Below are 54,861 nucleotides of genomic sequence, written 5' to 3' on the forward strand. Positions count from 1 at the left end.
GTAGCGTGAATACCCGCTACAGCAGGGTCATTCACCATGAACCGCGAAGAGCCGGCTTTGATGATGTCGGCGAGGCGCTGGTCCTCATCATGGTGGGTCCCTTTGAGGCGACCGATCTCTTCAGGCGTCCAGGTGACGTTGTCGATTCGCTTCAGCACCTTTGGGACCTCAAGTTGAATAGCTTTCTCGGCGTAGAACCCGAGATGGCTAACATTTCGGAAGTAGCGTTCCGGCTGACAAATGTAGACGCCGTGCTCCAGGTAAAAGTGCCAAGCATCCTTGGCCGGTACCACGACCGCGACGGATTCGGCGGCGGGTGGGCGCTCGTCAAGGAGATCGGGCACGCGGGAGGCTCCACGCACCCATGCCTGGAGATTGGGGTCGATCCAGCTGAGGATGTCCATGGCCTGCTCGAAGCGCTCCTCCAGGGGCTGGTCGAAGATCGCTTGGTGGTGCGCGATGCGGTTTCGCAGAATGCGCAACGCCAGCACAGAGGTGTGGACGGACGCACGCACGAAGCCCTTCGGTCGATGGGGAAAAGCATGGACGAGATGCTTGCGGAATAAATTTTCGTATTTCTTGCCGAAGATCGCCTCCCACAGTCCGAATGTCATCGAGGCGAGCACCTTGTCCCGCGACGCGGTGTCCGCCTTCTTCCCGAGGTGCTTGCAGGCCATCTCATGGAATTTGAGGGCATCCTTGTCGAGGAAGGAAGGGCTGGCGAACCACCAGCCAAGAGCCACGTCGACGCGGGCGCTCTCAGCCACCTCCAGCGGCGCGAGGATCTTGTCGACGGAGTTGCGCAGCGCTACTTCGACATGGGCGATCAGTTCGAAGAACCCGGCGGAGATCGCGACATTCCACTCGTAGAGTCGGAGGGCTGATTCATAGTCGTGGTTCGCCGCTACGAGGTACTCCTCGAAGCGCGCCTCGGACACCCACTGCGGAACCCCGGACATCACTCCCCCTGCTGTAAGCACACGGGGGTGATACGATACGTGCATCGCGCTCCAGAGCGGCCTCTGGTCCTTGAGACTAAGCCACTGGGGCGCTTTTTTGTGCGCTCTGACTTCGAAGTCGAGCCCGTTCCTCGGCGCGCGACCGGCCGCCCGGTCTCGGTATGCACGAAGGGCGGATAGATGAGCCGTTGCGAAGCCTCAGGCCTCGTCGAGGCGAGCCCCGATCGGCTCGAGCAGTGCTGCGAGCGCCTCGAGCTGCTCTTCGGAGAGGTCGCCGAGGATCCGGTCGCGGGCGAGCTCGATGTGAGGGGGAGTGGCGCGCAGCCAGGTCAGCCGGCCCTCCCGGGTCAGGTGAACGTTGATCGCGCGGCCGTCGTCGGTGCAAGCGACCTTCTCGACCAGCCCCCGCTTCTGCAGCCGGGTGACGGCCTTCGAGGCCCTCGGCATGGGGGCCAGCGCGGCGTCGGCGAGCTGGCCCATGCGCAGGGTCGTCTCGGGTGCGGCGATCAGGGCCTGGAGGATCGCGTACTCGAAGTTGATGATCCCGGCGTCCGCGGTGAGCTGCTCGTCCAGTCGGGACGGGAGCTTCTGTCCGATGGTGACGAGGGCGCGCCAAGCGCTGCACCAAGGAGAAATGCCATGAGCACCACCCTCGCCGTCATCGGATCCGGCAACGTCGGATCGGCCGTCGCCGCACTTGCCGCCAAGGGCGGGGCGCAGGTCCAGGTCCTGGGCCGCGACCAGGAGAAGGCCACCGCGCTCGCTGCACAGGTCTCCGGCACCGCCGGCGCTGTCGGCGACGCGATCACGGGCGACATCGTCGTCCTCGCCGTCCCCGTCACCGCCTTCGACGAGCTCGTCGCCACCTACGGCGCGCAGCTGGACGGCAAGATCGTCGTGGACGTCACCAACCCCGTCGACTTCACGACCTTCGACTCCCTCACCGCCCCCGCGGACTCCTCGGCCGCCGCTGAGCTGCAGGCGAAGCTCCCCGGCGCTCGCGTCCTCAAGGCCTTCAACACCGTCTTCGCCGGCGTACTGGCCGCCGGTCAGGTGGGCGGCGACGTCCCCGCGACCGTCCTGGTCGCCGGTGACGACGACGCTGCGAAGACCGCGCTGATCGACCTGGTCACCGCCGGTGGCGTCAAGGGCGTCGATGCCGGCTCGCTCAAGCGTGCCCGCGAGATGGAGGCCGTCGGCTTCCTGCAGATGACCCTCGCCGCCCGCGAGATCACCGGCTGGACCGGCGGGTTCGCGCTGCGCAAGTGAGCGTCCGCTGACACGGAGCCGCCCGGGACCCTGGAGTCCCGGGCGGCTCTTCGTGGGTGCTGGGGCGGCTCAGGCCGTCAGCTGCATCGTGGTGATGCAGGTGGCGGAGTCCGGGTGGGTGCTCAGCGGTGCCGTCGCGACCGCGCCGTCGAGCGAGACGGTGAGCGTCAGCTCCTGATCCCGCGGCAACCAGAGGCCGAGGAAGCCGTTGGGGGCGGTGGTGCGCTTCTCGTCGAGCAGGACCGCACCGTCGTCCGCTGTGAGAAGGACCTCGACCGCGACGCTCAGCAGTTCGCCGGTGCAGTGCGAGAGCTCGTGGTGGAAGCAGTCATGCGTCGTCCGTACGAACGGTGCGACGGCGGTGTAGGACTGCCCGGCCGGCAGCGAGAGCGCGGCCTCACGGCCCGAGTCGTCGCTGAGCGCGAGGCGGTCCGGGAGGACCGTGGCCTGCATGCTGTGCGAGCGCTCGTCGAGGGGCAGGGCCTCGAGGTTGTCGATGATCTTGCGGGCGTCGCGCCCGGCGAGGCCGTCCGCACGCAGCAGGCCCTCCAGGGGGTTGCCGGCAGCGGAGTAGTCGGCATCGGGGGAGCCGCCGCAGCCTGCGAGGCCCAGGGAGGCCAGCGCGGTGGTCAGCGCGAAGCCGCCGAGCAGAGCTCTGCGAGAAACGGCTGGGGCGGTGCGCACAGGGCGTTCCTCTCAGGACGACGACAAGTCACTGGGTACGGTACCCCGCCGGCGGGCCTCCCGGGCTGACGGGCCTCCCTGTGGACTGCGCTTGCCTGTTCCCACCCAGCCCCGATCCTGCCCAGCCCCGATCCTGCTCAGCCGCGGGGCAGGCGGTGGCGGCCCGTGGCGATGTACAGCAGCGACATCCCGGCGAGGAACCCGCAGCCCACCAGCAGAGCCGTGTGGTACGCGGGCTCCCACACCATGATCCCGACCGTGAACAGGATGAAGGCGATCGCGAAGAGCTGGCCGTAGGGCCAGAAGGGCACCGGGAACTCGAGCGCTTCGCGCTCGGCGCGGCTCATGCTGCGGCGGGAGGCGACCTGGGCGAGCAGGATCATCAGCCACACGAAGATCGTCGCAAAGGTCGCGAGCGACGCCACGATCGTGAACACCGCCTCGGGCAGTGCGGCGTTGAGGATCACTCCGATCACCAGCACGCCGAGCATCGCGACCGTGGTGACCACGGGGACGCCCCTGACGGTGCGGGAGAGCGCCCGGGGGGCGAGCTTCTGCCGTGCCATCCCGGCGACCACCCGGCCGGCGCCGAACAGGTCCGCGTTGATCGCCGAGAGCGCGGCGGTGATCACCACCAGGTTCAGCAGCGCCGCCGCCCAGTTCACGCCGAGGGTGTCGAAGATCTGCACGAAGGGCGACTCCTCGCCGGTGATCGTGCGCCACGGGTTGATCAGCAGGATCACGCCGATCGCGAGGACGTAGAACAGCAGGATCCGCACCGGGACCGTGTTCACGGCCTTCGGGATCGCGGTGCCGGGATCCTCCGCCTCGGTGCCGGCTACACCGATGATCTCGGTGCCGCCGAAGGCGAACAGCACCAGGATGAAGGCGCTGATCATGCCGCCGGCGCCGTGCGGGAAGAAGCCGCCGTCGGCCGTGAGGTTCGCGAGCGGGTTCCCGCCGCCCGCCGAACCCAGGCCGAACACCAGGATCGCCGCGCCGCCCACGATCATCCCGATCACGGCGGTGACCTTGATGAGCGTGAACACGAACTCGAGCTCCCCGAACCAGCGCACGCTGGCCAGGTTCGCGGCACCCACGATCAGCAGGGTGAGCGCCACCCAGATCCACTGCGCGGTGTCCGGGAACCAGAAGCGCATGTAGATCGCGATCGCGGTGAGGTCCGCGAGGCACACGATGAGCATCTCGAAGGCGAACATCCAGCCGGTGATGTACCCGGCCCAGGGCCCCAGGAAGCGGCGGGTGTACTCGGCGAAGGAGCCGGAGATCGGCATCCGCACCGCCATCTCGCCGAGCGCACGCAGCATGAAGTACACGACCGCGCCGCCGAGCAGATAGACCAGCAGCACCGAGGGGCCGGCCGCCTGGATCGCGCCCGCCGAGCCGTAGAACAGGCCCGTCCCGATCGCGGAGCCGAGCGCGATGAAGTGGAGGTGGCGGGCCTTCAGGCCCGGTCGGCGCCGGGTCGCGGCGGAGGAGGGGGCGTCCTGCGTGGTCGTGCTCATCGTGGGGAATGCTCCGAGGCTGGGGAGGGACTTCTTGTGCAGTTGACACCGTATGGCCGCGGCGGTGCAGGAGGGTACGTGTGTCCGGCCACTCCGACGGCGGTCCCTTCGTCCCGGCAACGTGCAGAAAGCGCTCCTACGCTGGGAGGACATCAGCGCCCCGGCTCGGAGTGCTGAGAGGATGTGGAAGGAACCACTCATGGCACGCACCATCGTCGTCACCGGAGCCGCCTCGGGCATCGGGAAGGCCGCCGCAGCGCAGCTCGAGGCCGCGGGCGACACCGTGATCCGCGTCGACCTGCGCGAGGGCGACGTCACCGGCGACCTCTCGGACCCGGCCCAGATCGACCGCGTCGCCGCCGAGATCGCCGAGCGCACCGGCGGCGTGCTCGACGGGCTCGTCGCCAACGCCGGCGTCTCCGCACCCTCCGAGCTGTCGGTGAAGATCAACTACCTCGGCACCGTGGCCCTCATCGAGGCGCTGCGCCCGCAGCTCGCAAGGGCCGACGCCCCGCGGATCAGCGTCACCAGCTCCGCCGCGACCCTGCAGGGCAACGACCCCGAGCTCGTGGACCTGCTGCTCGCCGGGGACGCCGAGGCCGCGCTCGCCCGCGGCGCCGCGCTCGCCGCCCAGGGCCCGCAGATCGGCTACGCGAACTACTCCAGCTCCAAGCGCGCGATCTCCCGCTGGATCCGCCGCATGGCCCCCACCGCCGAGTACGCGGGCGCCGGGATCGGCCTGAACGGCGTGGGCCCGGGCCAGGTGCGCACCGGCATGACCACCGAGCTCTTCGCGAGCGAGGAGGGTCGGAAGATGGCCGACGACGCGATGCCCGCGCCGTACAACGGCATCGCCGAGGCCGAGCACATCGCCGCCGTCCACGCCTTCCTGGTCTCGGCCGCGAACGCGCGGATGACGGGCCAGGTGCTCTTCGTCGACGGCGGCTTCGACGCGCTGCGACGCGGGGACGACATCTGGCAGAGCGTCTGAGGAACGGCAGAGCTGATGATCGAGGGCCCGGGGCAGTGCCCCGGGCCCTCCTGCGTCCGGGTGGACGACGACCTCGGCCAGGTATATCATTCATGGATGCATCATCGAGTGATGCCGATGGGGAGCGAGGTGGACGATGGCACGCAGGTCCGGTTTCGATACCGGCGAGCTCGCCGACGCCGCAGTGCACGTGCTGCTGGCGCTGGTGCGCCCGCGGCACGGCTACGCGGTCTCGCAGTTCCTCGAAGCGGAGAGCGCCGGGACGGTCGTGGTGGGTCCGGCCTCCCTCTACACGACGCTCAAGAAGCTCAGCGCCGCGGGCTTCATCGAGGAGCTGGACGCGGAGGATGCCCGTCGCACGTACCAGCTCACCGCCGTCGGCCGCGACGTGCTCGAGCGCAACATCGAACGCCGCCGGCAGCTGCTGGCCATGGCGGACAGGATCATGGAGGACTCATGAGCACGACCAGCAGGATGAGCGCAGGCCTGGCCTTCGAGCCCGAGAAGGATCTCGCGATGTTCGCCGAGGAGGCGGCGCAGGGGAGACATCTCGCAGGCGTCGCCCGGCTCGGTCACGGGTGGAAGTTCCGCGAGGGAGAGCCCGAGGACGCGATCTTCGACCTCGCCCACGAGCGCGACCCCGATTCCGACTTCCTCTTCTACTTCAGCGAGGCCGGCTGGGAGCATGTGCTGTCCCTGGGGGACGCGCACGTCTTCAAGGCAGCGCCCGGCACACCGCCCGTCCATTCGGGTGCGGCGAGCCGGGCCGAGGAGCTGCTGCGGGAGCGGAACCGCTACGCCGTCCTGTCGGCCATCGCCCTCGCGATCTTCGTGCTCGTGGGGCTCGGCCTCCGGGCCGTCGACTGGAGCTCCTGGCTGACCGCAGGGATCGCGCTCCTCGCCGTCCTGCCCGTCATCTACACAGTGCTGCCCCTGATCGGCTTCTGGCACCGAGGTGCACGGCTCTTCGAGAAGGCCTGATCGGCCGGCGAAGCGCACGACGGCGCGGCCTGCTCAGGGGGTGACGCGTCGTCCCGGCGCGCGCCGGGCCCAGGTCACGGCCGCGGCGACCGCGATGATGACAGCGGCGATGCCCACGATGTAGCCCGCGACGCCCAGGTAGCCGCCGGGCACCAGGTGCGGGTCGAGGAACGGATAGGGATACCACCAGGGGTCGCCCGTGACCGGGGAGGACACGAGGTTCGCGCGCAGCAGCGTGTAGAGCGCCCAGGCGATCGGGAACGCCGCGGCGATGCCGACGGTCCGCCACGGCAGAGCGCGACGGCGAGGGGCGACCAGTGCGTCCACGAGCAGGAAGACGGGGCCCACCACGTGGAGCACCTCGTTCGTCCAGGCGCCGGCGAGGCCGGTGATCTCCGAGGACCGCAGCAGCAGGTTGTAGACCACCCCGGTGACGATCATGTAGGTGCTCACGCAGACGAACAGGGTCGCCAGCCAGGCCGGCTCGGCCTCCCGGCCGCCCCGGGTCCGCAGCGCCCAGACCGCCCCGAGGGCCAGCGTGACGACGGCGCCGAGGTTCGAGAGGATCGTGAAGTAGCTGAAGTAGTTCGTGATCACCGTGGGGAGCTGGTCCGGCCACAGCTCCTGGGCATTGCCGACCGTGACGATCAGCTGGCGGACGATCGCGGCGAGGCAGAGCAGGGCCACGGCCAGCCGCGCGACGGGCCACAGCCCGGTCATCGCGGCCCGCCGGTGTGCGGCGGACGCCGCTAGAGGGGTTCCATGGGGTCATCCAACCACCGATGTCGAGGGGCGCGCGCGGGCCCCGCCGGAGGGCGGCCGCTCAGCCGGCGAAGCGCACGAAGGTGCGCCCGGGCAGGGTCGTGCCGAACTGCGAGAAGCCGAGCGACTCGTAGAAGGCCCTCTGCCCGGGCTCCTCGTCCGTGATCAGCACGTGCTGGCGGACGTCGCCGTACGGGGCGAAGGCCTCCTGCACGAGCCGCCTCCCGAGGCCCTCGCGCCGGGTGTCGGGATGGACGAGCACGTCCTGGAGGTAGCAGATCGTCGCGCCGTCGCCGACCACGCGGGCGAGGCCCACGAGCCGTCCCGCCCGGCGCGCGACGACCACGCGCAGCGAGCCGGCGAGACCGTTCCTCAGGGTCTCGGGATGGTCGGTGTAGGCGCTCCAGCCCACCGCCTCGTAGAGTGCGACCGTCTCGGCCAGTGCGGGCAGGTCGGAGGCCGCGCAGGCGGTGATCGTGAAGGTCATGGCGCCACCGTAGCTCGAGGTCAGGAGCGGTCCGCACGGCGGGGGTCCGGCTGAACCTCCCCGGCCTCCCCATCGGCCGCAGCGGTCGCCCAGAAGAGGTCGTAGCGGAAGACGGGCTCGTCCTCGGGGGCTGGGTCCTGCGGGGCCTCGGCGCGCGCGGCGCCGGCGGCCTCCGCCTCGGCGAGCAGTGCGGTCAGCCGCGTGCTCAGCTCCTTCGCCTCGGCGCGCGTCATCCGCACTCGGCGATGGCCGAAGCTCGCCGGCCACGGCCGGGGGTCGCCCTCGGCGGGCGGCGGGGTGGCCAGAGCCCTGGAGACGTCGGCGCTGAAGTTCTGCATCATGAGCCCGCCGAGGGCGGGGTCCGGCTGGCCGGTCATGCTCAGGCCGTCGGTGGTCGCCCGCCACGGTCGCTCGCGGCCGTCGGCCGATGGAGTCTGCTCCACCAGGCCCAGCGCCGCCAGGCGCCGCAGGTGATAGCTCATCGCCGACGGGGAGAGGTCCACCAGCTCCGCGGCGGCGGTGCTGGTCAGCGTCCTGCCCGCCCACAGCTCCTGGAGCATCCGCCACCGCGCCGGATGGCTGACCGCGCGCATGCGGTCGTGGTCGTCGAGGTGCAGCGGGGGATCGAGGGCCATGGCGACATCGTAGGCCGGGGGCGCTCTTGCCCCGACGAGTCCTGAAGCATTACCTTCACTTCTATGAAGCACCTGTTTCACGATTTTCGTGGTCGATGAGCGCCGTGCCACCGCCGCTGCGGCGCAACACCCGGTTCCAGCTCCTCTGGGCGGGGTCGGCCTGTGCGACGCTCGGCACCGAGATCAACCGCGTCGCCCTGCCGCTCACGCTGCTCGCCCTCACCGGGAGCGCCGCCCGCGCCGGGCTGGTCGCCGCGGTGCTCACGGCGGCGATGCTGCTCGCGCAGATGCCCGCCGGGATCTGGGTGGACCGGCACGACCGGCGGCAGATCCTGCTGATCGCCCAAGCCGTCCAGGTGCTCAACGCCGCGATCCTGCTCGCAGGCCTGGCCGCGGGCGCGGAGGGGATGGCGGGCTTCGTGCTGTTCGCCGTCGTCGACGGGGTCTGCCAGGCCTTCCTCGGGCCCGCCCGGGAGGTCTCGATCCGTGCCGTCGTCCCGACCGCCCAGCTGCGCGGCGCCTTCGCCCAGGAGGAGGCGCGCTCCCACGCCGGGCGCGTGCTCGGTCCGGCGATCGGCGGCCTGCTGACGGGGATCGGGCTGCTCGCCCCGTACCTCATGATGGCGGCGATCGTCGCCGTGGCCTGGGTGTTCGCCGTGCTCGCGAAGGTGCCGCGACGGCCGGAGCCCGCCGCCGGTGCCTCGCCGGAGGGCGCTGCGGACGGGCCGTCGCGACGGGGCATGCTCGCGGAGTCCGGGGAAGCTCTGCGGTGGCTGCTCGGCCGACGGGGCCTGCGGGAGCTGTCGCTCGTGATCATGGCGATGAACTTCTTCGGCGGCGGCGTCATCCTCGCGCTCATCGTGCACATCGGCTCCCTCGGCGGCACCGCGACGCTCGCCGGCCTCGTGCTCACCGGCATCGGCCTCGGCGGACTGCTCGGGGCATCCGCCGCCGGATGGGTGGCCGGGCGGGTGCGCCCGGGCCGTCTCGCGATCGGTGTCCCTGCGGTGCTCGGCGTGTGCCTGATGCTCGCCGCGCTGCCGCTCGCCCCGTGGTGGCCCTTCTTTCCGATCCTCGCGTTCAGCCTGGTCACGCCGGCGCTGAACGTCGCCTTCAGCGCCGTGACCGCTCAGCTCGTCCCGGCGGAGATGCTGGGCCGGATCGGTTCGCTGCTGACCGTCGCGGGCATGGCACTCTCACCGCTCGGACCGCTGGTCAGCGGCCTGCTCGCAGAGACCCTCGGCGGCGGCTGGGCGCTCGCCGCTGCGGGCGCGGGCTTCGTGCTCACCGCACTGGTGGGAGCCCTCAGCCCGACATTGCGGAGATTCGAGGCGGCGGAGTGACCGGGGCGGCGCATGCTGCGGCCAGGCGCCTCGACCGGCGGTGTCTCCCGGGCGGCCTAGGATCTCGCCGTGCCGGACGCGACTGCGGCCGGCCGGAGAGGTGACGTCATGGCAGGGACCGCGATGAGCATGTGCACCGAGCGTCTGCAGCTCGACGCCCCGTGCGACGAGGACCTGGAGGACCTCCACCGCCTCTACTCCGACGCGCGCACCTGGACCCATCTGCCGAGCGGGCGCTTCGCCGAGCTCTCCACCACCGCTGCGGCGCTCGATCGCTGGCTCGCCGACTGGCGCGAGCACGGTCTCGGGGCCTGGGTGGTGAGGGAGGGCGGCGCCGTCGTCGGGCACGGTGGCTGCGCGGTCCGTCAGGGCGCTTTCTGGAACCTCGGATACCGCTTCGCCCCCGAGGTGCAGGGGCGCGGCCTCGCCACCGAGCTCGCGGGAGCGGCCGTCGAGGTGGCGCGCGCGACGCGCCCCGAGCTGCCGGTGGTGGCCTACCTCCTCGAGCACAATCGCGGCTCCGCCGCCGTGGCCGAGAAGGTCGGGCTCACGCTGCGCCACTGCGGTCCCGATGCGGGCAATCCAGACCCGTCGGCTGTGCGCCTGGTGCTCGCGGACCGTGAGCTCGACGCCCGGGAGCTGGCCGCGACGATGCAGTGATCCTGCGTGCTCGCCGATCGCTCGACGAGGCTCTCGTGGACACCGTCCTCGCGGGACGGCGGCCCGGTCCTGGCTCAGTGCCCGGCGCCGAGCTTGCCGGAGAGGCGCTCGAGCCGCTGCTGGCTCGCCCCGTCCAGGCCGATGATGCGCACCTCCTTGCCGTGCACGGCGTACTTCGACTGCACGGCGTCCAGGGTCGCGACGGTGGAGGCGTCCCAGATGTCAGCCGCCGTGAGGTCGACGATGACGGTCGAGGGATCGCCGGCGTAGTCGAACTGGTGGACCAGGTCGTTGCTCGAGGCCCAGAACAGCTGGCCCGTGACGGCGTAGCGACGGATGTCGATGGTGCCGTCGGCGTCCACGTCGGTCTCCCACACCTTCTCGATCCTCACTAGGTGCGCGACCCTCCGGGCGAACAGGACCATCGCCGTGAGCACACCCAGGATCACGCCGACGGCGAGGTTGTGGGTGAGGACGGTGGCGGCGACGGTGACGAGCATGACCGCGGTCTCCGACCACGGCATCAGGCGCAGCGTGGAGGGGCGGATGCTGTGCCAGTCGAAGGTGCCGACGGAGACCATGATCATCACCGCGACCAGCGCCGCCATCGGGATCAGTCCCACGATGTCACCGAGGGCGACGACCAGGATCAGCAGGAACACGCCGGCCAGGAAGGTGGACAGCCGGGTGCGGGACCCGGACTGCTTCACGTTGATCATGGTCTGGCCGATCATGGCGCAGCCGCCCATGCCGCCGAAGAACCCGGCGACCAGGTTCGCGACGCCCTGGCCCCAGGTCTCGCGGGTCTTGTCCGAGGGGGTGTCGGTGATGTCGTCGACCAGCTTCGCGGTCATCAGCGATTCCATGATCCCCACCAGCGCCATCGCGAGCGCGTAGGGCGCGATGATCTGCAGCGTCTCGAGGGTGAGCGGGACGTCCGGGAAGAACAGCTCCGGCAGCGACTCGGGCAGTTCGCCCTGGTCGGAGACGTTCGGCAACGTCCAGCCGGCGGTCACCGCAGCGAGGGTGAGGAGTGCGATCGCGATCAGCGGCGCCGGCACCACAGAGGTCAGCCGGGGCAGGAGCACCATGATCGCGATGCCGGCCGCGACGAGCGGGTAGACGATCAGCGGGATGTCCTCGCCGATCAGGTGCGGCAGCTGGGCGGTGACGATGAGGATCGCGAGGGCGTTGACGAAGCCGGTCATCACGCTGCGAGGGATGAACCTCATCAGCTTCGCCACCCCGAGCAGGGCGAGCACGATCTGCAGCAGCCCGGCGAGGAGCACGGTGGCGATGAAGTAGTCGAAGCCGTGCTCACGGGCCACCGGGGCGATGACCAGGGCGATCGCGCCGGTCGCGGCGGAGATCATCGCGGGTCGGCCGCCCACGACAGCGATCGTCACCGCCATGGTGAAGGAGGCGAACAGGCCCACCTGCGGTGGGACGCCGGCGATGATCGAGAAGGAGATCGCCTCGGGGATCAGGGCGAGCGCGACCACCAGGCCGCCGAGGATCTCGGTCCTGAGCCGACGAGGGTCGCGCAGGGCGCTGCGCACCGTGGCGGGAGGCTGCTGGGAGTGCTGGGGCTCGCTGTCGACGGCTGCTGCGGCAGAGGGGGTCATCAGTGTCCTCGGGGGAGTGGGGGAGCCCCGGAGGCATGGAACGGTTCCGTGAGGGGCTCGCGATCAAACCTCACGTTACGTGAGAGTTGGTCTCGCCGATAGGGGACGCCCGTCACAGCCGCTCAGGTCTCACCCGCCTGCTGTCGGGTCACGCCCCGGAGGACAGCTCCTGCAGTCGCGCGAGGAACTCGTCGGCCATGGTGACCTTGCGTGCGAGGGACGCACGTCGCTCGAGCGCGGACTCCTCGAACTCGCGGAGCTTCTGCCGAACCTCGGCGGAGGCGCCGGGTCGGATGGCGGCCTCGGTGACCTCGAGCAGTTCCCGCATCTGCTCGAGGGTGAAGTCCAGCGGTTTCATCCGGCGTATCAGCAGGATCCTCTCGACGTCCGCCTCGGAGTAGAGGCGGAACCCTCCCGCGGTGCGTTCCGACGGGGTGATCAGGCCGATCTCGTCGTAGTGGCGCAGAGTGCGCAGGCTGAGATCCGTCCGCTCGGCGACCGCGCCGATATGAAGCAGCCGAGGGTCGTCGTCCTTCTCGCTCATGGAGTCAGTGTGCACCATCTCGCGTCTCAGCCGGCCGGCTGCATCTCGCTCTCGACGACCCACTTGTGGTGGGTCATGGTCATCCCGTCGATCTCGAGGTCGACCATGTAGACGGTCTCCTGCATGGAGCTGTCGATGGTCGCCTCGGCGCCACGGACCACGATGATGCGGGATGGCCGACCCTTCGGAGGGGCCCGCGCTCGCGCCGCCCGCGTCGAGAAGGGCTCGCTACAGGCTGCTGCGCAGCGTCGGGATCCGGGGGAGGTGGGTCCCGGTGATCTGCGGCTCCCAGTCCGGCACGTTCCGCCGGGCCACCTCGATGATCTCCGGCGGGGTGATCACGCCGTACTGCGAGTTCGAGGCGTTGGCGGGCCGGGTGAGCTCGCTGACGTGCTGGGAGGACTCCGTCCCGTCCTTCTGGCGGATCACCGGCCCCCACACGTGCACGGCGTCGACGCGCCAGGCGCCCTCCTGAAATCCCCAACGGATCTCGGCCTTCGCGATCCTGGCGGTGCGAGCCTTCACCTGCATGGGGAAGTCCTCCAGCTGCAGGGCGGTGTAGGCGTGCACGAGGACCTGGGTCGTGGTCCCGACGTGCGAGATGCCTGCGGGAGCATGGTGCGGCTCCGACCGTGCGGGGGAGGGTCCGTCGTGGCCCGGGAGTGCTGTGTCCTCACCCCTGTGATCCGATCGCTCGCGAGAGGCGTAGCCCGATTCGTTCATCTGCGGCAGCCAGTCGGGGGTGTGCGCCAGCGCGGCCTCGACGATCACCTGCGGGGTGGTGAGTCCGTAGCTGTCCTCGGTGCCGTCAGCAGGTTCGGAGCTCGTGCTCAGGGCCCTGCGGGACTCCGCTCCGTTCTTCTTCAGGTGCACGCCGTCGAGCTGCACGAAGCTGATGCGCCACTGTCCGTCCTCGAACTCCCAGTAGACGGTCGCCTCTCTGAGGCGAGCGGGGCGACCGTCCACCTCCGTGGTGACGTCCTCCAGTCGCAACGTGGTGAAGGCTTTGATGTGGACTTCGGTCGTCGTCTCGCCCGCCGTGATCGTCATGTGCTCCCCCTCGGAGTCTCCGGTGCGGGCTTCATCCTGCCTCATGGGGTGGCGGAGATGCAGTCCGTCGGGGCCCCGGACCGCTTCGCCGCGAAGAACGTGAGAGCGGCCTCGAGGTCGCTCTCCGTGAACGCCGGCCACGGGCAGGAGGCGACGTGGAGCTCTGCCGCTCTGCTCTGCCACGGGAAGAATCCCGAGGTGCGGCTGTCGCCGCCGGTGCGGATGATCAGGTCGATGTCCTTCACCGGGCCGCCGGCCAGCTGCGCGGTCACGGCAGCGACGGTCAGCTGCTCGACGTCGGCCTCGGGCAGGGCGGAGACGGCGCGCCGCAGCGCCGCGGCCATGTCGGCGCGGGCGTCGTAGCCGATCGCCAGAGTGAGGTGGCCCGGGCGACCGCGGGTCTCCTCCACCGCCTTCCGCAGCGCGCGCTGCGTCGGCCCCGGCAGGAGGCTGAGATCGCCGCTGACGTGGAGCTGCCAGCGCTCTGCGGCGCGCACCCTCTCCGGGATGGTGGTCTCGAGCAGCGCGAAGAGGACGCCGAGCTCACGGGCGTCGCGACGGCGGATGTTGTCGGCGGACAGCACGTAGACGCTGGCGTGCTCGATGCCGCGCGCGGCCAGCCAGCCCAGCAGGCGGGACAGATGCTCGGCGCCGGCCCGGTGCCCGGCGCTCGGGTCGAGGAGGTGCTGAGCGCGTGCCCAGCGGCGGTTGCCATCCATGATGACGCCCACGTGCCGGGGCATCGCCACGGAGCTCGGCGTGAGTCGCGCAGAGACGTCGGGGGCTGTCATGAGTCGATCCTGGAGTCCCGGAGCCCTCCCGGGAAGCGCACGGGCAGGAACGGCGCAGAACCTTCACCGCGCCCGCCCGAGGTGCCGGGACCCCTCAGAGCGCGTAGGAGTACTGCTCGAGGAAGCGCGGAGCGGCTCCGAGCGTGCGGGAGGCGTGGTTCGCCCACGAGGGGTCCCGCAGCATCTCGCGGCCCACCAGCACGGCATCGGCCCGGCCGGAGGAGAGCAGCTCCTCCGCCTGCTCGGCCCGCGCCACGCGGCCGACCGCCGCGACCGGTACCGAGGTGTCCCGGCGCAGTCGCGCCGCATAACGGGTCTGGTAGTCCTCGTCGCGGGGGATCGGGACCACGTCGTTGCCGCCCGAGGAGGCGTCGATCAGATCCACCCCGTGCTCCCCGGCCCAGGCGGCCAGCTGGGCGGACTGCTCGTAGGTCCAGCTCTCGCGCGGGTCCTCGGGGTTCTCCTCGACCCAGTCTGTGGTGGAGATCCGCATCAGCACCGGGAGCTCCTGCGGCCATGCGGCACGGACCGCGTCGACCACCTCGAGCACCAGCCGGGCCCGGCCGGCGAGGTCGCCCCCGTACTCGTCGGTGCGGTGGTTGGTCAGCGGTGAGAGGAAGGAGTGCAGCAGGTAGCCGTGCGCGGCGTGGATCTCCGCGACCTGGAAGCCGGCCTCGAGCGCGCGGCGTGCGGCGTCGCCGAAGGAGCGGACGACCGCGGCGATGTCCTCGCGGCTCATCTCGTGGGGCACCGGGCCGCCCGGGAAGGCGACGGGGCTCGCGCCGTAGGGCATCCAGCCGAGCTCGTCGGTGCCGAGCCAGGCCCCGCCCTCCCAGGGTCGGCCGGTCGAGGCCTTGCGGCCGGCGTGCGCGAGCTGGATGCCTGCGACCGCGCCCTGTGCGCGGATCGCGGCGGCGATGCGTGCGAAGTCCGGGATCTGCGCGTCCTCCCACAGGCCGAGGTCGAAGGGGCTGATGCGTCCCTCGGGGGCCACGCCCGTCGCCTCGAGGATCACCATGCCCGCGCCGCCGGCCGCGCGGGCCGAGTAGTGGGCGAGGTGGAAATCGGTGGGCCGGCCGGCCGATCCGGGCTCGGCCGCCGCGCTGTAGGTGCACATGGGAGACATCCATGCGCGGTTCGGGATCTCGAGGCCGCGGAGCTGGAGCGGGGTGAACAGGGTCGTCACGGGAGGAGCCTCCGGAGGGGTCGACGCTAAGTACGAAGGATGCCGTACTACGAGGACGATAGTACTCTCGGGGGACCCCGCGAGAAGAGACCAGGAGGAGACGGTGCGCACACTGCCCCACCCCGATGCGCAGGAGATCGCCCTGGACCAGGTGCTCTCCGCGCTCGCGGACCCGATCCGCCGCACGATCGTCCGCCAGCTCGCCGGTGGCCACGACGACCAGGCGTGCATCGCCTTCGACCTCCCCGTCTCCAAGTCGACCTCCACCCATCACTTCAGGGTGCTGCGCGAGGCCGGGGTCATCTCCCAGCGCTACCGCGGCACCGCGATCCTGAACTGCCTGCGCGACGAGGACCTCGAGTCCCGGTTCCCCGGCCTGCTGGGTGCGGTGCTCGCGGCGGAGCCTGCGCGACCGGCGGCGCCGTCGGGCGACTCCTGACGCCGAGCCGACCCAGCCGGCCCGGCCTCGCCGAGAGTCGGGCGCGGGGCGCGGATCCGGGCGAGCGCCCCGAGCAGCAGCGCGAGCGCCGCGACGCCGCTGAGCGGTGAGGCGCCCGCGACGAGCAGCAGCCCCAGCCCGGCGAGGCCCAGCGCGATCGCCTGCCCGGTGCGGCGGAGCTCGCCCGTCGGCCGCACCGCACGTACCCGCTCGAGCGGGCCGAAGAGCCGGGCCGCCGTCGCCGTGAGCACGATCGAGGCGAGCAGCCACTGCGGCCGGTCCAGCCACCACTGGAGGCTCGAGGGCTCCGGCAGGGTGAGCGCGCCCCAGTGCGCGAGGAGCAGCGTCCCGCCCGCGAGGAGCAGCAGCGCCGAGAGGTTCCACAGGTAGAAGGTCATCGTGCGGGCGGTGACGAAGCCGGTCACGGCCGCGATGTGCGGACGCTCCGCGAGCTCGCGGAGCCGGGGCCGCAGCAGGGAGAGCGCAAGGGTCTGCGCCGCGCCGAGCACCAGCAGGGCGGTGGTGGGCGGGTTCAGGTGCGCGATGAGGTCGGGGGACCAGAGCCCGCTCGCGAAGGCGGCGAGCAGAGCGGTCACGGCCGCTCCCGCGCCCAGCAGCCGGGCGCGGCGGGAGAGGGCCTCGATGCGCCCGTCGGCCAGCAGGAAGCCCGCCTGCTGGAGCGCGAGCCAGACGAAGGCGAGGTTCGCGTACCCGACCGCGTCGATCCCCGTCTCCGCGCGCAGCACGTCCACGATCACCGCGCCGCCGGCCAGGGCGAGCAGCGAGGGCCAGGGCGCCCGCTCATGCGCCCGCAGCAGCGCCGGCAGCAGCGCCTGGGCGCCGAGAAACACCGCGAGGAACCACAGCGGCTCGCGCCAGCGCAGCCCCGCCTCGCCGAGCAGCTCGTCGGGGACGCCGAGGGCGGGCAGTGCGGCGAGGGCCAGAGCGACCGCGGCGATCGGGGCGAGGGCCGGCAGCAGCAGGCGATGCACGCGGGCCGTGACGAAGTCCGTCGCGGAGCCTCCGCGCTCCCGCAGCCGGCGGTGCGCGATGGCGCCGGCGAAGCCGCTGACCACGAAGAACAGCGGCATCACCTGCAGCAGCCAGGTCAGCGGCGGATACCAGGCCGCACCGCGGGTCGCGTACTCGAGCACCGGCCCGGCCGCGCCGGCGGTGACCGCGACCTGGAGCCCGTGGACGAGCATCACGGCCAGCACGCACAGCGCGCGGACCAGGTCGATGCCGCGATCGCGGTGCGAGGGGGCAGGGGTGCGGGCGGGGACGTGCGCGCGGCGCGGGGGCGCGAGATCGATGACGGCCATGGGGCTCCTCCTCGGGTGATGCCGAGGACGCTATGGACGAGGTGCCCCCTGCCGCGTCGCGCGCAGGTGCCGGCAGGGGTGGTCCCTCCGAGCGATCAGCTCAGCGGCGAGACCGGCGCCGCCCCAGCCGTCGGATGACGACCCGTCGGGAGGTGTTCCACGATTCGATGCTGGCTAGAGTCTCCGCCATGGATCTCTCTGCATTCGCCGCCCTGACCCCTGGACCCGCCTCCAACCCGCAGGGTGGCACGCTCACCCTCAGCGTCCACGAGCTCGGTGTCCTCCGAGTGCACTCCGGTCGCCTCGAGGTCGCTGATCCGTTCACCCGTCTGGGAGAGGGCCGGGTGATCGAGGTGTCCCCGGGCGCGTATCCGGTCAGTGTCACGGTGGCCGATGTCTCCGATGCCCAGGACGGCAGCCACCTGCGCGAGGCCTATCTCAGCGTGGTGCTGGCCGACGGTGCGGAGAGGAGCCGCGAGCTGGTCGACGACGCCGAGGTGTTCGTCGATTCCGGTGCCGTCTCCTTCGCCGACCGGGACTCCGTGGAGCGCCTCCTGCCGAAGGATGCCGAGGACCTCGAGGAGCTCTTCGACTCCGGCCGACCGGACAGCTGGTTCACTCTCATGGACGATCCCGAGCATCTGCTGGACGGCACGGCGAACATCATCCTTCCGGGCGCCCAGCACGGGGAGAACGTCATCCTGAGCCATTCCGGATGGGGCGATGGCGTCTACCCCGTCATCCGAGGGCTCGACGAGCGGGGAGGAACGGTCGCCCTCCACATCGATCTCGGCGTGGTGGGCCCCGTGAGGGAACGTCCCGACAGCTCCGAGACGCCGCAGCCTGCAGGTCCGCTGACGGCTCATCTGCTGCTGGACCATCACCCGGCTCACCTCGGCGAGGTGCTGGAGGCCGTCCTGCCCCATCGCGCCCGCGAGCTCACCCGGACGGGGAGCACTGCGGCCGTCTTCGAGACCGCGCACGATGTCATGATGCACATGGGAGTCGCGGGCCGGATCGAGGACCCGGCCCTGCTCCGCGACGCTGCCTGCTCCGACGACAGCGCTGACCTGGTCGAGCGGATCGCTGCACATCGAGGAGCCCTCTCCATCGGCCCGCATTCCGGGGATGATCCGCTGAGCGCGGTCCTCAGCTTCGTCGTCATGCTCGCCGAGGTGCCCCTCCCCATCGCCGTCTGGATCCCGGCGCAGCGCCTCGTGCTCACTCCCGAGCAGTTCATCAGGGATCTCGAGGCGAATGTTCCCCTGGCCTTCCGCGTCCGGCCCGTGGAGGAGGCGGAGACTCCGACGGTCATCACGCGGGGCTTCGCCGCTCTGGGAGGCCGCGAGGTCATCTACTCGGACCCCGGCATGTCGATCACCCGGATGGCCAAGCGTCTCGGGGCGATCGTCGGAGATCTGCGGACGAAGCGGATCGGCGATGTGCCGCAGGCGGGTGCCGAGGCGCGGTTCCTGATCACTGGGTACCAGCTCCAGCCCGCACAGATCCAGGTCGATGGCGCGGACGTGCTCGAGATGGTGGCCCAGAACGGGAGGACGCGAGGGCTCTCCGGCCGGAAGAAGTGACGGCGCCGCTCACCGGGCAGTCCCTCCGAGCGATCAGCTCAGCGGCGAGACCAGGCCGTTGTCATAGGCGAGGATCACCAGCTGCACCCGGTCGCGCACGCCGAGCTTGGTGAGCAGGCGCCCCACATGGGTCTTCACCGTGTGGTCGGAGATGAACAGCCCCTCACCGACCTCCTTGTTGGAGCGGCCCTCGGCGATGAGCATCAGGACCTCCCGCTCGCGGTCGGTGAGCTGGGCCAGGAGCGCCGCATCGCGCGGGGCGCGCGGCCGACGGGCGGCGAACTGCTCGATCATCCTCCGCGTGATCCCGGGCGAGAGCAGCGCGTCACCGGCGGCGACCACCCGCACCGCGTGGACCAGCTCCTCGGGTGTCGCGTCCTTGAGCAGGAAGCCGCTCGCCCCGGCCTGCAGGGCGTCGTGGACGTAGTCGTCGATGTCGAAGGTGGTGAGCATGAGGATCCGCGGCGGCGGGGAGGCGGGGAAGTCGGGTGCCCCGATGCGCCGCGTCGCCTCGATCCCGTCCATCTCCGGCATGCGCACGTCCATGAGCACCACGTCCGGGCGCAGCCGTGCCGCCTGCGCGACGGCCTCCCTGCCCGTGGTGGCCTGGCCGACCACGCGCACATCGGACTGGGCGTCGAGCAGGGCCGCGAAGCCCGCCCGCACCATGGCGGCGTCGTCGGCGAGCAGGACGGAGATCGTCATGCGGGCTCCTGGGGGTGATCGGTGAGCGGAAGGACTGCGGTGACGGTCCAGCCCCCGTCCGGGTCGGGCCCGTGCCGGAGGGTTCCTGCCAGCTGCGAGACGCGCTCCTGCATGCCGCGCAACCCGTTGCCGGAACCTCGAGGGGCGGAGGTCGCCGCGGCGGGGACCCTCTCATTGTGCACGCGGAGCATCACGGCGCCGGGTTCGAAGACCACCTGCAGGTCGATCGGTGCGCCGGGCGCGTGCCGCACCGCGTTGCTCAGCGCCTCCTGCGTCACGCGGTAGGCGGCCAGGTCCACGGAGGCGGGCACCGGCTCCGGCACCTCGTCCAGGTGCAGCTCCAGCTCCGCGCCCGCGCGGCGGAAGCCCTCCACCAGCTCGGGGATCTCGGCCACGCCCTGCAGCGGCGCGAGCGGCGGGGTGTGGTCCTCCGTGCGCAGCACCCCCAGCAGGCGGCGCATCTCCTCGAGGGAGCCGCGGGCGCTGCGGGCGATGTCGTCGAACTCCGCGGCGGCCTCGGGGGAGAGGTCCGGGATCCGGTAGCGGGCGGTGGAGGCCTGCACCTGGGTCAGGGCGGTGCTGTGCGCGACCACGTCGTGCAGCTCGCGGGCGATGCGGGTGCGCTCCTCGACCAGCAGCCGACGCGAGTGCTCCGCGGCGGAGACCTCTCGCTCGCGGTGCAGCTCCTCGCCCACGCGCAGCCTGCTGCCCAGAAGCACCGCCACCAGGGACGCCGCCGCGCTGAGCGAGGCTGCGACGATGAGATCCGTACCGGCCGCCTCCGCCCGCCCCAGCAGCGGTGCGCTCAGCAGCGGGCCAAGGTGCCCGATCGCGAGCGGTGCCGCTCCTGCCTTCCAGCCGTGCAGCGTGGTGATGACCAGCACGAACAATGTGAAGGCGATCATCGCGGGCACCGACCACGGCCACGGCCAGGACGAGGGTCCGTCGCCGAGAGACACCAGCGGCAGGATCCAGGCTGGGAGGCAGGCGAGGACGCTCGCGGTGCGAGGGCGGGGGACGGCCAGCAGGGGCGCGGCGACCAGTGCGGCGCCGAGTGGCAGGGCGAGCACGACGGGGGTGCCGTATCCGTTGGCGTGGATCGGCACCAGCACGCAGAACAGCGCCAGTGCGGCGACCCCCAGCACGATCATCACCGCGGTCCGTCGCCGGAGGAGTTCCGCGGGGGAGGGGGCGGCGGGAGCGATGCCGTCGGCGCCCGCAGAGGGAGCGGTCACGGCGGTCACGGAGCGTTTCACGGCTCGATGCTAGGACGGCGATACGCCGTGCGCATCGCTCGGAAGTACCGTTCCGCGGGGTGCGACCCCGACCTTCGGACGGTCCCTGGCCTCAGCTCTGCATCGAGCGCGGCGTCAGGGCGTCGCGAGGTCGAGCAGGGAGGCCTCGAGCCGCTCGCGGTCGCTGTCGTCGAGGATCGCGCCCCACAGCGGGGCGCTGATGCTCCCGTCGGACGCCGCGATCACCAGGCGCACCACGGCGGGATCGAGCCCGTCGGCATGGAGCTCCTCGCGCCACTGCGTCGCGTCCTGCTGGGCGAGCTCGGCGAGTCCCGGCTCGAACATGAGGTGGGAGGCCAGGGCGATGGAATCGCGCAGCCGGTGGACGTCGCCCGCGTCGGCGAAGCTCACACGGACGTAGGCGCGGGTGAGCCGGCCGGGGGAGGGGGGCTCCGTGGCCGCGCTCGCGTGGACCTGATCCCGGAACTGGGCCATGAGGTCGCTTGCCAGGGTGTGCAGGAGCGCCTCCTTGCTGGGGAAGTGGTAGAGCAGGCCCCCCTTGGAGATGCCCGCCTCGGCGGCGATCTCGGAGACCGGCACCGCCGTGCCCTTCCGGCCCACCAGGCGGATGGCGGTGTCGAGGATCAGTCGCCTGGTGTCCTCCGCGCTGCGCCCTGCTGTGCGTGCCATGGCTCCAGTCTCCCTGATCCTCGCCGCGCCCGCCTCAGCGGGCGGCGGAGGCGGTGGCCCGGGTGTCGGGGATGAGGGCGAAGGCGACGACCGCCGAGACCACCATGACCCCCGCGGCGATCAGCGTGGTCACCTGCATCGCGGAGACGAAGGCGTGCTCGGCGGCCGCGAGGGCGGCGGCGTGGTCGGCGAGGACGGCCGACGCCGAGGACAGCGAGTCCTGCGCCCTCGTCGCCGTCGCGCCGGTGACATCCGGGGGGAGCGTGAGGCCGGAGCGGTAGAGCACGGTCATGACGGATCCCAGCACGGCGATGCCGAGGGCCACGCCCAGCTCGTAGGCCGTCTCCGACACCGATGCGGCGGCCCCGGCCTTCGCCGGACGCACCGCGGAGACGACGGCGTCCACGCTGAGCGTCTCGGCGATCCCGATGCCGAGCCCCAGGGGGACGAGTGCGAGCAGCACCCAGCCCAGCTGTTCGCTGCTCTCGAGCACTGCGAGCAGGCCGAGCCCCGCCGCCCCCGTCAGCAGCGCGAGGGCGATCGCTCGGCCGCGGCCCAGTCGTGCGAGCAGGAATCCCACGAGCAGCACTGCCGCCATGGACGCGAGAGCGACGGGCAGCTGCGCGATGCCGGCCTGGAGCGGGCTGAGGTGGCGGGCCAGCTGCAGGTACTGGGAGAAGAAGAACAGCACGCCGCTGAGCGCGAAGACGGAGGTGAAGTTGACCAGCACCGCGCCGCTGAAGGCGGCGTTGCGGAACAGATCCACCTCGATCATGGGCGAGTCGACATGGCGCTGGCGGCGCACGAAGAGCACGCCCCCGAGGATCCCTGCGGCGATCGCGAGGAGGGTGCCGACGCCGGCGCTCCCGCCGGCGATCTGCTTGACGGTGAGGACGAACGGGATGATCGCCATCATCGACAGGGCGCTGGAGACGAGGTCGAAGCGTCCCGGCGAGGGGTTGCGGGACTCCGGCAGCAGCCACCCGCCGGCGATCAGCACCGCCGCGATGACGGGGAGGTTGATGAGGAACACCGAGCCCCACCAGAAGCTCTCCAGCAGCGCCCCGCCCACCACGGGGCCGAGGGCGATCCCGCTGGCCGCTGCGGCGGACCACAGCGCGATCGCCCGGGTCCGCTCGGCGGGGTCGGTGAAGATGCTGCGGATCAGCGACAGCGTCGAGGGCATGATCGTGGCCCCGGCGATCCCCAGCAGCAGCCGCGCGGCGATGAGCACCTCGGCCGACGGAGCGAACGCTGCGAGGACGGAGGCCGCCCCGAAGGCGGTCGCGCCGAGCAGCAGCAGCCGCTTGCGCCCGATGCGGTCCGCGAGGTTGCCCATCGTGACCAGCAGCCCTGCCAGGGCGAGGGAGTAGATGTCCCCGATCCACAGCACCTGGGTGGCCGTGGGGGAGAGATCCGCCGTGAGGGCGGGCACGGCGAGATAGAGCACCGTCGCGTCGATGGCGAGCAGCAGCACAGCCCCCACCAGGACGGCCAGGGCGGCCCAGCGGCGCCGGGGGCTCATCGTGTCGGTCATCGGTACTCCTCAGAACTGAACCGTCGCGTCGGTACAGTTTCAAGGTCGTCGTGAACGACGGTCAAGGCGGTGCGGCCCGCGCCACACTCCGTCCCGCACAGCCGAGCGTCCGAGGTACCCACCCGACGTCGAGCTCAGCTCCGCCCATCGGACGCGGACCCGGCGGCGTCGTCCGCCGAAAGTCGGTTCACCGGCCCCTGCGCTCCTTGCGATCCTGGCACCACCCGCAACGAGAGGAAGCAGACCATGACCGAGAGTTCGAGAAGGTTCATGACCATGGCGGCCATCGCCGGAGCGCTCATCGCGGGCGTGCTCGCCCTCGTGATGCTCCTCGGCGATCAGCCGCTCGTGGGTGCAGGTCTCGCGGTGATCGCGATCGCCTCGCTCGGCACGCTGCCCCTCGCACGCCGCGGCAATCGCGCCGGCAGCTGAGCGACGCCCGCCTCGGCGGAGAAGGTGCCCGCGCGGGGTGTCGAGCACGCCGGGAGCCCTCATGGCAACAGCCGGGCCCTCCTTGTCCTGGTCAGGCCCGACGGCGCATAGTGGAGCCATGAGCGAGCCGAATGCGACGACGCAGCCCACGATCCACCCGATCCCCGACGGGCTGGCCGAACGTGCCGCCCTCCTCGGCGGCCCGGGCGGTGCGCTCACCGACGAGCAGATCACCGGCTTCGTCGCCGAGCAGCTCGCCGGGCAGGACCTCGAGGGCAGGAGCGTCTGCCTGATCATCCCGGACGGCACCCGCTCCGTCCCGCTGCCCAAGGTGCTGCCCGCGATCCACGACGCGCTCTCCGGCCGCGCCAGCTCCGTCACCGTGCTGATCGCGCTGGGCACCCACGCCGCGATGAGCGAGGCGGCGATCGACACCCTGCTCGGCGCCACCGAGCGCGGCGCGAAGGCCACCTACCCCGAGTGGACCGTCGTCAACCATGCCTGGGACGACCCCACCCAGATCGCCGACCTCGGCGAGATCTCCGCCGAGCAGATCGCCGAGCTCACCGGTGGCCTGCTCACCGACATCCCGATGCGGGTGCAGATCAACAAGCTGGTCGTCGAGAGCGACGTCAACCTGATCGCCGGACCCGTCTTCCCGCACGAGGTGGTCGGCTTCTCCGGCGGCAACAAGTACTTCTTCCCCGGCTGCTCGGTGCATGACGTCATCGACATCTCCCACTGGGTGGGCGCGCTGATCACCGCCAGCCGCATCATCGGCACCCTCGGCATCACCCCGGTGCGCCAGCTGATCGACGCCGCGAGCGAGCTCATCGACGCCGAGAAGCTCGCGTTCACCATGGATGTCGTCTCCGGCGGGCAGGACCTCAACGCCATCGCCTTCGGCGATCCGCAGGCCGCCTGGGCCGCGATGGCGAAGATCTCCGCGCAGACCCACATCACCTACGTCGACAAGCCGTACAAGCGGATCGTCGCGCTGGTCCCGGAGATGTACGACGACATGTGGACCGGCGCGAAGGGCTTCTACAAGTCCGAGCCCGTCTGCGCCGACGGTGGCGACGTGATCATCTACGCCCCGCACATCACCGAGGTCGCCGCGATGCACCCCGGCATCCGCGAGATCGGCTATCACAACATCGAGTACTTCACGAAGCAGTGGGACCGGTTCAAGGACCACCCCTGGGGCGAGCTCGCCCACTCCACCCACGTCACGGGCCTGGGCACCTACGACCCCGAGACGGGGGAGGAGAAGCAGCGGGTGAACCGCTACTTCGCGACCTCCATCTCGAAGGAGGAGTGCGAGGTCTACAACGTGCTCCACATGGATCCCGCCTCCCTCGACATCGAGGCGCTGCGCAACGACCCCGACACCCTCGTCATCGACCACGCCGGCGAGGTGCTCTTCCGCCTCGCCTCCGAGCGCGACGGCGCGGCAGGGCAGGACAAGTGACCACCACCCACCAGCGCACCGCCCCGTCGGCCCCCCGCTCGCTGTTCTCCCCCGGGCACCCCGGCTTCGAGGTCACCGCCATGACCCCGGATGCCCTGACCGGTGAGGCGCTCGCGCTCGCCGATGCGGTCTCCGCCGAGCTCGCCGGCGTGCAGCGCCTCGGCGTGGCCTACTCCGGCGGCGTGGACTCCGCGACCCTGCTCGCCCTCGCCATCCGGGCGCTCGGCGCCGAGAACGTCGTCGCGCTGCTCGGCGTCTCCCCGTCGCTCGCCCGCCGCGAACGACGCCTCGCCCACCAGGTCGCCGCGGTGATCGGGGCTGAGGTGGTCGAGGTCCACACCCACGAGGGCGAGAACCCCGAGTACCAGAAGAATGACGGCACGCGCTGCTTCCACTGCAAGGACGAGCTGTTCACCCGCATCGGCGACGAGGTCGTGGATGCGCAGCAGCTCGACGCGGTCGCCTACGGCGAGAATGCCGACGACGCCACCCGCCATGACCGCCCCGGCGCCGGCGCCGCCACCCGCCACCGGGTGCTGCGCCCGCTGTCCGTCGTCGGCATGACGAAGCAGCAGGTCAGAGAAGTCGCACGCGGCTTCTCTCTGCCGGTCGCGGACAAGCCCGCCGCGCCTTGCCTCGCCTCCAGGATCCCCTTCGGCGAGGAGGTCACCCCCGAGAAGCTGCGCCAGATCGACGATCTCGAGGACGCCGTCTACGAACAGGGCTTCAGCGACTGCCGGGTGCGCCATCACGGCGCCGTGGGCCGCATCGAGCTGCCCACCGGCGAGCTCGCCCGCGCCATGGAGCCGGGCATCCGCGCGGCCCTCGTCGCCGCCGGCAAGGAGACCGGCTTCCAGCACGTCACGATCGACCTCGACGGCATCCGCTCGGGCCTGTTCTCCCTCCAGATCGTGGGCAAGGGCGGGCGTGGCTGAGGCCGCAGCGGGCCCGCGCGACCCGGCGGCGGCCGACGGGCCAGCAGCGGCCGACGGGAAGATCGACGGCTTCCTCGACCTCGACCTCGACCGTGCCCGGCGCCGCGGGGCGCCCGAGGCGGTGCTGTGCGATGCCAAGAGCGTCCAGCAGGTCGCCGCGATCGCGGCGGAGTACGCGCGGCTGGACGCCGAGGGCCATGACGGGCTCGGGCCGGTGCTGTTCACCCGCGCCGATGCCGCGCGCGCCGAGGCGATCCTCGCCGCGCTGCCCGGGGCCTTCCATGACGCCGAGGCGCGGCTGCTGGCCTGGCCGTCCGCACCCCCGGAGCCGACGGGAGGCCTGGTCATCGTGGCCTGCGCCGGGACCAGCGACCTGCCGGTCGCCCGCGAGGCGGAGCTGACAGCCCGTTACCTCGGCCGCCCTACGCGGCTGATCGCCGACATCGGCATCGCGGGCTTGCATCGCCTGCAGTCGCGCCTGCCGGAGCTGCGCGAAGCGGCCTGCGTGGTCGTCGCCGCCGGCATGGACGGCGCGCTGCCCACGGTGGTCGCCGGGCAGATCAGTGCGCCCGTGGTCGCCCTGCCCACCTCCGTCGGCTACGGCGTCGCCAGCGGCGGGGTCACCGCCGCGCTCACCATGCTCTCGGCCTGCGCCCCCGGCATCGGCGTGGTCAACATCGACAACGGCTACGGCGCCGGACACCTCGCCGCCCAGATCGCCCGCTGGGCCCCGGCCGCGGGGGAATGACGGTGAGGATCCCGTCAGTGCCGCGCGGTCAGTGCCACCGCGCGAGCGACTCGGCGGTCTCCTGGACTGACGAGGATCCGGTGGCCACTGCGATCACGAGGTCATAGGCCTCATCGTCCGGTGCCTCGAGCGCGATTCCGTTGACACCGTAGAACACCACGACCCCGAGCCACCCCAGCCGCTTGTTCCCATCGAGAAGGGAGTGGTTGCGCACCAGCGACTCCAAGAGTGCGGCGGCCTTCAGGTCGATGGTGGGATAGGCCTCCCGTCCCCAGAGGCTGGTGGTGGGGCGGTGGGCGGCCGAATCCAGCAGCCCAAGCTCCCGCACCGGCCCCACCTGCAGGTCATCGATGAGGGAGAGCAGATCTTCTGTGCTGAGGAAGACGGTCACTGCGCGAGGCGGTCGAGCAGGTCGGCATACCGGGCCCGGCCCTGAGCGGAGAGCTCACCGACGAGCTGCTGGTGCCCTCGGCGGGCCGCTGCCTCGCGGATCGCGCGCACGGTTGCTTCCTGACGGCTGACCCCATCTCGCTCGGCCAGCTCTGCCAGGATCCGCTCATCAGCGTCCGTCAGACGCAGTGTCATTGCCATGCATGACATGGTATCACTGTGGTATCACCCCGGGCGAGGTTGCGGTGACGTTGGGCTCGAAGGGGCGCCTGACACTTGCGTCATCGCACCATCCGAACGGTAAAGTAAGTGGATGATGGCTTCCGTTCCCCGGTCGGCCCGCCCTGCGCACCGGCCCTCCGCCCGCGAGGCGATGCTCGATGCCGCCGAGGCGCACCTCGGCGCGGACGGCACCCTGACCCTCGACTCCGCCGCCCGCGCCGCGGGAGTCAGCAAGCCCGGGCTGATGTACCACTTCCCCACCAAGGAGCAGCTGCTCGCCGCGATCCTCGACCACATGGCCGCCCGCTACGAGCGCGGAATGGCGGCGGCGGTCGCCGAGCTCTCAAGGGATGCCGAACTCCCGAAGCGTGAAGCGCCCGGCCCCGCCGTGAACTCGATCTTCGCCGACGCTCCCGCGACTCAGCGCGTCCTGGCCTACTTGGACTGGGCCTGCACGGCACCGCTCAGCGCTTCTGACCTGGTGATCTTCGCGGACCCTCGCCTCCGTGTCAGCCTCACCGAGCGGTGGCAGGAGCAGATCGTCCGCTGGTTCCACGTTCCCGCGGGAACGCCGGCGGACGAGCGGGCACGGCTGCTGGCGGTGCGGCTGATGGCCGACGGCATCTGGTTCGACCGCGCCGCCGGGTTGCTCGAGACCGATGACGAACAGGCCGCTGCGCTGCACGAGCTCGCCGTGGGTCTGCTGGGGGGTGAGGCATGAGCCCCTGGCTGCTGCTGCTCGGAGCAATCCTCAGCGAGGTGACCGCGACCCTCGCCCTGCGCGGCGCCCTGGACCGCCCGGCCCTCTACGTCGTGGTCGTGACCGGCTACGCGATCTCCTTCGTCCTGCTCGCCCAGGTGCTTCGGCGCGGTATGGGCCTCGGCGTCGCCTACGGGATCTGGGGCGCCTGCGGGGTGGTGTTCACCGCGGCCCTCTCCGCAGTGCTCTTCGGTGAGGCGTTCACGGCGCTCAAGGTCAGCGGCATTGTGCTGATCGCCGCCGGGGTGGTGGTCGTCGAGCTCGGCTCCCAGCGGGCCCGGCGCGCAGAGGCGGCGGTCTCAGAGGAGGCGGTCTCATGAGCTGGCTGCTGCTGGGCGGGGCGATCCTCTCCGAGGTCGCCTCGACCCTCTCCCTGCGCGTCGCCGCCGGCGGCCGACGGGCCTGGTACGCCCCGGTGATCCTCGGATACCTCATCGCCTTCGCACTGCTCTCCGGAGCGCTGCAGGCGGGAATGCCGCTCGGGGTGGCCTATGGCATCTGGGCCGCCGCCGGGATCGTGCTCACCGCTCTGCTCTCCCGGGCGCTGTTCCGCGAGGCGCTCACCCCGATGATGCTCGCCGGGATGGGACTGATCGCGGCCGGGGTGCTGCTCGTCGAGCTGGGCAGCGCGGGCTGACGCCCGCTGGGCGCCGTCGGCCCGCCGTTCTGGCACAGTGGCCGACGAGGCATTGCCCAGCCGCGCTGGGGTCCGGTCCCGCTGCCCGGGGCGCTGCGTGCGCTGACAGGTTGCCGCTGGTTGCCCCTGGCCGGGGTAGGATCATCCGGCAGACAGCAGGCGCAGGTGCCCCGTCCGGAGCACGGTCGGGGTCGGTATGCGCCTCAGCAGACAGGCAACGCCGAGCAGGCGGGGACGGAGCCGGCCAGGTGGCGGACAAGCGCGTGACGATCTATGACGTCGCAAAGACCGCAGGTGTCGCCCCGTCCACGGTCTCCCGGGCCTTCTCGAGGCCCGGCAGGGTCAGCGCCGCCACCCACGCCACTGTGATGGCCGCCGCCAAGGAGCTCGGCTACCGCACCAGCGCCCCCGCCGCCCAGGAGCGGGGCCATCGCCACCACCGCCTCGGCATCGAGGTCCCCGACCTCACCAACCCCTACTTCGCCGAGCTCGTCTCCGGCATGCAGGAGGCCGCGCATGAGCAGGAGTTCCTGCTGCTCCTGCTCGACACCGTGGAGGATGAGGCGCGCGAACGCACGAGCCTCGAGAGCGCCGTCAACGTGGTCGACGGCATCGTGCTCGCCGGCACCCGCCTCTCCGACGCCACCCTCAACCACCTCACCAAGCGCATCCCCGTGGTGGTGCTGAACCGCCGCGTCGCCGGCCTGGATTCGGTCACCCCGGACTATGAGCACGGGATGGGCCAGGCCATGGCGCACCTCGCCGAGAACGGGTCCCGCACCGTCACCTACGTGGCCGGTCCGGTGAACTCCTGGTCCGACGGGGAGCGCTGGCGGGCCGCCCGCGTCGCCGCCCGCCAGCACGGGCTGCAGGTGCAGCGCCATGGTCCCTTCGCGCCGACCACGACTGGCGGGGAGCAGGCCTTCGAGGAGCTGCGCGACTCCCTTCCCCACGCGGTGATCTGCTACAACGACCTGGTCGCCTTCGGATTCCTGGTCTCCGCGCTGCGCGCCGGGATCCGGGTGCCCGGGCAGCTGTCGGTGATGGGACATGACGACATCCAGCTCTCGCGACTGGTGGGCGGTGGTCTCACCACCGTGGTCAGCCCCAAGCGGGCGCAGGGTCGGGCCGCGGTGGAGCGCCTGGTGCGTCGGATCGAGAACCCGTCGGCGCATCGCGCCCCGGTCGAGGGCTCCCTGCCGGTGCGGCTGGTGCCGCGGGGCAGCACCGGGCCTCGCGAAGCAGGTGCCTGAGCTCCGCGGAGCAGGTGCTGGCGCCCTTTCGCGCCGGGCGATCGTGCACCGCGAGGTCGGCAACCGGTGACAACCCTCGGCACTCTTCGCCCACCCTTGCCAAGATGGCGGCATGAGCAACGACGCCTTCGTGCCGCACCCTGACAGACTCTTCCCCGCCGACCCCGCTGTGCGCGAGATCGCTCGTGGGCTCTACGAGCTCGAGAAGGACCAGCCGATCGTCTCGCCCCACGGGCACGTCGACCCCCGGCTGCTCCTCGACAACGAGCCGTGGCGCGACCCTACCTCGCTGTTCATCACCCCTGACCACTACGTCAACCGCCTGATGCACGCCCGTGGCGTGGACCTCGCGGACCTCGGCGTGGGCCAGGGCCCGCTCGACGAGAAGGCCTCCCGCAAGGCCTGGCACCTGCTGGCCGAGCACTGGCACGCCTACGTCGGCACCCCCTCCCGCTACTGGATCGAGCACGTGTTCCACGAGGTCTTCGGCCTCGAGACGGTGCTGAACCCGCGCACCGCCGACGCGATGTATGACGCGATCGCCGAGAAGCTCACCCGCCCGGAGTTCCGTCCCCGCGCCCTGTTCGAGCAGTTCGGGATCACCGTCCTGGCGACCACCGACGACCCCGTTGATGACCTCGCACCGCATGCCGCGCTCGCCGCCGACGAGTCCTTCACCGGCCGGGTCATCCCCACCTTCCGCCCGGACAAGTACCTCGAGGCCGGCCGTCCCGACTTCCTCGCTCTCACCGATGCCCTCGGCGAAGCTGCTGGTGTCGACGTCAGCACCTACGACGGCTACCACGAGGCGATGCGCGCCCGCCGCCTCTACTTCCGCGACCACGGCGCGGTCTCCTCCGACCACGCCCACATCGATCCGGGCACCGCCCGGCTCAGCGATGAGGACGCTCGCCGCCTCTACACCGCCGCGCGCTCCGGTGAGATCGGCGCCGACGACGCAGTGGCCCTGCGCCGCCACCTGCTGGGAGACCAGGCCCGCCTTGCTGCCGAGGACGGTCTGGTCATGACCATCCACCCGGCCGTGCTGCGCAACCACAGCGACGAGATGTTCGAGAAGTTCGGCGCGGACGTCGGCTTCGACATCCCGGTGGCCGTGGACTATGTCCATCACGTGCGCCCGATGCTCAACGACGTGGGCCACCACCCGAACTTCCGCACCGTGCTGTTCACGATCGATGAGACGGTGCTCTCCCGCGAGATCGCGCCGCTGGCCGGCGTGTACCCCTCCGTGTTCGCCGGTGCCCCGTGGTGGTTCATCGACTCGCCCGACGCAATCCTCCGCTACCGCCGCTCCGTGTCGGAGACCCTCGGCTACTCGCGGACCAGCGGCTTCATCGACGACACCCGCGCGTTCTGCTCGATCCCGGCCCGGCATGACATGTCCCGCCGCCTCGACGCAACGCACCTCGCAGGCCTGGTCGCCGAGCACCGGATGCGTCTTGAGGACGCTCAGGAGCTCGTGGCCACCCTGCCCGATCAGCAGCCGCGCGAGGTCTTCCGCCTCGGCGCTGCAGGAGAGAAGAACTGATGAGCACTCCCAGCCCCTCGGACGTGGGCCGTCTGGTCCACCTCGGCATCGGCAACTTCGCCCGTTCCCACACCCTGTTCAGCACCGACGTCGCCGGTGGCTGGTCCGTGGTGGCCTTCACCGGTCGCTCGGCCGCGATGGCTGATGCGCTGAACGCCCAGGGCGGCAGGTACGGCCTGATCGTGCGCGGCCCGGAGCAGGATGAGGTCAGCCTCGTCGACGTCATCGACGAGGTGTTCCCCGCCTCCGACGTCGACGCCCTGGTGCGCCTGCTCGCCGATCCCTTCACCGCGGTGGTCACCCTGACCATCACCGAGAAGGGCTACGCGGCCGGCAGCGATCCCGCGACCTCCGCCCCGGCCCGCATCGCGCTCGGGCTGAAGGCCCGCCGTGAGGCCGGGGTCACCGAGCCGATCGCTCTGGTCTCCTGCGACAACCTCACCGGCAACGGCGAGGTGCTGGGCCAGGCGGTCCTCGCCGAGCTCGACGAGGAGACCAGGGCCTGGTTCCCGGACCATGTCGACGTCATCTCCTCGATGGTCGACCGGATCACCCCGTCCGCCGATGACGGAGCCTCGGAGACCGTGCGCGCGCAGACCGGCCTCGCGGACAGCGTCCCGGTGGTCACCGAGCCCTTCTCCGAGTGGGTCGTGGAGGACCGCTTCCGCGGCCGCCGCCCCGAGTGGGAGAAGGCCGGCGTGCAGTTCACCGACGACATCGAGGTGCACGAGCTGCGCAAGCTGCGTCTGCTCAACGGTGCCCACACCCTGATGGCCTACGCCGGTCAGGTCGCGGGCGTTGCGCGCGTGGACGAGGCGATCGCGCACCGTGAGGTGCGGGCGCTGGTCGAGCAGCTGTGGGTCGAGGCCCGCTCGACCCTGCCGCTGCCGGATCACGAGCTCGACGCCTACACCTCCGCGCTCGAAGTGCGGTTCCGCAACCCGCGCCTGGCGGACAACCTGATCCGCATCGCGGCGGACGGCTCCGTGAAGCTGCCCGTGCGTGCCCTGCCCGTGATCGCCGAGCGTGGCGGCCCGGACAAGGCTCCCGGCGAGGTCGCGGCCGTCGCCGCCTGGACGGCCTGGGTCACCGACCGCGTGCGCGGCGGCCGTGAGGTCCAGGACCCGAAGGCGGCCGAGATCGCGACCGCCGCGGCCATCCAGGACGCGACCGAGCGGGTCACCGCCCTGCTCGCCCTGATCGACGTGCCCGCCGGCGACCCCCTGATCGCCGCGGTGGCCGCCGAGGAGAAGCGCCTGCCGCGTCCCTGACGGCGCCTGGCGCGTCCCTCAGGGTCGTTGCTGCCCAGTGATGAGCGCGCGAGAACCATCCGTGGTTCTCGCGCGCTCATCATTCGTGGGCCCCCCTGCGCGTCAGGGGAATCAAGGAGTTCATCACTCCCCAGCAGCCTCGCGCGGGTGGGTGTGGTCAGCGAGCTGCCGTGCGGGGTGATCGCGGGCCTGCCCCCGACGGTCCGAGGGCGACGAAGGTCGCTCCGATGGCGAGGAACACGGCACCGGCGCCCACGTTCGCGGCGAGCATGAGGAGGCCGGCGACGATCATGAAGACGATCGCGTTGGCCGTGCGGAGGACGGACTGGGTGGCGGGGTCGGTGAGGGTGAGGTGTCGCGAGGTGCTCATGCCGTCAGCCTGCCTCCGCTCGGCGAGGGGGCCATCAGTCCGGCGTAGGGTCCGGCCTCGACCATGGTGGGGGATGTCGGCCGCCCTGCGGCCTACCGCAGCCGCGGCACCCAGCAGCGCACGCGCGCGCTGTACCGCGCATACTCCTCGCCGAAGCGGCCGGCGAGGTCACGCTCTTCCTCGGGTCGCACCAGCAGATGCCAAAGCACCCCGCCGGCCAGCGAGTAGAGGATCACCAGCCACGAGGCCCCGAGCAGACCCACGGCCACGCCCTGCGCGATCCCAGCAACCGCCATCGGGTTGCGCACCCATTGGTACGGGCCCGCGACTACCAGCTCGTTCGCCATCGCACCGGGCAGCGGCGTGCCCCGGCCCCGCCGGGCCATGGTCACCGCCGAGGCGACACCGAGCAGGCTCGCGGCGAGCAGCAGAGCCACTCCGGCGAGCACCGTGACCAGGCGGGCGGCCTCCGGGAGCACGGCGGCCACCTGCCAGCGCCGCTCCAGCCAGATCATCGGCAGCGGCAGCACCACCAGGAACAGCGTCCAGAACGCCATCATCTGGAGCAGGGTCGCCACCAGAGGGGCGTTCCCCTCGACCCGGCGGGCGGGCCGGAAGGCGAACGGGCCCACGAGGAATGTCGTCATCGGGATCCGGTCCCAGAGCACCAGCATCCCCGCGAGAACCGAGCCGGCCGAGGCGGCGATCATCGCCACCGCACCCCACCCGGCCTGCCCGGTCAGCGTCGCATAGAGCACAATCCCAGCCGTGACCAGCAGGGTCCAGGGAGCCGCGACCCAGGTCGCCCAGCGGATCCCGAGCGCCACAAGCGCAGAGGCCACCACGAACAGGGGGATGTCGAGCGCCCCCACCAGCAGCGGGTCCAGGCGTCCCAGGGTCGCCGTGGCCACGGCGGGGACCGTCGGCACGAGCACCCACCACAGGGCCCCCGCGATGGCCTGGACGGCGAAGTAGGCGCGGCCGGTGGCGCGGGTCAGCAGGGGCATGATCCGGTCAGGATATCCGTCCCGACCGATCAGCTGACGAGCCCAGCCGACCGGCCGAGATGACCTGCCCAGCGGCCCGCGCCTGCGGCTCGACCCAGGCCGGGTCGGGCCGGGTCAGGCCAGGTCGGCGAGCTTCTCGAAGCGTTCGAGACGCTCGCGGTAGTAGTCCTGGTGGGCGGCGACGGGCTCGACATGCGTGAGCACCGGCGCTTCGGCGACGGGAACGCCGGGAGCCGCCTGCTCGAGCGCCATCACGGCGGCGCCGCGCATGGTCGAGCGGGACACGGCGACGTGGTCGATCGGGGCGCCGAGGGCGTCCGAGAGCAGGTGCAGCCAGCCGGGGATCGCCCCGGTCATGCCGCCGGAGAGCACGATCCGCTCCGGCTCGCCACCGGCCTCGCGCATCTGATCGGCGATCCGCAGGAACGACAGGGCCACGCCCTCCATCGCTCCGCGCAGCATGTCCTGCCAGGTGGTGGAGGCGCCGACGTTCGCGAACATCGCCCGCGAGCTGCCGCGCCACTTGGTGCCGCGCTCCCCGGAGAAGAAGGGGATGACCAGCGGGGTGCCGGCGGAGACCGGGGCGGAGAAGAGTGACGTGGTGTCCGTCTGGGACACCTCGAAGGGCATCGCCAGCTCGTTGCGGCACCAGTCGAGCACCCGCCCGCAGTCGCTCATCGCGGAGCCGACGAGGCTGCGCTGCTGGTCCACGCGGTAGGTCCACAGCCCTCTGGGAAGGGTGGGGATCTGGGTGGAGAGCAGCTGGCGGATCGCGCCCGAGGTGGCGGTCGAGATGCCCCAGGTGCCCTCGCCGAGCGCACCGATGCCGAGGTTCGCGGCCAGGCCATCACCGATCACCGGCAGCCACACCGCGTTCTTCAGCTGCGGGAACTCGGCCGCCAACGGGCTGCCGGCGACGGGGATCGCATCCGAGGGATCCAGGGCCGCGCCCATCGCGGAGGCGTCAACGCCCACGGCCTCGAGCAGCTCGGGCACGTACTGGCCGGTGCGGCGGTCGATCATGCCGGACCAGGCCGCCGAGGCGGTGCCGAGCGCCGGGGTGCCCAGCAGCTTGAACGCCGCATATTCGCCCAGCGCCATGAAGCGGGTGGTGCGTGCGAAGACGTCCGGCTGCGTCTCGCGCAGCCAGGCCAGCCGCGGTGCGGTGTACGAGGAGTGCAGGCGTGCGCCGGTGCGCTCGTGCAGGCCCTCCACGTCAAGGGTCTTGGCGAGCGCGTCGACCTGGGTGTGGCAGCGGGTGTCCGCATAGGTGATGCAGGGGGTCAGCGCATTGCCGGCGGCGTCGACCGCGACCAGCGTGGATGCGAAGGTGTCGAAGCCGATCGCTGTCACCTCGCCGGGCAGCGGGGAGCTGGTGAGGACGGCGGCGAGGGAGGCGCGGATCTCCTCGACGATCTGGTCCGCGTCGATGGTGCTGGTGCCGTCGTCCGCGACGGTGAACTCGTGAGTTTCCTTGTGGTTCAGCCGTCCGAGCTCGCGGCCGGAGACGTCGTAGACCGCGGCGCGGGTGCCGCCGGAGCCGATGTCGATCCCGACGACGAGCGGTCCCTGGGCCTCTTCGACCGGGATGTTGAAACGGGGCATGGGGATCTCCTGCGCTCGTCGGGGCCACCTCCGTACGCTCGGCATCGATGCGGCGCCGCGGAGTCGTCCGGTCAGCATACGAGGGGACCCGCAGGAGACGGCCGGTTCGCCATGGGTTGCCACGGGGCGGCAATGACGCCTCGCATCGGTGCCGCTCGGGCGCCGGGACGGTGTTGCCTCGTCCCGACGCCCGACGCCCGACGCCCGACGCCCGACGCCCGACGCCCGACGCCCGACAGTGCTCAGCTGAGCACAGACTCCCCGAGGTACTCACCCTCGGTGCAGCCGGGCGGGATCGCGAACACTGCCGAGCCGATCGGGGTGGTCCACTGGTTCAGCAGATCCAGGGTGTCCAGCCGTTGCTGGATCGGCAGGAACTGGCCGAGCAGATCGGCCTGGAAGGACACGAAGATCTGCCCGGCCTCCGAGATCGCCTCGGAGTCCGGCGGCGGCGCGATGTCGTAGTTGTATGGCCGTCGGAAGATCTCCTGATGTTCACCCTCGTCGATGCCGTGCGCGCGGCGCATATGGGAGAACTCCCCGATCACGGGGAACCCGTTCGCGGAGACCTTCTCGAAGTCCGCGCGGGAGGTCTCCGTGCCGCCGGTGAGCGGTGCGCCGCTGTCCAGGCGGGTTCCGGTGGCCTGTTCACGAGCGGTGCGGTCGGCCTCGTCCCAGCCGTCCAGATCCATCCGGATCCGACGGATCACCATCGAGGTGCCGCCCGCGAACGGGCCCTCCTCGATCCACACCACCTTCGAGAAGTGCTCAGAGCCGGGGGCGGCGTTCGCGCTGCCGTCCAGCTGGCCGAAGAGGTTCCTCATCGTGGCGCCGGGGGCCTGCGTCCCCGGGGAGCGCCGGAAACCGGGCTGCACCCAGCGCACCCGGGTGAAGGCTCGGGAGTCCTTGAGCAGCATCCGCACCGCGTGGGAGACCGTGAGCGGGTCCTCCGCCGCGATCATCAGCAGCAGGTCCCCGCCGGTGAAGCGGTCCTCGAGCTGATCGATCCCGAAGGCAGGCAGCGGGGCCAGCCAATCCGGGACGGGCCGTTCGGCCCGCGCCATCAGGCCCGCCCCGAACCCGACCGTGACGGTGAGCGCGGCCGGCTCCGCCGCCATCTCCGGCTCCGTGTCCGCGAGCGCCGGCACGCCCTGGGTGAGACGGGCGGCATCATCGGTGAGCAGCCGCAGCAGGCGCAGCACTCCCTCACGGGCCACGTCCTCTCGCAGATCCAAGCCGACGAAGGTCGCGGCTGCGGGAGCGGGTGTCTCCACCCCCGCCTGGTGCTCGCCATGGAAGGGAACGGTCACCCCGCCGTGAAGGGAAGGCTCGGCGGCGGCCGACAGGGACGCCTCATTCCCAGCGCCGTCCCGCAGTGCCCGGTCCAGGCCGACGGAGGCGGCGCCCACGCCGAGCGCTCCCACACCGAGCGATCCGGCCCGCAGCAGGTGGCGACGTCCGGGCCTAGGCGCGGAGGTGTCCTGCGGGGTCACTGGTCCTCCTCGTGCTCGGTGTCGTGGCCGTCATGTCCGTCGGCGTGGCCGTGGTCCTGGTCGTGGCCGCCGCCGTGCTCGCCCCCGCTGTCGGAGGCTGCGCCGGATCCCGCAGAGCCCTCGGGCTCGTACTTCTCCTGGGCGCCTGCGAAGTCCTTCACGGTGGCGGTGAACGGCTGCTCGGTGCCGTCCTCGAACTCCAGGATCAGTTCCACCTCGTCCCCCGGCAGCAGAGCAGCGGTGAGCTCCATCAGCATGAGGTGGTTCCCGCCGGGCTCGAGGACCAGCTCACCTCCGGCCGGCAGGGGGAATCCGCCCTCCTTCTGCTGCATGCTCATACCGCCCGATCCGTCGGCGGTGGTCTCGTGGAGCTCCACACGGGAGCTGGCCGTGGTCCGCGCCCCGCTCAGGACGAGATCCTGCTCGGTGCCGTTGAGGAGCGTGCCGAAACATGAGCTCATGCCCTCCTCGGCGGCCTTGACCCAGGGATCGGCGACGGTCAACGAGTCGGTGGGGACTGTGCTGTCGGAGGGGGACCCTTCAACAGCTCCGGCTCCGTCCCCACCTCCGTCGCCGCCTCGGTCGCTGCGGGGGTCACCGGGGTCACCGGCGCACGCGGCCAGGGGCAGGAGCAGCGCTGCGAAGGCCGCGCGACGTGGCAGGCGGGCGGAGATCAGGGACGGGGTGGGCGGAGACGCTGCGGTCACGGAGACGGTGGGCTGCGGAGCGGTGTGCGATGACGTGCTGCGGGACATGCGAGGTCCTTTCGGAGACGCCTCGTCGGCCGATGGCGGGTGCGCGATCGGCAGCGGGCGTGAGGGAGCATCAGCACGGCGGAGCCGTGCCGGGATCATCCGAAGGGCTGCCTGAGCAGGCAGGGAGACTGCACCGACGACGCTGGGCGTCGGCGGCGCTCAGGCGGCCAGGACCAGGGGCGGGCCGCGTCGTTGCTGAGGGGAGAGCACCGCCCGGCGGACGTGCCGCAGCGGGGCACCCTCCGGCACCGGTCGGGACGGACCGGGCAGCACCAGGTGGGGGAGGGCCACTGCCTGTGGTGGCCTGCCCAGCACGTTCAGGACGGAGATGATCAGCCCGGTGCAGCGCAGCAGGAAGTTCTCCCCGCGCTGCAGCAGCAGCGTCGTCACGAGCGCGGCGGCGAGGTGCCACAGCAGCATCTGCAGGTCGGCGTGGGTCCCGTGCAGTGAGTGCTCGGCAGCCGCTGCGACCCCGTCGGCCCCATGCCCGGAGTGCAGTGAGGAGCCCGGGGACGTTCCCTCCCCGAGGAGGCTGTGGGCGCCGTGGCCCAGATGGGAGCCCGGCGGGGCGACCAGCGTGATGCTCGGATCTCCCGGGGTGCCCGCGGTGAACAGCCCATGGAACAGGGCCTGGCTGATGAGCACGGCCGCCCCCATCCGAGGGAGCGAGAACCGGGAACCGGCAAGCACCGTGCATGCCGTCACGGCGAGCCACCACGGGACGGCCACTCCGAGCCAGGAGGGCATCGCGCCGCCGCCCACCAGGTGCCCGCCGAGGGCGACCAGGGTCGCGATCGAGGCGGCCATCCCCCCGCGCAGCAGGCGCAGGGGGGAGCGGCTCGAGGTCATGGACCCCATTCTGCCTCGCTCAGCGAGCAGGGGTGGAGCCTGTCCCCGCAGTGTCCGCCGAAGCGTCCTATGCCGTGGGCGGCACCACCATCACCGGTCCCTCCGCCTTCGCCAGGACAGTTCGCGAGACCGAGCCGAGCAGAGTGGAGACCACGCGGCCATGCCCCCGCGTGCCGAGCACGGTGAGCTGGGCCGTCCCGGTGGCGTCCAGCAGAGAGGGTGCAGGATCGGCCACCATCGCCGTACCGCTGATCGTCAGGTCCGGGTAGGCCTCGCGCAGCGACTCGATGACGACCTCGAGCTCCTTCGCGAGCTCCTGCTGATGCTTCTCCAGGATGTTCGCATCGGGGAGCCAGGCCATGTACGCCGTGCCCCAGGCGTCGGGGCGCGGCATCACCGCGAGCAGCTGCAGCGGAGCCTTGAGCCGTCGTGCCTCCTGCGCCGCCTGTTCCATCGCGGGCCGATTGAGCTGGTACAGGTCCACCCCCGCCACGACGGGGGTATCCAGCTGCTGCGGGGTGAAGCGCTCGGCGCCCTCACCGGGGTCGATCTCGTACTGCTCCGGCACCACCACGGTGGGGCAGTGGGCGTGGGCAGGCAGCGCCGAGGACACCGAGCCCAGCAGACGCCCGAGGAATCCGCCCAGGCCACGAGCGCCGACGACCGCGAGCTGCGCCTTCGTGGACAGGCCCACCAGCACTCCGGCCGCGTCGCCGAATTCGGTGCGCAGATCGACCTCGCCGGGATAGTCGCGCAGATGCTCTCGCGCCATGTCCAGCAGCTCCTCGGCGGCGGCGAGACGGGCGACGTCCGCGGGCACACTGGGTATCAGCGTGGCGTCCGCGTAGGACATGGTGGGCACCGTGTACGCGGTGACCACCGTGAGCGGGCTGCCCAGGCGCTGAGCGGCGCGCGCCGCGTAATAGAGTGCGCGCACGGAGTGGTCCGAGGCGTCGAAGCCGACGAGCACCCCGAGGGGACGAGAACCGGGATCAGTGGGGAGCGGGGACTGCGAGGTGACGCCGTCGTCGTGCATCTGGACCTCCTGGGCCGGGGGCTTCAGCGGCCGACGACGGTGCCCCCGTCGATGAGTCCGTCACCGGTGATCTCATCGTAGGGCCGCCCCGAGGGCGCAGGACGGGCCGAAGGTCCGGATCCGCAGAGGGTCTGCGCTCTGGGCGCGGACCTCTCCTTCACCGCGACGACCGCGGAATGCACCGCGACGACCGCGGAATGGCGCGGACCGGCGCTCTGAAGGGACGGGCGGGGCCCGAGCTGTGACGGGCGTCGAGCGGGGCCCGGCCCGACGTGCTCACACCTCGGGCTGATCAGGCAGCCCGAGCTCCTGCGCGTAGCGGTCCCGCAGCTGCTCCCAGCCGTGGTCGAGGGCGTCACGTCCCACGATCCGTTCCTGGTCCAGGCCCTCCAGGCGGGCGTCGAGCACGGCGAGGCACACCTGCCAGCCGGCCAGGTAGGTCGGGGCCAGCTGCGGGTCGGCGAGCTTCATCAGCAGCGTCAGCCGGGCCTCGTCGATCAGCCATTCCAGGACGTCATCGCCCCAGCGGTGGCTCAGCGCATGATCGCCCGCGGTGGCCAGCACAGCGACGGCGACCGGATCAGCCTCGGGGGTCTCTCGCGAGAGCACCGGACCGACCTGGCTCAGCGGCCGCTCGGGCACGATCGGCGACCAGGTCGCCAGCAGCTCAGGATCGGTGAGGTGAGCCCAGATCTGCTCACCGGTGCCGGCGAGGTCCACCTCGAGGATCACGGCGTCCTCGGTGAGGTCCACGGCGACAGGGAGTGCGGCGATGCGCTGGTCGATGTCGGATGCGTTCACAGGAGTGCTCCTTCCGGGCGCCGGGGCAGGTGCGGCGGCGCAGACGACGTCCCGCCATTGTCCACCCGAGCCTTCCGGGCGGCGAGGACCTCGGTCTCGGTGCTGATGAGGCGCGGCGTGATGAGGCGGGACTGGGCGTGGCGCTGCCGGGGAGTGGTCGGGTGAGTCCGCGGTCGGTGCACTGCGGTTCGGTCAGAGCGCGGTGACGCCCGGGATCCGCGCTGCCGTCTTCACGGTGATGGACCGGATGCGCGCCATGAGGAAGCGGGCGGCGGGATTGTCCTCGACCGCGCGACGCACCCGCATCTGCACCCGTCGCGTCGGGCCGGGGGAACGCAGGGGGATCGCCACGATGTCGGAGCGCACCTCCGCGGCGATCAGAGACGGCTGCACGCTCACGTACTCGCCAGTGGCGACGAAGCCGGTGACCGCGGGGAAGTCCGAGGGGTTGACCTCCACCGGCGGGGTGAATCCTGCGACGCGGCAGGCGGCGGCGATCCGGTCGAACCACAAGGAGTCCAGCGGGTCGTCGGTGACCCAGGGGAGGCTCGAGAGCTCGGCGAGAGCGACCTCGTCGCGATCCGCGAGCGGATGCGAGGCGGCGACCAGCACCGAATAGATCTCCTCGAGCAGATCGATCTCGCGCCAGTCCGCGCCGAAGGAGGGTGTGGCGTCGTCGGTCAGCACGATGTCCGCGCGGCTGCCGGTCTCCTGGACCGAGCAGTCCCGGTACAGCAGGTCCAGTGACAGGTCGGGGAACGCCGCCCGCACGTCCCGCGCGAGGACCGGCACCCAGGTGGCGGCGACCGAGGTCATGTATCCGAAGGTCAGGGAACCGGTGCGGCCGCTGGCGAGCTCGCGCGCGAGCCGCTCGACGGCGGCGAGGGCGTCGAGGGCCGCGCCCGCCTCGTGCGCGATCAGGCGGGCTCCGGGGGTGACGGAGATGCCGCGACCCGTGCGCTCCAGGAGCGTGAGGCCTGTTTCCCGGCCCAGGGTGGAGAGGTGCTGGCTGACTGCCGAGGGGGTGTATCCGAGCGCCTCGGCACTGGCGCGGATGCTCTCCGTCTCGACGACGGAGCGCAGGACGCGGAGCTTCACGGGATCGAGCATGGAGCGACCCTACCTCCGTTCAGCTCCGCTGAACAGAACGGCGGGAATCATCGCTTGTCCTGACGGGTCATGGGACGCAGGATCGAGCCATGACCTCCGCACTGATCGGCCTCGCACTCATCCTCCTCATCGCCCTCGTCGCCGTCGGGCTCGGGACGCTCACCCGCCTGCTCGCCAGCCGGATCATCGCCCCACGCTCACTCGAGAGCACCCCGCTGACCCCGCTGGAGCGCATCGCGCTCGGCAACGAGGCGATCGCGAGGGATCTGCAACCCGACTCGACGCACCCCGTGGCCCGGACCGCCGCCCGGGACGCCGGGACGCGCATCGGCGACCGCCCGGCACAGGAGCACGAGCTCGCCGAGCGGTACTTCTTCGCGGCCACACACGGGCTGCGGTGACTCACGGGCGCGGCGCGTAGACCGCGCGTCGACGACCGGGCGGCCCGCTGATGGGCCCGCCACGCTGCTGAGCCCGGCCTCCGGTGCGGGCGTGCCCGCGGATCGGGGGGTTTCCGGCCCCGTGGGGGGCGGTTGGGGGGGGGGCAAGCCCCCTGCAGGGCCGCCGGCCGGGGGGGGGCGGGGCGGGGCCGGGCGGGGCCCCCCCCCGGCGGCCCCCCCGGCCCCGGGGGGGGGGGGCCGGGGGTCGGGTTCTTGCCCGGGCCTGTGGGGGGCCGTTGCGGCCGCTCACCCCCCCGATCCTGGACGCCGGCCGGGGCTGGGCCGGGCCGGGCCGGGCCGGGCATGCGCCGGTGGCTGGGGCCGGAGACCGGGTGCCGGGGCCGTGCGTGCGCCGGGGCTGGGCGTGCGCCGGGGCCGGGGCCCGCAGCTGGCCGGGTCAGCCCTCCCGGCGGCTGAAGCGCGGCGCGGGCAGCGGGGGTGCGACTGCGGCGGGCTTCTGCGCGAGCAGCGCGAGCGCCTCGGTGATCCCGCGTTCGAGCTGCGGGTCCTCGCCACCGACCCAGGCATTCGGCGGCAGCGGCACCTCGATGTCGGGCTCCACGCCGTAGTTCTCGATCGCCCAGTCCTCGCCCTCGAACCAGCTCGCGTACTTCGGCTGGGTGACGCCGGTGCCGTCGACCAGGTCGAAGCGGCCGTCGATGCCGATCACCCCGCCCCAGGTGCGGGTGCCGATGATCGGGCCGATCTCCAGGGCGCGCGAGACGGCGTTCACGATGTCGCCGTCGGATCCGGCCTCCTGGTTGGTCACGAGCACCACCGCACCGCGCGGTGCGAACGCCGGATAGGTGCCGGGCCGCTGGTGGCGCGGATAGCCCCAGGACAGCACCCGGCGGGCGATCCGGTCGGTGACCAGCTGCGAGGTGTGGCCGCCGCTGTTGTAGCGCACGTCTACCACGAGGCCCTCCTTGGTGGATGCCTCGCGCAGGTCACGGTGCATCTGCGCCCAGCCGGAGGAGACCATGTCGGGGATGTGCAGGTAGCCGAGCCGACCGCCCGAGAGCTCCTCGACCAGTGACCGCCGGGCCGCGACCCAGGCCTGGTAGCGCAGCGCGGAATCGTCGGCCAGCGGCGTGACCGCCACCCGATGCTCGGCGCCGTCACGCAGCAGCACCAGCTCGGTGGGCTTGTGCGCCGCACCGACCAGCGCTGCCTCGACGCCCTCGGAGTACACCGGGCGGCCGTCGACGCGGAGCACCGCATCGCCCACCTCGGCGCCCACCCCGGGGGCCAGCAGCGGAGAGCGGGCATCCGGATCGGAGGAATCGCCCGGCAGGATCCGGGTGATCACCCAGCGCCCGTCCCGGAGCGCGAAGTCAGCGCCCAGGTAGGCGGGGAGCATCGGCGGATCGGCCTGGTAGACCCCGCCCTGCACATAGGCGTGCGAGGTGCCCAGTTCGCCCTGGACCTCCCACATCATGTCCTGGAAGTCGTCCTCGGTGACCAGGCGCTCGATCACCGGGTCGTACCAGGAGGTCATCGCGTGCCAGTCCATGCCGTCCATGTCCGCACGCCAGTACTGCTGGGCCATGATCCGGTAGTTGTCCCAGAGCATGCCGCGACGCTCCGTGACCGGATCCACGGTCAGGCGCATCCGCCCGGTGTCGATGACCACCCGGGCGGGGTCCTCGTCCTCGGCCTTGCGGGTCGCGGGGATCTGCACCCAGCTCTCACCCTGCTTGACGACCAGGGTCTCGCCGTCGCCTGAGGCGGAGAGGTCGGTGACGCCGTCGGCGAGCACGGTGAGCTTGCGGTCGGTGAGGCTCCAGCGCTCGAGCGTCGGCGTCGGCGCATCGCCCTCGACTCCGGCCCGGGTGCTGCCGAGCACCCCCTGCTGGGGATGGCGCAGCCAGACGAAGCCGTCGCTGACCGCGGTCAGGTGCGAGTAGTAACCGGAGACCACCGGGAACGGGACCAGGCGGGACTCGATGTCGTCGAGCTCGATGCGGGTGCTGGGTGGCCGGTCGACCGCCTCGGCACCGGCGGCGCTGTGGGAGGTGGCCGGCTGGGTGGAGGCGGCGACTGCAGCCTTCTGGTGGGAGGCCTCGCTGCCGGCGGCCTCGCTCCCGACGCCGTCGGTTCCGGCGCCGTCGGCGCTCGCGGCATCCTTCCCGCCGGGACCGCCGGGGCCGTCCTTGGGGTCCTTGTCGGAACCGGCCGGGCCCCAGCCGTCGGGGTGCGGGCCGAAGGGGTCGGGGGTGGTCCGCTCCAGGGGCAGCAGGAACGGCCGCTCGGCGTTGACGAAGCCGAGGTCGAAGACCATGTCGTCGTACACCGTCTCGAAGGTGGGCAGGCTCAGCAGCGCGAGGTGCTTCCCATCCCGGCTGAAGGCGGGGGAGCCATCCTGGTACTTGCCGGAGGTCAGCGCCCGGCCCGTCGGCTCCTGCTCCTCGGTGTCCGAGAGCATCAGCCGGCTGAGCTCCCAGGAGTTCGGCTCGGCCCATACGAGCCAGCGACCATCCGGTGACCAGGCCAGGTCCTTCACCTCGCCGCCGCCGGATCGGCCGACCTCGCGCACGTGGTCCAGTCGCGGGGTCTCCACCGCCGTCTCGGCGTCCTGCTCCCAGGCGGAGGCCGACGGGTCCTTCGCAGCCTGCGAAGAGGCCTTCGCCGGGTCCTCGATCCCGCGCAGCGTCACCAGGCGCACCACATTGTCGTGGGAGGAGATCGCGACCTTCGAGCCGTCCGGGGAGGGGATCGCGTGCAGGATGCGGCCCACCTCGCCGAGGTCGAGCCGGATCTCCTCGCCGCCGCCGTCCAGCCGCGCGAGAGCCAGCACGTCGGAGCCGACGCCGCCCTCCTCCCGATCTGAGAGCGCCTCCGCATCGGAGACGAACAGGGCGAAGGGGGAGCGGCCCAGCGGGCGGACCTCGCGCAGCCGCAGGCCGCAGGTCCCGGCCAGCAGGCGGGAGGGCCCGCCGCGGTGGGTGAGCGCATGGGCGCTGCCCCGCCACTCGACGACGCTCGCACGCGCATCGTGCAGAGGCCTCATGGCCAGGAGGTTCTCTGTCGCGGAGGCGGGCCGCGGCAGCCGGGAGGCGCCGACGCCGGAGGCCAGGATCTCGATCTCGCGCGGCTCGGCGTCCAGAGACTCCATCGCGAAGAGCCGGCCGCGGGAGCTGAACACGATGGTGGAGCCATCGGTCGCCGGCTCGCGCAGGTAGCCGTCGGCGGAGCTCAGCGAGGTGTGGGCGCGGAGGTCGGAGCCGTCCAGTGCGACCGACCAGAGGTTCGCGGCGGCGCGGTCGGTCAGGGCCGCGCCGGGGCCGGGGGTATCGGAGGCGAACAGCAGCCGGTCGCCGTACCAGGCGATCCGCAGCTTCGAGGCGAGGATCTCGTCCAGCAGCGGCTCCCAGGAGCGACCTGCGTGGGCCTCGGCCGGGGCATCCAGGGGGACGTCCTCGCGGGAGGTCCAGAGCTTCACCGCGGTGCCGCCCTGGTAGTGCTTCCAGGAGGCCTGGTCGCGGCGCCACGGGGTGGCGACCACGGTGGTGCCGGAGGGGTGGATCGCGACCTCGCCGCTGCGTCCCAGGGGAAGCAGCTCGGTCCCGCCCTCGAGATCGATCGCCCACAGCTGCGCGTCGCGCGCGATCGGGGCGCCATAGCTGGTGGTGGCGACGATCCGGCCGTCGGGAAGCCAGCCGACGACCTTGGTGCTGGGCCGTCCCCAATAGGTCAGCCGACGCGGGGCGGTGTCGCCCTCGACGCCGATCACCCACACCTCGGGACCGCCCGAGGTGCGGGAGGTGTACGCGATGTGCTCGCCGCTGGGCGAGAAGCGGGGGTAGCCGACGGGTGCACCCTCGTCGGTCAGCCGCCAGGCGCGACCGCCGGCCAGCGGTGCCAACCACACATCGTTCGCGGCGGTGAAGGTGACGATGTCGCCTCGGACATCGGGGTGGCGGAGATATGCGGCATGGGCAGGCGTCGTCGACATGGGTCAACCCTATGTCCGGTCTCGGACACCGCGCACAGGATTTCGAAGCCGAAGCCGGAGCCGGAGCTGGCCGGGGGCGGAGCCGGAGCCGGTCGGGGGCGTTCAGCCCAGGGCGCTCGCGATGACGGAGTCCGCCCGATGCAGGGAGACGGCGAGCTCCGCCCGGGTCACGCCTTCTTCGCCGGCCCAGTCATGGGCCGCGAGGGGGTCCGGAGCCATCCCGGCCGCGGCGAGCCAGGCCACGTCCGTCGGCGCCGAGCTGGGATCCTCCGGCAGCGGCAGCGAGACCTCCGTCGAGGCGTCCCAGGTGACCCCCATCCCGGCCAGCGCCGGGCGCATCAGCGCGGCGAGCATCATCGCCGCGCAGTCCCGGGTGGCGGGCGCGTCGGGATGGACCCGCAGCTGCACATCGCCCCACAGCGCGCCCCGGCCGTGGAGCCACAGCACTGCGGAGACTCGCGCGGGATCCTCTCCCAGGTCCGTGAAGACGGTGGGGACGGTCCCGAGATCCACTGCGGGAGAGCCGGCGAGGCGATGCAGGGCGACGGCGATGTCTCCGCGCGTGACCTGGGCATCGGGGGCGTATTCGGTCGGGGACAGGCCCGGCTGCACCCCGGTCATGTGCGCCCAGCGGATCGCCTCGGCGCCAGGGGTGCCGGCGGCGACATCCTCGAACAGAGGCCCCTCCTGGACCCCGGCGCCGGGGCCGCTCCGTGCGGCGCCAGCCGACAGCGCCTCCGAGTCCTCACGGCGCAACAGCGTCCCCGCAGTCACCGGCACCACGACAGCCGCCGCCGCGCCGGCCAGCAGCACGGTGCGGCGCCCGGCCCGGCGTCCGGCACGACGGATCGGGCGCGGATCCCCCGCCTCCGGGACGACGGGGAGCGTGGCCGGCGGGGTCTGTGCCGTCGGCGCCGAGACGGGCTGCGTCGGCATCGGCGGCGTGGGTGCCAGCGGCGCCAGCTGCGGCTGCGCCGGCTCGGGCGCGGCTCCCGGACGCCCGGCCTGCAGGCGCGGCGGGGACGGTCGTCTTACAGCCATCTCAGCTCCCGCATCCGCTGGATGATCGCCCAGCTGACAGCGAGGTTCCCCCAGCCGTTGAGATGGAACCCGTCCGGTGCGCACAGGTGCTCGGTCACGATCCGCTGCTCGAGCGCCCCCTGGGTGGAGGCCTGTTCGAGCAGGCGCAGCGGCGCCAGCGGAGGGCAGCTGAGGCCCTCCTCGGAGGTGAGCAGGCGGCCGAGGTCCAGGAAGTGTGCGCCGTAGCGGCGCTGCTGCTCCTCGTTGACCTGGAGCACCGCGTCCGCCGTCGCGGAGCCGACCGGGTCGAAGGAGGTCGGCCACTGCCCGAGCACCAGCGTGTCCTGCTCAGGAGTCGCAGCGGCGTCCCACATCCGCTGGGTGTCCTCGAGCACGCCCGCCACGTCGAGGATGTTGTTCTTGCCCATCCACAGCACCTGCCGGGAACCCTCCGCGACCGTCGCGAGCGCGGAGCGGAAGACGCCGCTGCCGCTCGTGCCGGGCTGATCGGGCAGGAATTCCCAGCTGCCGCCGGTGCCGTCGAGTACCCCAGGGGCCCCGTCCACATCACCGGGGATCGTGAGCGGTCCGGCCGGGGTCAGTCCGGAGTCGAGCGCGACGGCGACGGCGCCGGTGCCCGCGGCCGGCTCACCGAGCGGGCGCAGCTGGGGAGTGTCCAGGCCGCGCATCAGCAGGGTGTGGGCGGAACGCGTGGCGCCCACCCCGTAGGCGTGCACCACTGCAGGGGCTGCCGCGAGGGCGAGGTGCTCATGGATGCGCACCGCCAGCGGAGTATCTGCGCTGCCGCCCTCCGAGCTCATGGAGGAGGAGCCCCACAGGGTCAGCGGCCGGGCGTCCAGCTCGGGAGCGAGCAGACGGCGTGAGGCCTCCGTGCCGGTGACGGCCGGGGTGGCTTCGGCGGGGACGGGTGCGGCAGGTGCGGCCAGGGCGGCGGCGAACTGCGGCGGGGGCATCGTGGTCCTTCACGGTGGTGCTGAACGAGCGCACCGTCCGGCGCCCACGGCTCCCTACCCTACGGGAACCGGGGCCCGCCGACCAGGGGAATGGGAGGTGATCTGCAGTGATCTGCAGGGTGGTCCCGGATCCCGCCGACGAGGGGGCGACGGGATCCGGCGGCGCGGCTGCTGAAGGGCAGCCGTGCTGGTCAGCGCAGTGGAGCGGGCTCAGGCCTCGTGCAGGCCGGGCTCGCCGGCGGGCACCACGTAGGTGCGATCCACGGACGCCGCGGCATCCGGGGTGCTGACCGCGGAGACGGTCTTGAAGTCGACCCGCAGCTCCTCGGTCGTGTACTCCGAGAGCACATAGCCGCGGCGGCCGCGGATGTACTTGATGTGCGGGTTCTCCGCGAGGACTTCCTCCTCGCCGTTCACCACGTCGCTGCCGTCCCCGCCCGAGGTGATCGAGGTGGACACCAGCTCCACCCCGACGGTCGCAGAGTCCGGCTCCCAGAAGTCCGCCTTGAGCTCATTGGCGAAATGCACGTGGACATCGCCGGTGAGCACCACGGGGTTCGCGATCCCGCGCTCGCTCCAGGCGCCGACCAGGGTGTCGCGGTCCGCCCGGTAGCCGTCCCAGCCGTCCGAGCCGAGCGTGGTGGTGGGCCCTGCGGCGTTGTCGCGCTTGGCGAAGAAGACGCTCTGCGCGAGCAGCTGCCAGGTGGCGGGCGACTCGGTCATCCCCTCGAGCAGCCACTGCTCCTGTTCGTCGCCCAGCAGTGTGCGCGAGGGATCGGCCTGCTCCTCGCAGTCGGTGAACCACCAGGTCTTCCCACCGTCGTGGCAGGCGTGCAGGTCACGATACTGGCGGGTGTCGAGCACATGGAAGCTCGCGAGATCCCCCCAGTGCAGGCGTCGGAACAGCTGCATGGAGGTGCCGGCGGGGGCGCTGGACCGGCGCAGCGGCATGTTCTCGTAGTACGCCTGCTGGGCCGCGATCTTCCGGGCCACCCAGGCATCAGTGGGCACCCCGTTCTTGGGGTAGGCGCCCGCCCAGTTGTCCTGGATCTCGTGATCGTCCCAGGTGACGATCCACGGCGCGGTGGCATGCAGCAGCTGCAGGTCCGGATCGGTCTTGTAGGTCGCATACCGCAGCCGGTAGTCCTCGAGCGTGGTGCACAGCTTGTGCGGATGGGTGCGCAGCTTCCCGGTCCCGGGCCCGCCCTCGTAGATGTAGTCACCGAGCCCGAACACCAGGTCGGGACGATCTTCGGCCGCCCGCCGGTAGGCCGTGAACCAGCCGCCCTCCCAGTGCGAGCAGGACAGGTGCACCATGCGCAGCGCGCGGGTGTCACCGCTCGCGGGAGTGGTCAGGGTGCGGCCGACGGGGGAGACGTAGCGCCCGGTGCGGAAGCGGTAGAAGAACTCGGTGCCGGCAGGGAGGTCCTCCAGCTCGACGTGGAGGCTGTGCGCCTCCTCGGGGCGGGCGGTCTCGGTGCCGCGGCGCACGATCGAGCGGAAGCGCTCATCGGTCGCGAGCTCCCAGCGCACCGGGACCGGGATGCTCGGCATCCCGCCACGGCCGTCCAGCACGTGGGGGTCGATCGCGAGCCGCGTCCACAGCACCACGGAGCTGCTGGTCGGGTCGCCCGAGGCGATGCCGAGGGTGAAGGGGTCCTTGCGGCGCCAGCTGCTGTCGGCGATCGCCGGAGCGGTGCCCAGCACGCCCGCGGAGGCGAGTGTGGTGAGGGTGGCGCCGGTGAAGATGCGCCGGCTCATGCGGCGCTGCCGGGCGAGGTTCGCGCGGCGGTCCGGGGCGATGAAGCGGGTGGGCTCAGGGGCTCCGTGGCGGAGGAGTCCGCCGGAGAGCCGATCCGGCTCAGTGGTTCGGCAGCGCCCGTCCGGGGAGGGTTCGGCAGCGCCCGCTCGGAGCGGCCCGACCCCGGGCGGGGGACGCCGCGGTCACGGCCAGTCGTAGTCGACGACCACCGGGGAGTGGTCCGAGAGCCGGGTGCCGTGGTGGTCCCGGTCGACCTCGGCGCGGACGGCGCTGCGGGCGAGACGCGGTGTGGCCAGGTGGTAGTCAAGCCGCCACCCTGCGTCGTTGGCGAACGACTGGCCAAGCCATGACCACCAGGAGTAGGGGCCGTCCTCGCCCGGATGCAGGTTCCGCACCACGTCGATGAGCGTGCGCGGGGAGAGCTGCTGCCCGAACCACTCCCGCTCCTCCGGGAGGAAGCCGTCGTTCTGCTGGTTCCTCCGCCACGCGGCGAGGTCCTGCCGGGTGTGTGCGATGTTCAGGTCGCCCATCAGCAGGTACTCGCGGCCGGCCGCCGTGGCCGCGCACCAGATAGCGCGAGAACGCGGCCATGAACCCCATCTTCCGGACGTAGCGGGCACCGCCATCGGGAGCCTCGCGCATCCGCTCGGGCCGCTGCAGATGGGCGGGCAGGCCGCCCTTAGGCAGATAGAGACAGGCGATCGTGAGCGGTGCGTCCGCGAGGTCCACCTCGAGGTAGCGGCCCTCGGCGGCGAAGCGCGACAGGCCGCGAGCCAGGGGGACATGGTCGGGAGCGGGGACGGGGTTGAGGGCGGCGGTGGGCCCTCCCACCAGGGCCGCTCCGCTCCAGGTTCGGATCGCCGCCGGCGGCCGACGGGTCAGCACCGCGACCCCGTTGCGACCCGGCAGCGTGCCCGTGTCGAGAGCGACGTGGAAGTCACCGAAGGCACCCGCAGGGATCTTGTCGGCCTGTGCCCGGACCTCCTGCAGCGCGACCGCATCGCACCCCCGCCCGGCGAGCCAGTCATCGAAGCCCCGTCGCTGCGCGGCACGGATCCCGTTGATGTTGGCGGTGGCGATGCGGAGCATGCGGACGAGACTACGTGCTGGTCAGCCCGGCTCTGCGCCCTGGACCCGGCAGGCTTCCCTGTGGCGGGCGGAGTTCTGAGGCTTCTCACTACAGTGAGCCTCATGCACCAAAGCCTTCGCTCTGTCGTCCTGATCGCCGTGCTCGCGACAGGGCTGTTCTCCTGCGCATCGACAGCAGAGACCGACTGGCAGAGCATGCAGGACGACGCGGACGGGTTCGTCAACGCGGCGACAGCGGAGGACGGCTCGCTCGGCGCGGCAACGCAGCGTCTGACAGCGCAGGACCCGCCGCCGGCGGATGACGGCGGGATCACCCTGAACTTTCCGTCCGAGGTGAGCATCGACGGCGCCGTGGCCACCTGCTTCGGCGACGGCACGGCTCAGCTCGAATACAGCGTCACCTCGGAGGAGGGATCGGTTGTCAGCGGGTCCGTCGACATCCTCTGCGACGGAGGCGAGACGGAGATTCCGTTGGCCGAGCGCGGTGACGCGGTCCGTTTCAGTGCCGTGCTCGTGAGCGGTACGGGGGCCGTCGTCGCGGCGGCTGTCTCCGGCGGCGCCGAGTAGAAGCAGGGTCCCGGAACCGGGATCGCGGAGACGCCTTACACCGCGTCGCCGACGACGGGTCCCTCCGTGTTGGACTTCCAGCCGAGAGCCGGAGCGACATGCGTCGCGAAGCTCTCGAGGATGTGGAGGTTCAGCTCGACCCCGGCCTGCGAGGGGATGGTGAGCAGGAGGGTGTCCGCGGACTGCACCGCCGCGTCCGCCTTCAGCTGCTCGATGAGCTGATCCGGCTCGCCGGTGTAGGAGCGCCCGAAAGTCGAGCGGGTGCCGTCGATGATGCCGATCTGGTCGGAGTTCTCGCCCGGCCGCATGCCGAACAGCTGCCGATCCTGCTCGGTGACGATCGGGAAGACGCTGCGGGAGACGGACACTCGCGGGGTGTGCGCATGCCCGGCCTCCTTGAAAGCCTCCCGGTAGACGTCGATCTGCTCGGCCTGGAGATCGCCGAAGGAGGCGCCCGTGGCCTCGGTGAGGAGGGTCGAGCTCATGAGGTTCAGGCCCTGGGTGCCGGTGCGCTCGGCGGTGCCGCGGGAGCCCGCACCCCACCAGATGTGCCGGAAGAGGTCCGGGGACTGCGGCTCGATGCGCAGCGGCGCATGCGGTGCGGCGTCCGACATATACGGCTGCGCGGCCGCACGGGTCATCGGATGCCCCTGGATGGCCTGCAGGAAGACGTCGAACTTCGACATCGCGATATCGGCTCCGCGCGGGTCGGTGGAGCCGGTGTAGCCGAAGGACTCCCAGCCGCGGTCCGCCGCCTCGGGGGCGCCGCGGGAGATGCCGAGCGCCACCCGGCCGTCGGCGATCAGATCGAGGGCAGCGGCCTCTTCGGCGAGGTAGAGCGGGTTCTCGTAGCGCATGTCGATCACGCCGGTGCCCACCTCGATCCGCTGGGTCCGCGCGGCGACCGCCGCGAGCAGCGGCATCGGCGCAGCGGACTGCTTGGCGTAATGGTGGACGCGGAAATACGCGCCGTTCACGCCCAGCTCGTCCGCGCCGACGGAGATGTCGATCGCGTCGTGGAGCATCTGACGGGCGGTGAGGCCGCCCTGGGCGGGGCTGCCGCCGTAGTGGCCGAAGCTGAGGAATCCGAAGGCACGCATGGCCCCACCGTACTAGATGGTTGAACGTTTGACTAGCGCGAGAGGCTGGAGTGCGGACGCTATGCCAGGGGTACCGGGCGGCCCTGCGCGAGGTGCCTCGGGAGGGCGAAGCGGGGCCCGGATGCACGCCGCGTACGAGATCTGCGCCCCACCTCTCGCCCTCACCGAGGAGTTCGGCGCCCTGGGCGCGTACCGTGAACCGCTCTGCGCGCACGGGTCTCGCACCCTGCCGTCCCCGTTCTCTGCGCCTGCCGGCCCGGGGACAAGGCCATGCCGGCCGTACGCACCTCCGTGGCTCACGCCGCCCCTTCCTCCTCGACGAACGGACCGCGCCATGCCGCTGGACCCCTCTCCCGACCCGCGCCCTCCTCGCGCCTCCGCCCCGTCCGCAGCCCGCCGCGCGCGCCGTGAGCTGGAACGCTTCGACGCCGGGCCGCACCTGCCGGGTCGCCGACTGAACAGCGTCTTCTGGGTGTCGGTGACGCTGATCGTCGTACTCCTCGCGGCGGCCTCCCTCTTTCCTGCGCAGATGAATGCCGCCGCGGGCTCGGCGATGCGCTGGGTGACCGCCACCAGCGGATGGTCCCTGCTGGTGATCCCGCTGGGTCTCATCGGCCTGCTGCTCGTGATCGCCCTGTCCCGCTTCGGGCGCATCCGCCTGGGGCCCGACGACTCCCGGCCCGAATACCCGACCGTGGCCTGGATCGCGATGCTGCTGGGCGCCGTGATGGGGATCGGGATGATCACCTACGGCGTCGCCGAGCCCGTCTCCCACCTGGTCCAGCCTCCGCACGGCCTCGCCGAGCCCGGTAGCCGGGAGGCGGTCGTGGACGCCATGCGCTTCACCTTCCTGGACTGGGGACTGCAGGCCTGGGCCGTCTTCGCGATCTTCGGACTCGCCATCGGATACTCCACCCACCGGCTCGGCAACAAGGGGATGGTCTCGCCCATCCTGCGCCCGCTGATCGGTCGCCATGCCGACGGAGCGATCGGCAAGGCCGTCGACGTGCTGGTGGTCCTGTCCACGCTGTTCGGCACCACCACCTCCCTCGGCCTCGGTGCGGCGCAGATCAGCCAGGGGCTGAGCCACATCACCGGGGTGGACCTCACCTCCACCGGAGTGCAGATCATCGTGATCGCACTGGTCACCGTGCTGTTCACCGCCTCAGCCATGAGCGGCATCGGTCGCGGGATCCGCTACCTGAGCCAGGCCACGATGGTGATCGCTGCGGCCCTGCTGCTCTTCGTGCTGGTCACCGGCCCCACGAGCTGGCTGATCTCGCTGTTCCTGCGCTCCGCCGGCGGATACGTCGGCGACTTCGTCGAGATCAGCCTGCTACTGCCCCTGGATGGCGCGGACCTCGAGTGGATGCAGGGGTGGACCTTCTTCATGATGGCCTGGTGGATCTCCTGGGGCGCCTTCGTCGGCGTCTTCCTGGCGCGCATCTCCCGGGGCCGCACGATCCGGCAGTTCGTGCTGGTCGTCCTCGGCGTGCCGAGCCTGGTGTTCTCCGTCTGGTTCACGGTGTTCGGCGGCTCGGCGATGTTCATGGACCTCGAGCGCGGCACCGGCATCGGTGCGGCCGCCGCGGAGAACGTCAACACCGCCTTCTTCGGTCTGCTCGAAGAGCTGCCGCTGACCGGGATCACCTCCGTGATCGCCGTGATCCTGGTGGTGCTCTACTTCATCACCGGCGCGGACTCGAACACCTACGTGCTCGGGGTCATCTCCTCGGACGGTCGCATGGATCCGGGCCGCCCCGTGATGCTCATGTGGGGCCTGCTGACCGGCGCGACCGCTGCCGTGCTGCTCTACGCCGGGGGCCTGCAGGCGCTGCAGACCGCCGTGATGCTCTCGGCCGCCCCGTTCATCATCGTCATCCTCGCGCTCGCCGTCTCCCTGGTGATGATGCTGCGGCGCGACCCGCTGCTCACGACAGGAGTGCCCTGAGCAGATCTGCTCAGGGCACCCCGGGGAGCTCAGGTGCCTGCGCTCAGGCGTCCGTGCTCAGCCGGCGTCGGCCTCGGTGGTCTCCGTGGGGCGGGCGCCCAGCTCGGAATCCAGGCGCAGCAGGCCGGAGCCGTCGTCGCCGATCAGCTTCAGGCGGCCGATGATCTCGGAGACCGTCGCCTCCTCCTCGATCTGCTCATCCACGAACCAGTTCAGCAGCGGGCGGGAGTCGTAGTCGCCCTCCTTGTCCGCGCTGCGGTACAGCTCGCGGATCGACTCGGAGACCTTCTGCTCGTGGGCGA

General features: G+C 71.7%; 55 protein-coding genes and 3 pseudogenes (1 of these 58 only partly in view). 21 read left to right on the plus strand and 37 right to left on the minus strand.

All coding sequences use genetic code 11. The annotated features are described in order from the left end of the window. Together ACTH43_RS08300 and ACTH43_RS08305 are read right to left on the minus strand one after the other, a co-directional pair. Positions 1–959: Abi family protein (locus ACTH43_RS08300; protein ID WP_441444451.1), on the minus strand; the 959-nt coding region annotated here is incomplete at its 3' end. 198 nt (positions 960–1,157) lie between these two features. After that, positions 1,158–1,703 carry a MarR family winged helix-turn-helix transcriptional regulator gene (locus ACTH43_RS08305; RefSeq protein WP_441444501.1) on the minus strand — a complete coding sequence of 182 codons (546 nt, stop codon included), beginning with the start codon at positions 1,701–1,703 and terminating at the stop codon, positions 1,158–1,160. On the opposite strand from ACTH43_RS08305, the gene ACTH43_RS08310 reads away from it, so the two are divergent. Next, positions 1,599–2,228 (plus strand): NADPH-dependent F420 reductase, encoded by a 630-nt coding sequence (locus tag ACTH43_RS08310; protein WP_441444452.1) that lies wholly within the window; start codon positions 1,599–1,601, stop codon positions 2,226–2,228. The genes ACTH43_RS08305 and ACTH43_RS08310 overlap by 105 nt on opposite strands. A gap of 69 nt (positions 2,229–2,297) precedes the next feature. Here the strand turns inward: ACTH43_RS08310 and ACTH43_RS08315 are convergent, their stop codons facing one another. Together ACTH43_RS08315 and ACTH43_RS08320 are read right to left on the minus strand one after the other, a co-directional pair. After that, positions 2,298–2,912: a CueP family metal-binding protein gene (locus ACTH43_RS08315; RefSeq protein ID WP_441444453.1), complete on the minus strand. Its 615-nt coding sequence runs from the start codon at positions 2,910–2,912 to the stop codon at positions 2,298–2,300. Positions 2,913–3,049: 137 nt separating this feature from the next. Beyond that, on the minus strand, positions 3,050–4,438 hold the full coding sequence (locus ACTH43_RS08320; RefSeq protein WP_441444454.1) for an amino acid permease: 1,389 nt from the start codon (positions 4,436–4,438) through the stop codon (positions 3,050–3,052). Positions 4,439–4,637: 199 nt separating this feature from the next. On the opposite strand from ACTH43_RS08320, the gene ACTH43_RS08325 reads away from it, so the two are divergent. From ACTH43_RS08325 to ACTH43_RS08335, 3 genes are all read left to right on the plus strand, one after another. After that, positions 4,638–5,429, plus strand: a complete 792-nt coding sequence (locus ACTH43_RS08325) for an SDR family oxidoreductase (protein WP_441444455.1) — start codon at positions 4,638–4,640, stop codon at positions 5,427–5,429. Positions 5,430–5,565: 136 nt separating this feature from the next. Further along, the gene (locus tag ACTH43_RS08330) at positions 5,566–5,889 is read left to right on the plus strand and encodes a PadR family transcriptional regulator (protein ID WP_441444456.1); all 324 of its coding nucleotides are present in this window, start codon (positions 5,566–5,568) and stop codon (positions 5,887–5,889) included. Beyond that, positions 5,886–6,410, plus strand: coding sequence for a DUF2812 domain-containing protein (locus ACTH43_RS08335; RefSeq protein ID WP_441444457.1), 525 nt, complete (start codon positions 5,886–5,888; stop codon positions 6,408–6,410). The genes ACTH43_RS08330 and ACTH43_RS08335 overlap by 4 nt, the downstream gene beginning before the upstream one ends. Before the next feature lie 33 nt (positions 6,411–6,443). Here the strand turns inward: ACTH43_RS08335 and ACTH43_RS08340 are convergent, their stop codons facing one another. The 3 genes from ACTH43_RS08340 to ACTH43_RS08350 form a co-directional block, all read right to left on the minus strand. Continuing rightward, positions 6,444–7,130 (minus strand): Pr6Pr family membrane protein, encoded by a 687-nt coding sequence (locus ACTH43_RS08340; RefSeq protein WP_441444458.1) that lies wholly within the window; start codon positions 7,128–7,130, stop codon positions 6,444–6,446. A gap of 103 nt (positions 7,131–7,233) precedes the next feature. Continuing rightward, a complete protein-coding gene (locus ACTH43_RS08345; protein ID WP_441444459.1) occupies positions 7,234–7,659 on the minus strand; it encodes a GNAT family N-acetyltransferase in 426 nt (141 codons plus the stop codon). 20 nt (positions 7,660–7,679) lie between these two features. After that, entirely contained in the window at positions 7,680–8,294 is a 615-nt protein-coding gene (locus ACTH43_RS08350) for an ArsR/SmtB family transcription factor (RefSeq protein ID WP_441444460.1), read from the minus strand. Between the two features lie 95 nt (positions 8,295–8,389). Between ACTH43_RS08350 and ACTH43_RS08355 the strand changes: the two genes are divergently transcribed. Continuing rightward, positions 8,390–9,637 carry an MFS transporter gene (locus ACTH43_RS08355; protein ID WP_441444461.1) on the plus strand — a complete coding sequence of 416 codons (1,248 nt, stop codon included), beginning with the start codon at positions 8,390–8,392 and terminating at the stop codon, positions 9,635–9,637. Positions 9,638–9,745: 108 nt separating this feature from the next. Next, positions 9,746–10,297 (plus strand): GNAT family N-acetyltransferase, encoded by a 552-nt coding sequence (locus ACTH43_RS08360; protein ID WP_441444462.1) that lies wholly within the window; start codon positions 9,746–9,748, stop codon positions 10,295–10,297. A gap of 74 nt (positions 10,298–10,371) precedes the next feature. Here the strand turns inward: ACTH43_RS08360 and ACTH43_RS08365 are convergent, their stop codons facing one another. From ACTH43_RS08365 to ACTH43_RS08390, 6 genes and pseudogenes are all read right to left on the minus strand, one after another. Further along, the gene (locus ACTH43_RS08365) at positions 10,372–11,922 is read right to left on the minus strand and encodes a SulP family inorganic anion transporter (RefSeq protein ID WP_441444463.1); all 1,551 of its coding nucleotides are present in this window, start codon (positions 11,920–11,922) and stop codon (positions 10,372–10,374) included. 148 nt (positions 11,923–12,070) lie between these two features. Beyond that, on the minus strand, positions 12,071–12,466 hold the full coding sequence (locus ACTH43_RS08370) for a MerR family transcriptional regulator (RefSeq protein WP_441444464.1): 396 nt from the start codon (positions 12,464–12,466) through the stop codon (positions 12,071–12,073). A 26-nt stretch (positions 12,467–12,492) separates the two neighbouring features. After that, positions 12,493–12,624: pseudogene (locus tag ACTH43_RS08375) on the minus strand (DUF1541 domain-containing protein); the annotation flags it as partial. 70 nt (positions 12,625–12,694) lie between these two features. After that, positions 12,695–13,561 carry a hypothetical protein gene (locus ACTH43_RS08380; protein ID WP_441444465.1) on the minus strand — a complete coding sequence of 289 codons (867 nt, stop codon included), beginning with the start codon at positions 13,559–13,561 and terminating at the stop codon, positions 12,695–12,697. Then, on the minus strand, positions 13,558–14,307 hold the full coding sequence (gene uppS, locus ACTH43_RS08385; protein ID WP_441444466.1) for a polyprenyl diphosphate synthase: 750 nt from the start codon (positions 14,305–14,307) through the stop codon (positions 13,558–13,560). The genes ACTH43_RS08380 and uppS overlap by 4 nt, the downstream gene beginning before the upstream one ends. A gap of 94 nt (positions 14,308–14,401) precedes the next feature. Then, the gene (locus tag ACTH43_RS08390; protein WP_441444467.1) at positions 14,402–15,493 is read right to left on the minus strand and encodes an NADH:flavin oxidoreductase/NADH oxidase; all 1,092 of its coding nucleotides are present in this window, start codon (positions 15,491–15,493) and stop codon (positions 14,402–14,404) included. Between the two features lie 103 nt (positions 15,494–15,596). Here ACTH43_RS08390 and ACTH43_RS08395 point away from each other — a divergent pair, with 103 nt between their 5' ends. Continuing rightward, complete coding sequence (locus ACTH43_RS08395; RefSeq protein ID WP_345075822.1) at positions 15,597–15,932, plus strand: ArsR/SmtB family transcription factor; 336 nt, start codon at positions 15,597–15,599, stop codon at positions 15,930–15,932. A gap of 254 nt (positions 15,933–16,186) precedes the next feature. On the opposite strand, the pseudogene ACTH43_RS08400 reads toward ACTH43_RS08395, so the two are convergent. Then, a pseudogene (locus ACTH43_RS08400) lies at positions 16,187–17,254 on the minus strand (acyltransferase family protein); the annotation flags it as partial. A gap of 188 nt (positions 17,255–17,442) precedes the next feature. Between ACTH43_RS08400 and ACTH43_RS08405 the strand changes: the two are divergent. Continuing rightward, entirely contained in the window at positions 17,443–18,840 is a 1,398-nt protein-coding gene (locus ACTH43_RS08405) for a DUF4241 domain-containing protein (RefSeq protein ID WP_345075821.1), read from the plus strand. A 33-nt stretch (positions 18,841–18,873) separates the two neighbouring features. Here ACTH43_RS08405 and ACTH43_RS08410 read toward each other — a convergent pair whose 3' ends face one another. From ACTH43_RS08410 to ACTH43_RS08425, 4 genes are all read right to left on the minus strand, one after another. Next, positions 18,874–19,545, minus strand: coding sequence for a response regulator transcription factor (locus ACTH43_RS08410; protein WP_345075820.1), 672 nt, complete (start codon positions 19,543–19,545; stop codon positions 18,874–18,876). After that, positions 19,542–20,801 carry a sensor histidine kinase gene (locus ACTH43_RS08415; protein ID WP_345075819.1) on the minus strand — a complete coding sequence of 420 codons (1,260 nt, stop codon included), beginning with the start codon at positions 20,799–20,801 and terminating at the stop codon, positions 19,542–19,544. The genes ACTH43_RS08410 and ACTH43_RS08415 overlap by 4 nt, the downstream gene beginning before the upstream one ends. A 114-nt stretch (positions 20,802–20,915) precedes the next feature. Continuing rightward, entirely contained in the window at positions 20,916–21,470 is a 555-nt protein-coding gene (locus tag ACTH43_RS08420) for a TetR/AcrR family transcriptional regulator (protein WP_345075818.1), read from the minus strand. Positions 21,471–21,504: 34 nt separating this feature from the next. Then, positions 21,505–23,007 carry an MFS transporter gene (locus ACTH43_RS08425; RefSeq protein ID WP_345075817.1) on the minus strand — a complete coding sequence of 501 codons (1,503 nt, stop codon included), beginning with the start codon at positions 23,005–23,007 and terminating at the stop codon, positions 21,505–21,507. A gap of 246 nt (positions 23,008–23,253) precedes the next feature. Between ACTH43_RS08425 and ACTH43_RS08430 the strand changes: the two genes are divergently transcribed. From ACTH43_RS08430 to larB, 4 genes are all read left to right on the plus strand, one after another. Then, positions 23,254–23,439: a hypothetical protein gene (locus tag ACTH43_RS08430; RefSeq protein ID WP_345075816.1), complete on the plus strand. Its 186-nt coding sequence runs from the start codon at positions 23,254–23,256 to the stop codon at positions 23,437–23,439. 118 nt (positions 23,440–23,557) lie between these two features. Next, entirely contained in the window at positions 23,558–24,910 is a 1,353-nt protein-coding gene (locus ACTH43_RS08435) for a lactate racemase domain-containing protein (RefSeq protein WP_441444468.1), read from the plus strand. Continuing rightward, entirely contained in the window at positions 24,907–25,845 is a 939-nt protein-coding gene (gene larE / locus ACTH43_RS08440) for an ATP-dependent sacrificial sulfur transferase LarE (RefSeq protein WP_441444469.1), read from the plus strand. The genes ACTH43_RS08435 and larE overlap by 4 nt, the downstream gene beginning before the upstream one ends. Then, positions 25,838–26,593 (plus strand): nickel pincer cofactor biosynthesis protein LarB, encoded by a 756-nt coding sequence (larB, locus tag ACTH43_RS08445; protein WP_345075813.1) that lies wholly within the window; start codon positions 25,838–25,840, stop codon positions 26,591–26,593. The genes larE and larB overlap by 8 nt, the downstream gene beginning before the upstream one ends. A 28-nt stretch (positions 26,594–26,621) precedes the next feature. Here larB and ACTH43_RS08450 read toward each other — a convergent pair whose 3' ends face one another. Further along, a complete protein-coding gene (locus ACTH43_RS08450; protein ID WP_441444470.1) occupies positions 26,622–26,984 on the minus strand; it encodes a type II toxin-antitoxin system death-on-curing family toxin in 363 nt (120 codons plus the stop codon). Then, positions 26,981–27,184: a CopG family transcriptional regulator gene (locus ACTH43_RS08455; protein ID WP_441444471.1), complete on the minus strand. Its 204-nt coding sequence runs from the start codon at positions 27,182–27,184 to the stop codon at positions 26,981–26,983. The genes ACTH43_RS08450 and ACTH43_RS08455 overlap by 4 nt, the downstream gene beginning before the upstream one ends. Positions 27,185–27,296: 112 nt before the next feature. Between ACTH43_RS08455 and ACTH43_RS08460 the strand changes: the two genes are divergently transcribed. From ACTH43_RS08460 to ACTH43_RS08485, 6 genes are all read left to right on the plus strand, one after another. Beyond that, entirely contained in the window at positions 27,297–27,926 is a 630-nt protein-coding gene (locus ACTH43_RS08460) for a TetR/AcrR family transcriptional regulator (RefSeq protein ID WP_441444472.1), read from the plus strand. Continuing rightward, complete coding sequence (locus ACTH43_RS08465) at positions 27,923–28,285, plus strand: DMT family transporter (RefSeq protein WP_441444473.1); 363 nt, start codon at positions 27,923–27,925, stop codon at positions 28,283–28,285. The genes ACTH43_RS08460 and ACTH43_RS08465 overlap by 4 nt, the downstream gene beginning before the upstream one ends. Then, positions 28,282–28,602, plus strand: a complete 321-nt coding sequence (locus ACTH43_RS08470; protein ID WP_441444474.1) for a DMT family transporter — start codon at positions 28,282–28,284, stop codon at positions 28,600–28,602. The genes ACTH43_RS08465 and ACTH43_RS08470 overlap by 4 nt, the downstream gene beginning before the upstream one ends. 248 nt (positions 28,603–28,850) lie before the next feature. Continuing rightward, positions 28,851–29,855 (plus strand): LacI family DNA-binding transcriptional regulator, encoded by a 1,005-nt coding sequence (locus tag ACTH43_RS08475; protein ID WP_441444475.1) that lies wholly within the window; start codon positions 28,851–28,853, stop codon positions 29,853–29,855. Positions 29,856–29,967: 112 nt separating this feature from the next. Continuing rightward, positions 29,968–31,404 carry a glucuronate isomerase gene (gene uxaC / locus ACTH43_RS08480; protein ID WP_441444476.1) on the plus strand — a complete coding sequence of 479 codons (1,437 nt, stop codon included), beginning with the start codon at positions 29,968–29,970 and terminating at the stop codon, positions 31,402–31,404. Further along, positions 31,404–32,675: a mannitol dehydrogenase family protein gene (locus ACTH43_RS08485; RefSeq protein WP_441444477.1), complete on the plus strand. Its 1,272-nt coding sequence runs from the start codon at positions 31,404–31,406 to the stop codon at positions 32,673–32,675. Before uxaC ends, ACTH43_RS08485 begins: the two co-directional genes overlap by 1 nt. Before the next feature lie 157 nt (positions 32,676–32,832). On the opposite strand, the gene ACTH43_RS08490 is transcribed toward ACTH43_RS08485, so the two are convergent. The 9 genes from ACTH43_RS08490 to ACTH43_RS08530 all read right to left on the minus strand — a co-directional run bounded on the left by ACTH43_RS08490 (position 32,833) and on the right by ACTH43_RS08530 (position 41,701). Then, positions 32,833–33,045 carry a hypothetical protein gene (locus ACTH43_RS08490; protein WP_441444478.1) on the minus strand — a complete coding sequence of 71 codons (213 nt, stop codon included), beginning with the start codon at positions 33,043–33,045 and terminating at the stop codon, positions 32,833–32,835. A 92-nt stretch (positions 33,046–33,137) separates the two neighbouring features. After that, a complete protein-coding gene (locus tag ACTH43_RS08495) occupies positions 33,138–34,052 on the minus strand; it encodes a methyltransferase family protein (protein ID WP_441444479.1) in 915 nt (304 codons plus the stop codon). 114 nt (positions 34,053–34,166) lie between these two features. After that, a complete protein-coding gene (locus tag ACTH43_RS08500; RefSeq protein ID WP_441444480.1) occupies positions 34,167–35,657 on the minus strand; it encodes a gluconokinase in 1,491 nt (496 codons plus the stop codon). Positions 35,658–35,899: 242 nt separating this feature from the next. After that, positions 35,900–37,150, minus strand: a complete 1,251-nt coding sequence (locus tag ACTH43_RS08505) for a Dyp-type peroxidase (RefSeq protein ID WP_441444481.1) — start codon at positions 37,148–37,150, stop codon at positions 35,900–35,902. Beyond that, positions 37,147–37,905, minus strand: coding sequence for a copper chaperone PCu(A)C (locus ACTH43_RS08510; protein ID WP_441444482.1), 759 nt, complete (start codon positions 37,903–37,905; stop codon positions 37,147–37,149). The genes ACTH43_RS08505 and ACTH43_RS08510 overlap by 4 nt, the downstream gene beginning before the upstream one ends. A 159-nt stretch (positions 37,906–38,064) precedes the next feature. After that, entirely contained in the window at positions 38,065–38,754 is a 690-nt protein-coding gene (locus ACTH43_RS08515; protein ID WP_441444483.1) for a hypothetical protein, read from the minus strand. Between the two features lie 67 nt (positions 38,755–38,821). Further along, positions 38,822–39,790 (minus strand): universal stress protein, encoded by a 969-nt coding sequence (locus ACTH43_RS08520; protein WP_441444484.1) that lies wholly within the window; start codon positions 39,788–39,790, stop codon positions 38,822–38,824. A gap of 276 nt (positions 39,791–40,066) precedes the next feature. Then, positions 40,067–40,591, minus strand: a complete 525-nt coding sequence (locus ACTH43_RS08525; protein WP_441444485.1) for a hypothetical protein — start codon at positions 40,589–40,591, stop codon at positions 40,067–40,069. 192 nt (positions 40,592–40,783) lie between these two features. Continuing rightward, the gene (locus ACTH43_RS08530; protein ID WP_441444486.1) at positions 40,784–41,701 is read right to left on the minus strand and encodes a LysR family transcriptional regulator; all 918 of its coding nucleotides are present in this window, start codon (positions 41,699–41,701) and stop codon (positions 40,784–40,786) included. An 89-nt stretch (positions 41,702–41,790) separates the two neighbouring features. On the opposite strand from ACTH43_RS08530, the gene ACTH43_RS08535 reads away from it, so the two are divergent. Beyond that, positions 41,791–42,102, plus strand: coding sequence for a hypothetical protein (locus ACTH43_RS08535; RefSeq protein WP_441444487.1), 312 nt, complete (start codon positions 41,791–41,793; stop codon positions 42,100–42,102). Between the two features lie 436 nt (positions 42,103–42,538). On the opposite strand, the gene ACTH43_RS08540 is transcribed toward ACTH43_RS08535, so the two are convergent. The 6 genes and pseudogenes from ACTH43_RS08540 to ACTH43_RS08565 all read right to left on the minus strand — a co-directional run. Continuing rightward, complete coding sequence (locus ACTH43_RS08540) at positions 42,539–46,096, minus strand: S41 family peptidase (protein WP_441444488.1); 3,558 nt, start codon at positions 46,094–46,096, stop codon at positions 42,539–42,541. 102 nt (positions 46,097–46,198) lie between these two features. Further along, on the minus strand, positions 46,199–47,137 hold the full coding sequence (locus tag ACTH43_RS08545) for an S-layer homology domain-containing protein (protein ID WP_441444489.1): 939 nt from the start codon (positions 47,135–47,137) through the stop codon (positions 46,199–46,201). Next, positions 47,128–48,090, minus strand: coding sequence for a hypothetical protein (locus ACTH43_RS08550; protein ID WP_441444490.1), 963 nt, complete (start codon positions 48,088–48,090; stop codon positions 47,128–47,130). Before ACTH43_RS08550 ends, ACTH43_RS08545 begins: the two co-directional genes overlap by 10 nt. Before the next feature lie 210 nt (positions 48,091–48,300). After that, on the minus strand, positions 48,301–49,851 hold the full coding sequence (locus ACTH43_RS08555; RefSeq protein ID WP_441444491.1) for an alkaline phosphatase D family protein: 1,551 nt from the start codon (positions 49,849–49,851) through the stop codon (positions 48,301–48,303). Positions 49,852–50,034: 183 nt separating this feature from the next. Then, positions 50,035–50,637: an exodeoxyribonuclease III gene (locus ACTH43_RS08560; protein WP_441444502.1), complete on the minus strand. Its 603-nt coding sequence runs from the start codon at positions 50,635–50,637 to the stop codon at positions 50,035–50,037. A gap of 40 nt (positions 50,638–50,677) precedes the next feature. Next, positions 50,678–50,941: pseudogene (locus ACTH43_RS08565) on the minus strand (endonuclease/exonuclease/phosphatase family protein); the annotation flags it as partial. A gap of 102 nt (positions 50,942–51,043) precedes the next feature. Between ACTH43_RS08565 and ACTH43_RS08570 the strand changes: the two are divergent. Continuing rightward, positions 51,044–51,508 (plus strand): hypothetical protein, encoded by a 465-nt coding sequence (locus ACTH43_RS08570; RefSeq protein WP_441444492.1) that lies wholly within the window; start codon positions 51,044–51,046, stop codon positions 51,506–51,508. Positions 51,509–51,543: 35 nt separating this feature from the next. Here the strand turns inward: ACTH43_RS08570 and ACTH43_RS08575 are convergent, their stop codons facing one another. Next, a complete protein-coding gene (locus tag ACTH43_RS08575) occupies positions 51,544–52,608 on the minus strand; it encodes an LLM class flavin-dependent oxidoreductase (RefSeq protein ID WP_441444493.1) in 1,065 nt (354 codons plus the stop codon). 334 nt (positions 52,609–52,942) lie between these two features. On the opposite strand from ACTH43_RS08575, the gene ACTH43_RS08580 reads away from it, so the two are divergent. After that, a complete protein-coding gene (locus ACTH43_RS08580; RefSeq protein ID WP_441444494.1) occupies positions 52,943–54,559 on the plus strand; it encodes a BCCT family transporter in 1,617 nt (538 codons plus the stop codon). A 57-nt stretch (positions 54,560–54,616) separates the two neighbouring features. Here the strand turns inward: ACTH43_RS08580 and ACTH43_RS08585 are convergent, their stop codons facing one another. Further along, positions 54,617–54,861, minus strand: partial view of a ferritin gene (locus ACTH43_RS08585; protein ID WP_345075780.1) — the final stretch only. It continues 277 nt past the right edge of the window; only the last 245 of its 522 coding nucleotides appear in the window; its start codon lies beyond the right edge, outside the window; it ends in the stop codon at positions 54,617–54,619.

Origin of the sequence: Brachybacterium sp., assembly GCF_052095815.1 — a bacterium.
Lineage (GTDB): Bacteria > Actinomycetota > Actinomycetes > Actinomycetales > Dermabacteraceae > Brachybacterium.

What these genes read in the sequence shown, in the direction of transcription:
- ACTH43_RS08310 (WP_441444452.1), top strand. Translation starts at nt 1,599, where the DNA reads ATGAGCACCACCCTCGCCGTCATCGGATCCGGCAACGTCGGATCGGCC.
- ACTH43_RS08320 (WP_441444454.1), bottom strand. Translation starts at nt 4,438, where the DNA reads ATGAGCACGACCACGCAGGACGCCCCCTCCTCCGCCGCGACCCGGCGC.
- ACTH43_RS08325 (WP_441444455.1), top strand. Translation starts at nt 4,638, where the DNA reads ATGGCACGCACCATCGTCGTCACCGGAGCCGCCTCGGGCATCGGGAAG.
- ACTH43_RS08330 (WP_441444456.1), top strand. Translation starts at nt 5,566, where the DNA reads ATGGCACGCAGGTCCGGTTTCGATACCGGCGAGCTCGCCGACGCCGCA.
- ACTH43_RS08335 (WP_441444457.1), top strand. Translation starts at nt 5,886, where the DNA reads ATGAGCACGACCAGCAGGATGAGCGCAGGCCTGGCCTTCGAGCCCGAG.
- ACTH43_RS08340 (WP_441444458.1), bottom strand. Translation starts at nt 7,130, where the DNA reads ATGACCGGGCTGTGGCCCGTCGCGCGGCTGGCCGTGGCCCTGCTCTGC.
- ACTH43_RS08345 (WP_441444459.1), bottom strand. Translation starts at nt 7,659, where the DNA reads ATGACCTTCACGATCACCGCCTGCGCGGCCTCCGACCTGCCCGCACTG.
- ACTH43_RS08350 (WP_441444460.1), bottom strand. Translation starts at nt 8,294, where the DNA reads ATGGCCCTCGATCCCCCGCTGCACCTCGACGACCACGACCGCATGCGC.
- ACTH43_RS08355 (WP_441444461.1), top strand. Translation starts at nt 8,390, where the DNA reads ATGAGCGCCGTGCCACCGCCGCTGCGGCGCAACACCCGGTTCCAGCTC.
- ACTH43_RS08360 (WP_441444462.1), top strand. Translation starts at nt 9,746, where the DNA reads ATGGCAGGGACCGCGATGAGCATGTGCACCGAGCGTCTGCAGCTCGAC.
- ACTH43_RS08365 (WP_441444463.1), bottom strand. Translation starts at nt 11,922, where the DNA reads ATGACCCCCTCTGCCGCAGCAGCCGTCGACAGCGAGCCCCAGCACTCC.
- ACTH43_RS08370 (WP_441444464.1), bottom strand. Translation starts at nt 12,466, where the DNA reads ATGAGCGAGAAGGACGACGACCCTCGGCTGCTTCATATCGGCGCGGTC.
- ACTH43_RS08380 (WP_441444465.1), bottom strand. Translation starts at nt 13,561, where the DNA reads ATGAGGCAGGATGAAGCCCGCACCGGAGACTCCGAGGGGGAGCACATG.
- uppS (WP_441444466.1), bottom strand. Translation starts at nt 14,307, where the DNA reads ATGACAGCCCCCGACGTCTCTGCGCGACTCACGCCGAGCTCCGTGGCG.
- ACTH43_RS08405 (WP_345075821.1), top strand. Translation starts at nt 17,443, where the DNA reads ATGGATCTCTCTGCATTCGCCGCCCTGACCCCTGGACCCGCCTCCAAC.
- ACTH43_RS08410 (WP_345075820.1), bottom strand. Translation starts at nt 19,545, where the DNA reads ATGACGATCTCCGTCCTGCTCGCCGACGACGCCGCCATGGTGCGGGCG.
- ACTH43_RS08420 (WP_345075818.1), bottom strand. Translation starts at nt 21,470, where the DNA reads ATGGCACGCACAGCAGGGCGCAGCGCGGAGGACACCAGGCGACTGATC.
- ACTH43_RS08425 (WP_345075817.1), bottom strand. Translation starts at nt 23,007, where the DNA reads ATGACCGACACGATGAGCCCCCGGCGCCGCTGGGCCGCCCTGGCCGTC.
- ACTH43_RS08430 (WP_345075816.1), top strand. Translation starts at nt 23,254, where the DNA reads ATGACCGAGAGTTCGAGAAGGTTCATGACCATGGCGGCCATCGCCGGA.
- ACTH43_RS08435 (WP_441444468.1), top strand. Translation starts at nt 23,558, where the DNA reads ATGAGCGAGCCGAATGCGACGACGCAGCCCACGATCCACCCGATCCCC.
- ACTH43_RS08455 (WP_441444471.1), bottom strand. Translation starts at nt 27,184, where the DNA reads ATGGCAATGACACTGCGTCTGACGGACGCTGATGAGCGGATCCTGGCA.
- ACTH43_RS08460 (WP_441444472.1), top strand. Translation starts at nt 27,297, where the DNA reads ATGATGGCTTCCGTTCCCCGGTCGGCCCGCCCTGCGCACCGGCCCTCC.
- ACTH43_RS08465 (WP_441444473.1), top strand. Translation starts at nt 27,923, where the DNA reads ATGAGCCCCTGGCTGCTGCTGCTCGGAGCAATCCTCAGCGAGGTGACC.
- ACTH43_RS08470 (WP_441444474.1), top strand. Translation starts at nt 28,282, where the DNA reads ATGAGCTGGCTGCTGCTGGGCGGGGCGATCCTCTCCGAGGTCGCCTCG.
- uxaC (WP_441444476.1), top strand. Translation starts at nt 29,968, where the DNA reads ATGAGCAACGACGCCTTCGTGCCGCACCCTGACAGACTCTTCCCCGCC.
- ACTH43_RS08485 (WP_441444477.1), top strand. Translation starts at nt 31,404, where the DNA reads ATGAGCACTCCCAGCCCCTCGGACGTGGGCCGTCTGGTCCACCTCGGC.
- ACTH43_RS08490 (WP_441444478.1), bottom strand. Translation starts at nt 33,045, where the DNA reads ATGAGCACCTCGCGACACCTCACCCTCACCGACCCCGCCACCCAGTCC.
- ACTH43_RS08495 (WP_441444479.1), bottom strand. Translation starts at nt 34,052, where the DNA reads ATGCCCCTGCTGACCCGCGCCACCGGCCGCGCCTACTTCGCCGTCCAG.
- ACTH43_RS08500 (WP_441444480.1), bottom strand. Translation starts at nt 35,657, where the DNA reads ATGCCCCGTTTCAACATCCCGGTCGAAGAGGCCCAGGGACCGCTCGTC.
- ACTH43_RS08510 (WP_441444482.1), bottom strand. Translation starts at nt 37,905, where the DNA reads ATGTCCCGCAGCACGTCATCGCACACCGCTCCGCAGCCCACCGTCTCC.
- ACTH43_RS08515 (WP_441444483.1), bottom strand. Translation starts at nt 38,754, where the DNA reads ATGACCTCGAGCCGCTCCCCCCTGCGCCTGCTGCGCGGGGGGATGGCC.
- ACTH43_RS08520 (WP_441444484.1), bottom strand. Translation starts at nt 39,790, where the DNA reads ATGCACGACGACGGCGTCACCTCGCAGTCCCCGCTCCCCACTGATCCC.
- ACTH43_RS08530 (WP_441444486.1), bottom strand. Translation starts at nt 41,701, where the DNA reads ATGCTCGATCCCGTGAAGCTCCGCGTCCTGCGCTCCGTCGTCGAGACG.
- ACTH43_RS08535 (WP_441444487.1), top strand. Translation starts at nt 41,791, where the DNA reads ATGACCTCCGCACTGATCGGCCTCGCACTCATCCTCCTCATCGCCCTC.
- ACTH43_RS08540 (WP_441444488.1), bottom strand. Translation starts at nt 46,096, where the DNA reads ATGTCGACGACGCCTGCCCATGCCGCATATCTCCGCCACCCCGATGTC.
- ACTH43_RS08545 (WP_441444489.1), bottom strand. Translation starts at nt 47,137, where the DNA reads ATGGCTGTAAGACGACCGTCCCCGCCGCGCCTGCAGGCCGGGCGTCCG.
- ACTH43_RS08550 (WP_441444490.1), bottom strand. Translation starts at nt 48,090, where the DNA reads ATGCCCCCGCCGCAGTTCGCCGCCGCCCTGGCCGCACCTGCCGCACCC.
- ACTH43_RS08555 (WP_441444491.1), bottom strand. Translation starts at nt 49,851, where the DNA reads ATGAGCCGGCGCATCTTCACCGGCGCCACCCTCACCACACTCGCCTCC.
- ACTH43_RS08560 (WP_441444502.1), bottom strand. Translation starts at nt 50,637, where the DNA reads ATGTCCCCCTGGCTCGCGGCCTGTCGCGCTTCGCCGCCGAGGGCCGCT.
- ACTH43_RS08570 (WP_441444492.1), top strand. Translation starts at nt 51,044, where the DNA reads ATGCACCAAAGCCTTCGCTCTGTCGTCCTGATCGCCGTGCTCGCGACA.
- ACTH43_RS08575 (WP_441444493.1), bottom strand. Translation starts at nt 52,608, where the DNA reads ATGCGTGCCTTCGGATTCCTCAGCTTCGGCCACTACGGCGGCAGCCCC.
- ACTH43_RS08580 (WP_441444494.1), top strand. Translation starts at nt 52,943, where the DNA reads ATGCCGCTGGACCCCTCTCCCGACCCGCGCCCTCCTCGCGCCTCCGCC.